57 protein-coding genes (1 of these 57 running past the window's edge) are annotated in these 56180 nt (G+C 60.5%); 24 read left to right on the top strand and 33 right to left on the bottom strand.

Translation table 11 applies throughout. From position 1 onward, the window contains the following. The first annotated feature begins 207 nt into the window (after positions 1-207). The 9 genes from QMX88_RS14370 (at position 208) to QMX88_RS14410 (ending at position 5899) form a co-directional block, all read left to right on the top strand. Positions 208-447 (top strand): hypothetical protein, encoded by a 240-nt coding sequence (locus QMX88_RS14370; protein WP_336620228.1) that lies wholly within the window; start codon positions 208-210, stop codon positions 445-447. 351 nt (positions 448-798) lie between these two features. Continuing rightward, on the top strand, positions 799-1998 hold the full coding sequence (locus QMX88_RS14375) for a tyrosine-type recombinase/integrase (protein WP_282370363.1): 1200 nt from the start codon (positions 799-801) through the stop codon (positions 1996-1998). Positions 1999-2089: 91 nt separating this feature from the next. After that, entirely contained in the window at positions 2090-2290 is a 201-nt protein-coding gene (locus QMX88_RS14380) for a hypothetical protein (protein ID WP_044322227.1), read from the top strand. Further along, complete coding sequence (locus QMX88_RS14385; RefSeq protein WP_282370366.1) at positions 2290-2685, top strand: HNH endonuclease; 396 nt, start codon at positions 2290-2292, stop codon at positions 2683-2685. The genes QMX88_RS14380 and QMX88_RS14385 overlap by 1 nt, the downstream gene beginning before the upstream one ends. A gap of 81 nt (positions 2686-2766) precedes the next feature. Then, a complete protein-coding gene (locus QMX88_RS14390) occupies positions 2767-3003 on the top strand; it encodes a helix-turn-helix domain-containing protein (protein ID WP_282370368.1) in 237 nt (78 codons plus the stop codon). Positions 3004-3143: 140 nt separating this feature from the next. Further along, on the top strand, positions 3144-4385 hold the full coding sequence (locus QMX88_RS14395) for a phage major capsid protein (protein ID WP_282370370.1): 1242 nt from the start codon (positions 3144-3146) through the stop codon (positions 4383-4385). 52 nt (positions 4386-4437) lie between these two features. After that, the gene (locus QMX88_RS14400) at positions 4438-4650 is read left to right on the top strand and encodes a hypothetical protein (protein ID WP_282370372.1); all 213 of its coding nucleotides are present in this window, start codon (positions 4438-4440) and stop codon (positions 4648-4650) included. A gap of 305 nt (positions 4651-4955) precedes the next feature. Continuing rightward, positions 4956-5306: a hypothetical protein gene (locus QMX88_RS14405; protein ID WP_282370374.1), complete on the top strand. Its 351-nt coding sequence runs from the start codon at positions 4956-4958 to the stop codon at positions 5304-5306. A 2-nt stretch (positions 5307-5308) separates the two neighbouring features. After that, on the top strand, positions 5309-5899 hold the full coding sequence (locus QMX88_RS14410; protein WP_282370484.1) for a tail assembly protein: 591 nt from the start codon (positions 5309-5311) through the stop codon (positions 5897-5899). Positions 5900-6028: 129 nt separating this feature from the next. Here the strand turns inward: QMX88_RS14410 and QMX88_RS14415 are convergent, their stop codons facing one another. Next, complete coding sequence (locus QMX88_RS14415) at positions 6029-8314, bottom strand: AAA family ATPase (protein ID WP_282370376.1); 2286 nt, start codon at positions 8312-8314, stop codon at positions 6029-6031. Positions 8315-8863: 549 nt separating this feature from the next. Next, positions 8864-9607 (bottom strand): SDR family oxidoreductase, encoded by a 744-nt coding sequence (locus tag QMX88_RS14420; protein ID WP_282370378.1) that lies wholly within the window; start codon positions 9605-9607, stop codon positions 8864-8866. 136 nt (positions 9608-9743) lie between these two features. On the opposite strand from QMX88_RS14420, the gene QMX88_RS14425 reads away from it, so the two are divergent. The 4 genes from QMX88_RS14425 to QMX88_RS14440 all read left to right on the top strand — a co-directional run bounded on the left by QMX88_RS14425 (position 9744) and on the right by QMX88_RS14440 (position 13287). After that, a complete protein-coding gene (locus QMX88_RS14425) occupies positions 9744-10631 on the top strand; it encodes a LysR family transcriptional regulator (RefSeq protein ID WP_282370381.1) in 888 nt (295 codons plus the stop codon). A gap of 143 nt (positions 10632-10774) precedes the next feature. Then, entirely contained in the window at positions 10775-11398 is a 624-nt protein-coding gene (locus QMX88_RS14430; protein WP_282370383.1) for a DedA family protein, read from the top strand. A gap of 58 nt (positions 11399-11456) precedes the next feature. Then, the gene (locus QMX88_RS14435; RefSeq protein WP_442969457.1) at positions 11457-12251 is read left to right on the top strand and encodes a transporter substrate-binding domain-containing protein; all 795 of its coding nucleotides are present in this window, start codon (positions 11457-11459) and stop codon (positions 12249-12251) included. 49 nt (positions 12252-12300) lie between these two features. After that, complete coding sequence (locus tag QMX88_RS14440; RefSeq protein ID WP_282370387.1) at positions 12301-13287, top strand: ATPase; 987 nt, start codon at positions 12301-12303, stop codon at positions 13285-13287. A gap of 79 nt (positions 13288-13366) precedes the next feature. On the opposite strand, the gene cyoE is transcribed toward QMX88_RS14440, so the two are convergent. The 7 genes from cyoE to hmpA all read right to left on the bottom strand — a co-directional run bounded on the left by cyoE (position 13367) and on the right by hmpA (position 20704). After that, positions 13367-14257, bottom strand: a complete 891-nt coding sequence (gene cyoE / locus QMX88_RS14445) for a heme o synthase (RefSeq protein ID WP_074886382.1) — start codon at positions 14255-14257, stop codon at positions 13367-13369. Between the two features lie 10 nt (positions 14258-14267). Beyond that, positions 14268-14615 carry a cytochrome o ubiquinol oxidase subunit IV gene (gene cyoD, locus QMX88_RS14450; RefSeq protein ID WP_192170724.1) on the bottom strand — a complete coding sequence of 116 codons (348 nt, stop codon included), beginning with the start codon at positions 14613-14615 and terminating at the stop codon, positions 14268-14270. Then, entirely contained in the window at positions 14616-15248 is a 633-nt protein-coding gene (locus QMX88_RS14455; RefSeq protein ID WP_074886388.1) for a cytochrome o ubiquinol oxidase subunit III, read from the bottom strand. A 3-nt stretch (positions 15249-15251) separates the two neighbouring features. Continuing rightward, positions 15252-17270 carry a cytochrome o ubiquinol oxidase subunit I gene (cyoB, locus tag QMX88_RS14460; protein WP_282370390.1) on the bottom strand — a complete coding sequence of 673 codons (2019 nt, stop codon included), beginning with the start codon at positions 17268-17270 and terminating at the stop codon, positions 15252-15254. A 3-nt stretch (positions 17271-17273) separates the two neighbouring features. Next, positions 17274-18209, bottom strand: a complete 936-nt coding sequence (cyoA, locus tag QMX88_RS14465; protein ID WP_192170722.1) for a ubiquinol oxidase subunit II — start codon at positions 18207-18209, stop codon at positions 17274-17276. 469 nt (positions 18210-18678) lie between these two features. Beyond that, a complete protein-coding gene (locus tag QMX88_RS14470) occupies positions 18679-19188 on the bottom strand; it encodes a disulfide bond formation protein B (RefSeq protein WP_282370392.1) in 510 nt (169 codons plus the stop codon). 334 nt (positions 19189-19522) lie between these two features. Continuing rightward, complete coding sequence (hmpA, locus tag QMX88_RS14475; protein WP_282370395.1) at positions 19523-20704, bottom strand: NO-inducible flavohemoprotein; 1182 nt, start codon at positions 20702-20704, stop codon at positions 19523-19525. Between the two features lie 288 nt (positions 20705-20992). Here hmpA and QMX88_RS14480 point away from each other — a divergent pair, with 288 nt between their 5' ends. The 4 genes from QMX88_RS14480 to QMX88_RS14495 are packed head-to-tail and all read left to right on the top strand — an operon-like array spanning position 20993 to position 23732. Further along, positions 20993-21889, top strand: coding sequence for a chemotaxis protein CheV (locus QMX88_RS14480; RefSeq protein ID WP_192170719.1), 897 nt, complete (start codon positions 20993-20995; stop codon positions 21887-21889). 41 nt (positions 21890-21930) lie between these two features. After that, positions 21931-22392 (top strand): GNAT family N-acetyltransferase, encoded by a 462-nt coding sequence (locus tag QMX88_RS14485; RefSeq protein WP_282370399.1) that lies wholly within the window; start codon positions 21931-21933, stop codon positions 22390-22392. 49 nt (positions 22393-22441) lie between these two features. Beyond that, entirely contained in the window at positions 22442-22768 is a 327-nt protein-coding gene (locus QMX88_RS14490; RefSeq protein ID WP_282370404.1) for a hypothetical protein, read from the top strand. A gap of 1 nt (position 22769) precedes the next feature. Continuing rightward, on the top strand, positions 22770-23732 hold the full coding sequence (locus QMX88_RS14495) for a GlxA family transcriptional regulator (RefSeq protein ID WP_282370406.1): 963 nt from the start codon (positions 22770-22772) through the stop codon (positions 23730-23732). A 52-nt stretch (positions 23733-23784) separates the two neighbouring features. Here QMX88_RS14495 and QMX88_RS14500 read toward each other — a convergent pair whose 3' ends face one another. The 7 genes from QMX88_RS14500 to QMX88_RS14530 all read right to left on the bottom strand — a co-directional run bounded on the left by QMX88_RS14500 (position 23785) and on the right by QMX88_RS14530 (position 30695). Further along, the gene (locus QMX88_RS14500; RefSeq protein ID WP_282370408.1) at positions 23785-24027 is read right to left on the bottom strand and encodes a hypothetical protein; all 243 of its coding nucleotides are present in this window, start codon (positions 24025-24027) and stop codon (positions 23785-23787) included. 110 nt (positions 24028-24137) lie between these two features. Next, positions 24138-25130: a fimbrial protein gene (locus tag QMX88_RS14505; protein ID WP_282370410.1), complete on the bottom strand. Its 993-nt coding sequence runs from the start codon at positions 25128-25130 to the stop codon at positions 24138-24140. 1 nt (position 25131) lies between these two features. Then, complete coding sequence (locus tag QMX88_RS14510; protein WP_282370412.1) at positions 25132-25920, bottom strand: fimbrial biogenesis chaperone; 789 nt, start codon at positions 25918-25920, stop codon at positions 25132-25134. After that, positions 25917-28337, bottom strand: coding sequence for a fimbria/pilus outer membrane usher protein (locus tag QMX88_RS14515; RefSeq protein WP_282370414.1), 2421 nt, complete (start codon positions 28335-28337; stop codon positions 25917-25919). Before QMX88_RS14515 ends, QMX88_RS14510 begins: the two co-directional genes overlap by 4 nt. Positions 28338-28622: 285 nt before the next feature. Next, entirely contained in the window at positions 28623-29366 is a 744-nt protein-coding gene (locus tag QMX88_RS14520) for a fimbrial biogenesis chaperone (protein ID WP_282370416.1), read from the bottom strand. 73 nt (positions 29367-29439) lie between these two features. Beyond that, positions 29440-30024, bottom strand: coding sequence for a fimbrial protein (locus QMX88_RS14525; protein ID WP_282370418.1), 585 nt, complete (start codon positions 30022-30024; stop codon positions 29440-29442). A gap of 341 nt (positions 30025-30365) precedes the next feature. After that, positions 30366-30695 (bottom strand): hypothetical protein, encoded by a 330-nt coding sequence (locus QMX88_RS14530; RefSeq protein WP_282370420.1) that lies wholly within the window; start codon positions 30693-30695, stop codon positions 30366-30368. A 296-nt stretch (positions 30696-30991) separates the two neighbouring features. Here QMX88_RS14530 and QMX88_RS14535 point away from each other — a divergent pair, with 296 nt between their 5' ends. Genes QMX88_RS14535 through QMX88_RS14550 form a run of 4 tightly spaced genes read left to right on the top strand, consistent with a single transcriptional unit; the run spans position 30992 to position 37372 of the window. Further along, complete coding sequence (locus tag QMX88_RS14535; RefSeq protein WP_282370422.1) at positions 30992-32152, top strand: efflux RND transporter periplasmic adaptor subunit; 1161 nt, start codon at positions 30992-30994, stop codon at positions 32150-32152. Beyond that, positions 32149-35316, top strand: coding sequence for a multidrug efflux RND transporter permease subunit (locus QMX88_RS14540; protein ID WP_282370424.1), 3168 nt, complete (start codon positions 32149-32151; stop codon positions 35314-35316). The genes QMX88_RS14535 and QMX88_RS14540 overlap by 4 nt, the downstream gene beginning before the upstream one ends. Before the next feature lie 24 nt (positions 35317-35340). Further along, positions 35341-36018 carry a heavy metal response regulator transcription factor gene (locus tag QMX88_RS14545; RefSeq protein ID WP_282370426.1) on the top strand — a complete coding sequence of 226 codons (678 nt, stop codon included), beginning with the start codon at positions 35341-35343 and terminating at the stop codon, positions 36016-36018. Then, entirely contained in the window at positions 36008-37372 is a 1365-nt protein-coding gene (locus QMX88_RS14550) for a heavy metal sensor histidine kinase (RefSeq protein WP_282370427.1), read from the top strand. Before QMX88_RS14545 ends, QMX88_RS14550 begins: the two co-directional genes overlap by 11 nt. A gap of 207 nt (positions 37373-37579) precedes the next feature. Here QMX88_RS14550 and QMX88_RS14555 read toward each other — a convergent pair whose 3' ends face one another. The 3 genes from QMX88_RS14555 to QMX88_RS14565 form a co-directional block, all read right to left on the bottom strand. Then, positions 37580-37753: a hypothetical protein gene (locus QMX88_RS14555; RefSeq protein WP_282370428.1), complete on the bottom strand. Its 174-nt coding sequence runs from the start codon at positions 37751-37753 to the stop codon at positions 37580-37582. Positions 37754-37764: 11 nt separating this feature from the next. Beyond that, positions 37765-38190 (bottom strand): hypothetical protein, encoded by a 426-nt coding sequence (locus QMX88_RS14560; RefSeq protein ID WP_282370430.1) that lies wholly within the window; start codon positions 38188-38190, stop codon positions 37765-37767. Positions 38191-38444: 254 nt separating this feature from the next. After that, entirely contained in the window at positions 38445-38786 is a 342-nt protein-coding gene (locus QMX88_RS14565; RefSeq protein ID WP_074886446.1) for a zinc ribbon domain-containing protein YjdM, read from the bottom strand. A gap of 153 nt (positions 38787-38939) precedes the next feature. Between QMX88_RS14565 and QMX88_RS14570 the strand changes: the two genes are divergently transcribed. Next, positions 38940-39362: a DUF1810 domain-containing protein gene (locus QMX88_RS14570; protein WP_282370434.1), complete on the top strand. Its 423-nt coding sequence runs from the start codon at positions 38940-38942 to the stop codon at positions 39360-39362. A 25-nt stretch (positions 39363-39387) separates the two neighbouring features. On the opposite strand, the gene QMX88_RS14575 is transcribed toward QMX88_RS14570, so the two are convergent. The 5 genes from QMX88_RS14575 to pmbA all read right to left on the bottom strand — a co-directional run bounded on the left by QMX88_RS14575 (position 39388) and on the right by pmbA (position 43336). Next, positions 39388-40275: a ZIP family metal transporter gene (locus tag QMX88_RS14575; RefSeq protein ID WP_282370436.1), complete on the bottom strand. Its 888-nt coding sequence runs from the start codon at positions 40273-40275 to the stop codon at positions 39388-39390. A gap of 29 nt (positions 40276-40304) precedes the next feature. Further along, positions 40305-40916: a superoxide dismutase gene (locus tag QMX88_RS14580; RefSeq protein ID WP_282370439.1), complete on the bottom strand. Its 612-nt coding sequence runs from the start codon at positions 40914-40916 to the stop codon at positions 40305-40307. A gap of 1 nt (position 40917) precedes the next feature. After that, positions 40918-41379, bottom strand: a complete 462-nt coding sequence (locus tag QMX88_RS14585) for a hypothetical protein (protein WP_133776242.1) — start codon at positions 41377-41379, stop codon at positions 40918-40920. A gap of 11 nt (positions 41380-41390) precedes the next feature. Then, positions 41391-41822: a FagA protein gene (locus tag QMX88_RS14590; RefSeq protein ID WP_244655824.1), complete on the bottom strand. Its 432-nt coding sequence runs from the start codon at positions 41820-41822 to the stop codon at positions 41391-41393. Between the two features lie 167 nt (positions 41823-41989). Then, complete coding sequence (gene pmbA / locus QMX88_RS14595) at positions 41990-43336, bottom strand: metalloprotease PmbA (RefSeq protein WP_282370444.1); 1347 nt, start codon at positions 43334-43336, stop codon at positions 41990-41992. A 93-nt stretch (positions 43337-43429) separates the two neighbouring features. On the opposite strand from pmbA, the gene yjgA reads away from it, so the two are divergent. Then, positions 43430-43951 (top strand): ribosome biogenesis factor YjgA, encoded by a 522-nt coding sequence (gene yjgA / locus QMX88_RS14600; protein WP_065990105.1) that lies wholly within the window; start codon positions 43430-43432, stop codon positions 43949-43951. Between the two features lie 48 nt (positions 43952-43999). Here yjgA and tldD read toward each other — a convergent pair whose 3' ends face one another. From tldD to mreB, 9 genes are all read right to left on the bottom strand, one after another. Further along, a complete protein-coding gene (gene tldD / locus QMX88_RS14605; protein WP_237251253.1) occupies positions 44000-45442 on the bottom strand; it encodes a metalloprotease TldD in 1443 nt (480 codons plus the stop codon). A 2-nt stretch (positions 45443-45444) separates the two neighbouring features. Continuing rightward, positions 45445-46296, bottom strand: coding sequence for a carbon-nitrogen hydrolase family protein (locus QMX88_RS14610; protein ID WP_282370454.1), 852 nt, complete (start codon positions 46294-46296; stop codon positions 45445-45447). Positions 46297-46463: 167 nt separating this feature from the next. Beyond that, on the bottom strand, positions 46464-50279 hold the full coding sequence (locus tag QMX88_RS14615; protein ID WP_282370456.1) for a YhdP family protein: 3816 nt from the start codon (positions 50277-50279) through the stop codon (positions 46464-46466). A gap of 190 nt (positions 50280-50469) precedes the next feature. Then, positions 50470-51927 carry a ribonuclease G gene (gene rng, locus QMX88_RS14620; protein ID WP_037012596.1) on the bottom strand — a complete coding sequence of 486 codons (1458 nt, stop codon included), beginning with the start codon at positions 51925-51927 and terminating at the stop codon, positions 50470-50472. Continuing rightward, complete coding sequence (locus QMX88_RS14625) at positions 51924-52535, bottom strand: Maf family protein (protein ID WP_282370459.1); 612 nt, start codon at positions 52533-52535, stop codon at positions 51924-51926. Before QMX88_RS14625 ends, rng begins: the two co-directional genes overlap by 4 nt. 250 nt (positions 52536-52785) lie before the next feature. Further along, on the bottom strand, positions 52786-53277 hold the full coding sequence (gene mreD / locus QMX88_RS14630) for a rod shape-determining protein MreD (RefSeq protein ID WP_065990112.1): 492 nt from the start codon (positions 53275-53277) through the stop codon (positions 52786-52788). Then, positions 53277-54419 carry a rod shape-determining protein MreC gene (gene mreC, locus QMX88_RS14635; protein WP_442969458.1) on the bottom strand — a complete coding sequence of 381 codons (1143 nt, stop codon included), beginning with the start codon at positions 54417-54419 and terminating at the stop codon, positions 53277-53279. Before mreC ends, mreD begins: the two co-directional genes overlap by 1 nt. 80 nt (positions 54420-54499) lie before the next feature. Then, positions 54500-54637 carry a hypothetical protein gene (locus QMX88_RS14640; RefSeq protein WP_192170698.1) on the bottom strand — a complete coding sequence of 46 codons (138 nt, stop codon included), beginning with the start codon at positions 54635-54637 and terminating at the stop codon, positions 54500-54502. Positions 54638-54653: 16 nt separating this feature from the next. Further along, positions 54654-55691: a rod shape-determining protein MreB gene (gene mreB, locus QMX88_RS14645; protein ID WP_020292894.1), complete on the bottom strand. Its 1038-nt coding sequence runs from the start codon at positions 55689-55691 to the stop codon at positions 54654-54656. A gap of 207 nt (positions 55692-55898) precedes the next feature. Between mreB and gatC the strand changes: the two genes are divergently transcribed. Next, positions 55899-56180 carry the 5' portion of an Asp-tRNA(Asn)/Glu-tRNA(Gln) amidotransferase subunit GatC gene (gatC, locus tag QMX88_RS14650; RefSeq protein WP_122534975.1) on the top strand. Its footprint extends 6 nt past the window's final position, so the window shows 282 of its 288 coding nt (coding positions 1-282); the start codon lies at positions 55899-55901; its stop codon lies off the right edge, out of view.

The raw sequence follows: 56180 nt of genomic DNA on the forward strand, positions 1-56180 counted from the left end.
CCCACAGTCGGCCCCACCATTAGACATGGGCACGACTGCACAAAAAGGGCACGACTGGGAAGAAAAAGGGCACGACTGGAACAAATTGCTCACCTCCCCACTGCCCGACGGAACGTGCTTGCCGACGCTCGATGACGACGGGGTGGACGTGTGATGGCCGCCCTCGACTTCCTCACGGATCGGGGTATCACGGCACGCCGGAACGGGATGCGTGTACGCATCGGCCCTCGCGACCGTATCACCGATGAAATCACCCGCTACGTGCGCCGACATCGCCTGACGCTACTGGCCGAGCTCACCGCTGGCGATGGTCTGGAGCGTCGCGCGGGCTGGACAGTGCTGGTCCCTGGTTACCTCCCTTTCACGATGATTTCCGAGCCGGTCACGCGAGAAGAAGCGTTGGCCAATGTTCGGGGCCGGTGGCCGGATGCCGAACTGGGCAAGTAACGCAGCCACCGTTACCTAACCGTTAGCGGTGTCACCGGATTCGGGATCCGGCCACCACTGGTGGTCGAAGGCGCCTTTAACGTTAACAACCCGTTAGAGCAGCGTGATCCACCGTTGGTGTAGGACCCGATACATCCAAGTTTGGATACATCCCCCACTGGGGGCTGCACAGGAGCTGACCCCAAAGCCGGGGCCAGTGAGTGCGCTCAGTTTTGAGCGCATCCCTTCCACTACTGGCTGAGGTTGACCGATGGGCGATGCGTCCAGTTTTGGACGCATCAGACTTCCCCAGATCTGGGGTCAATGGGATGTGAGCAAGTTTGCGCGCATCTCGACATAAGGACCGGGCAAATGACCACGCTACACCTGAACATCACAGACGCCGAGATCCGCAAGCAGGCGACGGGCACCGTGCGCCAGTTGCGCGACCCGCGCTTTCCGGAGCTGCGCTTTCGCTACTCCACCACCAATCGCACAAAAGGCGCCTGGCACGTCGTGGTGCGCGGAAAGTGGGGAAAAGCCGGTGATTACCCCGGCATCAACGCCAAGCTGATGCAGTCCACGCTTCCGGCCATCCTCGCTCGACGCGCCGTCAATCCGGACGCCGTGTCCACCACCAGCAGTTGGCGCACGGTGGGCGACGTACTGACCTGGTACACCGAGCGCATGAAGCGCGATCGGGCGTTGTCGGCCAAGCGCAAAGCGGGTGCGGAATCTGCGCTGCGCTGTCACCTGGTGCCTCGGCTGCAAGAGGTCGAGCTGTCCACGTTCAACGGCCCGACTCTGGATCGCCTGCTGATGTGGCCGATGCAGGAGCGATACAAGGCCTCGTTCGTGCGCCTGGTCTATGGCGTGCTGGCCGTGGCATTCAGCCAGGCGTTGCGCCTGAAGATGCTGCCGGTCAACCCGATGGCCACGCTCAAGTTCACCGACTTCATTGCGACCCGCATCCGACCCAAGCCAGCGCGAGTGCGTGGCGACGATCTGCCCGCGCTCATGGTTCAACTGGCAGAGAAGTATGAGCTCGCGCCCACTGCATCGATGCTGGCCCTGATGATGCTGTGTCACGGCACGCGACTGGGCGAAACGCGGCTGGCGCGCTGGAAGAACATCAACCTCACCACCGGGCTGTGGTTCATCCCTGAAGAAGACACCAAGACCAAAGCCGAGCACACGTTGCCCCTGACTGCCCAAGCCTGCGCGTTGCTCAAGCGCTACCGCGATCAGCAGCACGCCAATGGCTACACCGGCCCTCATGTGTTTCCCGGTCGTCCTGGCGCCCCGGTGAGTGCCAGCAAGGCCAGCACGTTGTTCGCAGAGTTGGCCAAGGGTGAGTGGTCGAGTCACGACCTGCGCAAGGTGGCTCGCACCGGCTGGGCCGATCTGGGCGTCGACTACATGGTGGGCGAGATGCTGCTCAACCACGCTATGAAAGACCTGGACGCCACCTACATCCACACCACCGCCGAGGGCATGAAGCGCAAGGCGCTGGAGACGTGGCATGACCACCTCGACAGCCAGGGCTTCCGAGAGCTTCACAGTGGGACATAGCCGGGACCACTTGCATTGCTAAACGGCTGCACGCCACGAAAGACAAGGGCCTCAGGCAGAAGACCAATCCATCCCAAGGGAGTACGTAGAAGTGAAGAGCAGGACAGATTACAGCCGCCCAGCCCGCCAACCATTCCCCGTCACGCTGGCCGAGATGATCGCTCGCAAAGCCTCGGTCATGGCGCAGCGGCTTGAAGACCAGGCCATCACCCAGATGGTCCGCGACGCGCAACGTGCGCTTGATCGCGGTACCGATGTTGAACAGATCGCCCGTGAGATGGAGTTGAAGTAATGCCACAGAGACCGCAGAAGCCCTGCAACGCCCAGGGCTGCAACACCTTGACCCGCAATCCTCGGTACTGCGACGAGCACGCGCATTTGCGCACAGGCTGGAGCCGTCGCGGGCCGAGCGCCGGCAACACCACCGAGCGGGGCTACGGTCATGCCTGGCGAGTGAAGCGCGATCGTGTGCTCAAACGTGACCACTACCTTTGCAGAATCTGCGCACACGACGGACGCGTTACGGAGGCCTGCGAGGTCGATCACATCGCGAACAAGGCATCGGGCGGCAGTGATGCGGACGAGAACCTGCAATCGCTGTGTGAGGCGTGCCACAAGGCCAAGACCGCGACCGAAAGCCGCGCCGGCCGGGGGCAGCCCCAAAGTTTGGGGCCTTTGGCTAAGTGACCGTCCGCTCAGTCATTTTTTTACACCCGCGAAATTAAAAGTTCAGACCGAGCTGCGACCCAGCAGCTCAGGAGCCATCGCATGACAAGTAGTGTTGAGGAAGAGATAGCGGCGCGCTTGGCCGCAGCGGGTGTAACGCCCCTGATCGGAGGCCTGGTGCCGGAACCGGCCGCGGCTGAACTGTTGGGGTACGCCCCCAGCTACCTGCGCCGACTCGCGGCAGACGGGCAGGCCCCGATCCCTTTCATTCGCCGCGGCAACCGTAGGTTCTACAAAGTCGCCGACATCGTGCGCTTCGCGACCAATACCGCCGCATAACGTCGGACTTCGCCGAAGACTGGGGCTTGTGTGCGCGCATAAGGTAGTCGGCATGAACTCACGCCGTGCGCTGGGGGATTGCCCACCGCCTCACGCCTCGCGCTGGGGCGGCTCCCATAACACCTCAATGGGATTACCCCATGACTACCCCTCATAACCAACGCTGGCAAAAGCTGAAAGCAGCTCTCGCCGCGCACCAAAATTCGGCTGGCGGAAATGAACATCTCGCCACCATCACTCAAGAGATGAGCGAAATGGATCAAGACCTCGGCCATGCCTTCACCGCGTTGAAAGCGCACAAGGAAACCATCGAGAACCAAGGCGAAAAGCAGATTGAGCTGCAGGCCCGCCTGCTGGAGCTAGAGCAACGCGCAGTCGCCGGCGGCTTCAATAAAACCCAAAGCAGCAGCGAGCCGGACACCAATGTCGTCAGCGCCGCGGTGATCGATGCCGATGGTATCTCGGTGATTCGAGCGGGCCAAAAATCCACCGGCAAAATGCGCGTTGGAACAGGCCTGCGCGCAGCGGTGACCAACCCCAACAAAGGCACCGCCGGATCAACCAGTTACCCGACCGCGCCGGTACGCGCCCCGGGCATCCAAGGGATTCCGCAACCGCGCCTGAGCCTGCTGGACGTTCTCCCGATCGTCCCGGTTGAAGGCTCGACCTATGAGTATGTCCGGCTCGACGGCTACCTGAGTGGCGCCGCTTACCAGGTCAAGGAAGGCGACGAGAAGGCCGAGGGCCAACTCCCCACCAAAATGGACCGTGCCGAGATTGCCACGATTGCGACCTGGATTCCGGCCAGCCTCCAGGTGCTGAACGACAACACCCAGCTCCAGGATCAGATCGGCCTACTCATGAGCGTGGGTGTCCGTCAGAAGCTCGAGGCGGAACTGCTGATCGGTAATGGTGGCCCAGGCGAGATCCTCGGCTTCATTGCCCAGGCGCCCGCCGCCGGCATCACCACTGGCAAGCCTGTTGATCGCATCGGCCTGGCGCTCACCGATCTGAAAGCAGCCGGGTGGAATCCTAACGTGATCGTGATGAACCCCCGCGACTGGTTCGCCATCGAGAGCGAGCGCGCCAATGACGGTGACGGCCAGTACGTGATCGGCACCCCGCGCGATCCTGCGCCGCCTAGCCTGTGGGGCACGCCCGTGGTTGTCACGATGGGGATGCCGGAGCTCGGTGCGCTGATCCTCGACACGAGCACCACTGCGCTGCTCGACCGGCAAGAGGTGACGGTGGAAGCCAGCCGAATGGACGGTGATAACTTCCGACGCAACCTGGTCACGATCCTCGCCGAGCTTCGCGCCGGCCTCGCCGTGTACGCCCCATCCTCGATGCGCCTGGTGTCCCTGACCCAAACCGCCCCTTAACCACTGGCTGGATCGGGTCGATGCGTCGGCCCGGTCCGCGAGGACTGCACACATGAGCTTCACCAAACCCGAAACGTTACCGAAACCCATTCAGCAAGCGCTGAACCAGATTGCGCACAGCCGGGCCCTGCTCTATCAGGCCGCCTGCCGCGACCAGATCCGCAAGGAGATCGACAACCTGCTGGCGAGTGGCATGAGCCACAAGGCCGCGATCGAGGCGCTGCGGGCCAGCCCTCCGACTCTGGACCCCGACTACTCGGCCTGATGGCTGACCACAACGCCGATTCCGTGCAAAACCCACGATTTCGGCGTCGAATGAGAGAATTTCTCATTCGCGGGTGGGGCGGGTCGAAACTTTGGGGCCTTTGGCCTCGGACACCGCCCCCGACCGCACGCAGAGATTTTTTCCCCTCTCACACTTTTTTGTTAAAGCCGAGTTAACAAATTTCGCCACTGGCGTCAGTGCGAAATGCCCGGATTTGCGGGGAATAAGGAGTTTTGTTGTTAACGCGGGAGTGTTAACAATTTCACTTTTTGTTAACTCGGATGTTAAGCCGGCGAGGCTCAAAGATGACCCATCACCAACGATTCAGCGAGGCCTGCAAGGTGACTGATTTCGAGCCTCATCCTCAAACGGTCGGCGGCTATAAGGTCTGGGGCGTAAGCGACATTGTGAAAGGCGGGCGCGTGCAATTCGACGGCCCGTACTTCACTGAGGCTGAGGCCACCATCGCCGCAGAACTGTGGCGCGTGACGTCAGATCGTCGCTGCGCCCGAGCTGAGGCATCGATTCACTGCGCAGCCTGGAACCCCAATCCAGTTCGCGAGATAGCCATTCGAAAAAATGCCGTAGCCGCACGCATGATCCTTGCCGAGCTGATCGGCGCCGACATCCCAAAACCACACCCACTGAGCTCATGACTATGGCCGCCACAGCAGCGCATTTCACGCCCAAGACCCGCATCTACTTGTCCGGATCGCTGGCGCGCAAGTTTTTCCGCTACAAGGACTACCAGCTCGACAGCGGTTGCGCGAATGAGGGGTTACAGGCGCTGAAAAACACGGTCGACGGCTTCGCTGCAGAAGTAGCCAGGCTGGCCCGGCTGGGGATGCGATTCGCCGTTTTCCGAAACCGGAAGAATATCGTCGAGGATGGCTTCGATCTGGGCGGTTCTCGGGAAATTCGTATTGTCCCGGTCATCGCAGGCGCAAAACGTGCCGGAGTGCTTCAGACCGTGCTCGGCATTGTGCTGATCGTCGTAGGTGCCTATGCCAGAAGCCCCAACCTGATTGCGGCAGGCGTTGCGATGACCGCCGGCGGCGTTATCCAGATGCTGAGCCCACAGGCGTCAGGCCTGCGGCAGAGCGGTTCCCCGGATAACTTGCCAAGCTACGCGTTCGGTAGCGCGAAGAACACCACGGCCAGCGGCAACCCCGTCCCGATCTGCATAGGTTATCGACGTTGGGGAGGTGCGATAATCTCTGCCTCTATCTATGCAGAGGACAGGTTATAGATGATATTCCTGCTGAGGAGCTGACTACGTTCGGATGGGTGATCGTCTGTAATCCGCATTGCCCAAACAAGGACAAAGCAGAGGAATATCCCCTGCTTTTATCTACTACACCTCCCCTTCCACAGAGGACTAAGCGGCGCCTCGATATACTAACGTGAGAGCTCTTTGCCCAAAGGAAATCAGCTCCGACGTCACTACCGGTATTGTTTCGCACAGTCCGGGGTTAGTGTCGTGGTGAAATTGTCCAGAATAGCTATTTATTTCTTGAAGTTCCTCAAGCAAGCCGTGGGCAAAATATAGAGGATCGTTCGGCTGAGCAGCTGCAATGTGCCCAACTATCTGTCCAAACATCAAGTCCCTTGGTATAAGCCCCGGGAATCGCCTGTGAAGATACCCCTCTAGAAACGGTCTTATTGCCTGTGCAACGGTCCGATTATCATGGGAAATTCCAGCGCTAAGCTCCATGATCAATCGGTGATGCCTATAGAACGGCGATTCGCACTCTTTATCGGGGTCGAATTTTGCCAAGTCACTATAGCCATCGACAGAATGCTGTAGCTGTAAAATCTGCAGAGCAGGCGCACCCTTTGCTGTTAGCTTATCTCGCAGGTCTCGAATGAAGAATGGATCGTGAGCAAGAATCACAATCTGCTCGGCCTTACCACTTATCGTTTTTAGAACTCCAATAGTTTGGGCTTTGCGATTGGCATCCAAACTGCACATTGGATCATCTATGACGACCACCTTATCTTTCAGTTCAGTATCTGCTGCGACTGTAGCCACGAAAAAAGCAAACGCCAGTGTCCGCTTGTCCCCTTCGCTTAGTGCCGTGGAGAAGCGGGGTGTGCCGTCTAAAGTGATCGACATCCCTCTTAGCGACAGGCCGTATTCACTGCGGGCACCTCCCCTAAAGTTCGCGTCCATTTTTTCAATCGAGAAAGAAGCACCAAACTTAAGCAATATTGTATTAATTGACTTTTGAAAAGTCTTTAGAGTTTCGCTCATGTGAGTCACGAGGGCGGCCCTAGCAGTCTTTTTCAATGTCTCAGCGTCGACTGCCTTCTGCCTTGCGGCTGCAAGTGAGGTAATTAAGTCCGTGACTTCAGCTTTCCCGCGAGACACCGCCAACTCAAGATTGATAATGCTCTGATTCATCATGCCGATATTTTCAGATTGTAGGCTGGCTCTGTAATTCTCAATCGCTTTCCGAGCATCTCGAACTTGGGAGTTTGTATTTTGTATGTGCGACAGCACATTCTGCCACTGAGTTTTAGCGAAAAGTTTTTCTGCGTCGTCACCTATAGGTTCTAGGGGTTTATTCAGCTTCGTACCCACCAACGACAGCAGATAGGTCCTAAGCGTCGTAATATCCTCCTTTGCTTTGTTACGATCGAATGTAACCTGCGGTAACTCATGGTCAACCGACCATGCCACAAGAGCCGCATTAGATGTCGCCAAGGCTACATCTAATGTATCTATAACTGAATCTGAAGTCCTCGCAAGAACCCCTCTTTCAAGAACTGAAACCTTTGACTTTAGCTCTTCATATTTTTTATTGAAGTGAGTCCGATAGGCTTTAATCAGTGACACGCCGTCAGTGCTTTGGGAGCAGTAGGGACAAGTCGAACCATCATCGAATCGCAAGCCGTCACTTACCCATTTCTCTATATTATCGTATCCCGGCTTTTTGAAATGTTGACTTACAATCTGCTCTGCATTCTCCTCCACGTCTTTTAATGACGTGTTCAATATTGTGAAAAGCGAATCGATGTCAAACATAGGCTCGGTTATTTCTGCTGGAAGAGGCCGAGCCATCACCACCCCGATGTTCTGCGCTACCTGTATACGCTTTCGGAGATCGTTTACAAGCGGCTGCGTTTCTAGTTCCGCGGCTGGCTTAAGTCGAATGAATGCCGGCAGAAGCATGCCCTGATGGTAGCCAGCCAACTGGGCTGTAATTTGCGCGACTGCGGCATTGGCTGCTGATGCCGACTTCGTAGCCTGGTCTTCAGCAGCTTGCGCTTTGACTGCGGAAGCGCCGAGCGCAAACTGCAACAGGTTTTTTCGCTGACCAGGGGTGACTACCCCCCCAGAATGCACATTCTTCTCGATGAATTCAGCGTCGAAGACCAACAGTTCCGGACGCTGCTCTGACCAGGATCCGTCTTTGAACGTGACTTTATGCCCGCTTCCAAATGTCAAAGTGGCTGCGGGCGGGGTATTACGATCGACGGTCTTGCGTTCGGTGATTGTAGAAACATCACCTGTCGACACTGATCTCAAAACGCTCGCTAGAGTCGATTTGCCCCTTCCATTATCCGCGTAGATCAGCTGGATGCTGGATAATTTGAGCGCCTTGCCGTCGACATCGTGGAGTAGCCCTATTCCTTGGATTCGTTCAATTCTCTCGAGCACGATCTTGCGTCCTTTCAGCGGTGGTCCCGAACGGGAATTTGGCAGCGACTCAGCTAATTTTGACCGGGTCTGAGACTCGCCTTTTGTGTCTTATGGACCATAGCACGGTGCCACGTTTCTGCAGGAAAAGTGACGCATGCACCCAGCAATTGCTTACCAGTATTTGTGAGTAGATATTTGAGTAGATTCAAAGGCTTCCCGTATAAAACCCCGATATTTATGGGCGAATTCGACGCTGTCTTGTTCTCCCTCGGGGCACCAAACAGCAACACCTTCAAGTGGTTACGTGACTTGAAGCACAAAAAAACCGGCCAGATTTGAGCCGGTTTTTTTGTGGGCGGGATTTGGTGAGGGCCGAAAGTCACGGGCCAGTCAGCTATGCCGTTTACTCATCACTAACGCCGCAGAAAGCGGTATGCGTTCGCTGCAAATCTGATGGCGCTCAAACCGGCCCCTTCCCGGCTAAAGCCGGTCCTACTATGCGTACATTCAGTCGGACTGGCTTTAGCCGGGAATGCGCCGGGGGGGTCACGCCGCAATACCCCCCCCTCAAAAGTCCTGCGAAGTAGGCCGCAGCACGATCTCGTTAATATCCACATCACTCGGCTGTTCGATCGCGTAGGCAATGGCGCGGGCGACGGATTCGGCCGGGATCGCTTGTTTGTAGAACTCCTTGACCACATCCGCGCTCGGCTGATGGCCGCTGCCCAATTTCAACTCGGAATCCACGGCACCGGGCTCGACGGTGGTGGTGCGGATCTTGCCGCCGACCTCGTGGCGCAGGCCGTCGGAGATCGCGCGGACGGCGTATTTGGTGCCACTGTAGACGGAGCCGCCCGGGCTGAAGACTTTGATGCCGGCCACTGATGAGATGTTGATGAAGTGGCCGGAGCCCTGGGCTTCGAACTTCGGCAGTGCGGCGGCGATGCCGTAGAGGACGCCTTTGATGTTGATGTCGATCATGCGGTCCCATTCGTCGACGCGCAGTTCGGCGATCGGCGCGATGGCCATGAGGCCGGCGTTGTTGATCATGACGTCGATGCGGCCGAAGTCGCGAACAGCATTTTCGACGAGTGCCGACAGGTCGTCTCGGCGAGTGACGTCAACGGTGTAGGCCGATGCCTCGCCGCCGGTAGCCTTGATGTCGCGGACGATGACGTCCATACGCTCCTGACGGCGTGCGCCGAGGACGACCTTGGCGCCCAGTTTTGCCAGGTGCCGCGCGGTGGCTTCGCCGAGTCCGCTGCTGGCGCCAGTAATGACGACGACTTTGCCTTGGATGCCATTGCTCATTGCAGTTCTCCTGAAGCGTTGGGAAGTTGATGGGGCCAGTTTGCGATGGATATTCCTGTCAGAAAATGGAAGAGTTCGGTTTTCAGAATTCCACTTTTTGGAACACGAGCGCCCGCCCATGCTGAACCGAATGGAAATGCTGCGTATCTTTTTGGTGGCTGTGGACGCACCCACGTTTCGGGAAGCCGCGACTCGCCTCGGCACTTCGCCACAAAAGGTCACCCGCGCAATAAAGGAACTAGAGCGAACCTTCGCCGAGCCGTTGTTTCATCGCAGCACGCGACAGGCTCATGTCACGGCGTACGGTGCAGACGTGGCGCGACAGGCGCGTGAGACCCTCGACCAGTTCGATCGCCTGTTCGCGGCCCACACGAAAAATCCCGCGGCGGATGTGGTGGGCCGCGTAGGCATCACCGCGCCTCACTCGATCGGCAAGCTGTATCTGGCCGGTTTCCTCCAGCCATTGATGCAGCAACATCCCGGCCTGCGGATCGAGTTGAGCCTGGATGACCAACTTACCGATGCCGTCGGTTCGAGGATCGATATCGGCATTCGCATTGGCACGGTCCGGGACCGGCGCTACATCGCGCGAGTGGTGGCGCAAGTGCCGTTGAAGATCGTCGCGTCGCCGGACTTGATCGCGGCAGTGGGCATGCCATCCGCGCTGGAAGACCTTAAACAGCTGCCGCTGTCGACGCTGATTGATCGCAACAATGGACGACCCTGGCCGTGGTTTCTGTCCGGAGGCCAAAGCTACTCGCCACCCTCCCCCGCATTCAGTTGTGATGACCCGGAGACCGAACTGGAATTCGTACTGGCGGGCGTCACGTTTGCGCAGATGCCCCATTACCTGGCCGAGGCTTACCTGCGCAACGGGCGTCTGATCGAGGTGTTGCCGAATGCCGCGCCGCCGCCCATGGACCTTTCCGTGTACCGGACGCAGTCAGGGCCGGTGCCGAGCAGGGTACGTCTTGTCTACGATCACCTGATCCACTGCCTGAGCGATCTACAGACCTTCCCCTGACGGCATGGCGCAGGAAGATTCGACCTAAGGCGACCGAACCGATGACGACCGGCTTCGGTCGAACGCCGTGCGATGCGCCTCCGAGGCGCGCACGCTGCTGGGTCTTTAAGCAGCCACCCATTCACCGAAACCACCGGCCTTCCATGTTCGAACACATCGACTTCAACTATCTGCTTTCAAACTACGGGTACTGGGCCATCTTCATCGGCTGCCTGCTGGAAGGGGAGACCATCCTGATCCTCGGCGGGCTGGCGGCGCACCAGCACGTCCTGCAATGGCAGCAAGTGCTCATCTACGCCACGTTGGGCGGGATGCTCGGCGATCAGATTCTGTTCTGGACCGGGCGCTACTTCGGGCCACGCCTGCTGCCGCGCCTGCACCGCCAGCAAGCGACCATCGACCGCGTGTCCGACCTGATCAAGCGCTACCCCACGGCGTCCATTTTCTCGGTGCGTTTTCTCTACGGCATGCGCCTGATCGGGCCTCTGGTTATCGGCGCGAGTCGCTTGTCGCCCATTCGTTTTGCAATCATCAACCTGCTTGGCGCCGCAGTCTGGGCAAGTCTGTTTCTCGCGGCCGGCTACTGGGCGGGGGGCTTTCTTGAGACTATGTTCGGCAACTTGAAGCCTTATCGGCTGCCGATCTTCCTGGGCGTGGTCGTGGTGGGCGCGGCCGTCGCGCTGTATCGGCATCGTCGCGCAAAAACACGGCCTGCCAGGCAGGCGGCCAAGCGGGCAAAGGACGTCCCGCCCTCCTCTGCGGGATAACGCTTCCCATCTGCGCTGACCGCCTCTATAACGGCAGACAGGCATTTGAAGCAGAGGGATCGACTCGATGAACACACGCATCACCGCCGGTTTGCTGTTGAGCATGGTCAGCAGCATCCAGGCTCAGGCCGCTGAGGCGCCGTCCCATTTGGACACCGTCATGCAGAAGGGCCAACTGGCCGTTTGCACGACCGGCGATTACAAGCCGTACACATTTCTCAAGCCCGACGGCCAATACGAAGGCATCGACATCGAGCTGGCCCAGTCTCTGGCGCAGAGCCTGGGCGTGAAGATCGAGTGGGTCCCGACCACGTGGAAAACCCTGATGCCCGACTTCACGGCCGGCAAATGCGACATCGCCGTCGGTGGCATCTCGGTCACTCTGGAGCGGCAGAAGAAGGCGGCGTTCAGCAGCACGCTGGACATCGACGGCAAAGTGCCGTTGGTGCGCTGCGAAGACGAGTCGAAGTACCAGACCCTCGAGCAGATCAATCAGCCCGGCGTTCGATTGATCGAACCACAAGGCGGCACCAACGAAGCCTTCGCCCACGCTTATCTGCCAAATGCCAGCCTGGCCTTCCACGACAACAAAACCATTTTCCAACAGCTGCTCGACAAGCAAGCCGACGTGATGATCACCGACGCGTCCGAAGCGCTGTATCAGCAGAAACGCATGCCAGGCTTGTGCACGGTCAATCCGTCGCACTACATGCAGTACGGCGAAAAGGCCTATCTGCTGCCCCGGGATGACGTGGCCTGGAAGGCCTATGTCGATCAGTGGCTGCACCTCTCCAAAGCCACCGGGACTTACAAAAAAGTGGTCGGCGAATGGCTGGCGATGCCAACGGAATAACAGTGCGCAGCACATCCGGAAGACTTCGGCACAGGACCCCGCCGTATCCATGAAAACCAACAGAACCATTACCCGCGCGTTCTGCGTCGAGCTGCAGCAAGAGCTGTCCATCGTGGCGGCGCGACGCGAGTATTTTTCTCAAGAGCTACCCCGTGCGCGCTTCAGCTTTCTGTGTTCGTCCGAGTCGTGCCGCGCTCTGGGTGTCAAAATCACTGGGGTTCGCTATGACGTGAAGCCTCAGGAGCATCCGACCTTCGTCGCCGCGCACTACCGGGCCAACCCGAAATACGAACATCACGCCGATTGCGAATGGGTGGATGAATCCGTCGAAACGCCGGCTGGCCAGGAAGCCGAAACCGGGGCCGATAGCGAGCTGCGCAGGGTCAAGCGCAAGCTGGATGATTACATTGACGTCTTTGATCCCACCCCGAAGGAGCGCGCTAAGCCGGCATCGCCGACAGACAAGCCTGACGCCGAGCCGACCGATAAGCCCGAAGACGCCAGGCTCCCAGCTGACGCGTTGAAGGCCAAACAGGACAAGCAGAACCGAACCAGCGATCTGGAGCGGCTGGTCGACAGCTTCCGTCAGGCCCAGGCCTCGTTGACCAAGGAAGAACTCGCGCTGTTGACCCTTCGCGTTCCGGGTCAGGGCGAGGTGTCCTTGCGCGCCTATTTCCGCCATATCAAGTTTGCTCAGCTGAATGACGAGCGTCGGGTGCTGTATGGCGGCGGACTGGTCGAGCGCTACGGGATCGGCTTCAAATTCAAATTCTTCGATCGCCTGCAAGGCAAGCTGGTGACATTGTACGTATCCCCCGCGCAGATGCAGGCCTACCGCTCCAGCCGCTACCTCAGTGAGCTGCTGAGTCACGCCGATGAGGTGCGTTTCTTCACGGTCTTTGCCCTGGGCACACTGGTCGCCAGCCCTTCAGGGAAAAGCGTCAGCGTGCAGATCGAAGACTTGCGCCATCTGGCCGTTGTCCTCGGGCCGGCAAAGGATGCCGAAGAGGCCTCTGCCAAAGGGTCAACCCGCTAAGCCAAAAACTTTCTTCAGTTCGAAAAAAAACCCGGTTTCTCTCGCGAGCAACCGGGTTTTTTGCGTTTCATTCAGGCGACTAAGGCGCTGCGTATGTCACCAACAGCTCCTTAGTTACCTGAAAATCCAGCGACATCGCCACGCTCAAGGCTGTGATCGTGAAGATGGAGAACACGAACAGCTTACGTGCCCAAACAGTGTCGTCTTTGGCTTTGTAGCCGGTCCAGGCCATGTACAACCAGTACATGCCCATCGCCGCTGCAACGGCCAGATAATTGAGCCCGGCGTAACCGCCGAAGGTCAGCATCAAGGTCGCCAGCAGGAAAGCCAGGATGTAGATCAGGATGTGCCGCTTGGCGACCCGGATACCGCGCTTCACCGGCAGGACCGGAATCGAGGCAGCCCGATAGTCGTTGAAGCGGAAAATCGCGATGGCGTACGAGTGAGGCATCTGCCAAAGGCTGAACATCACCAGCAAGGTCAGCGCCGCGAGGTCAAAGGTGTTGCTGACCGCGACGTAACCAATGACCGGAGGCATCGCGCCCGACAGGCTGCCCACCAACGTGCCATGAACCGACCTGCGCTTCAGGTACAGGCTGTAAAAGCCGACGTAGATCACGAAGCCGATTACGGCGAACAGTGCCGCCAGTGCGTTGGCCTTGGTGTACAGCAGGCCGACGCCGACAACACCCAGCACGGTGGCATAGATCAGTGCCAGTTTCACTGACACCAATCCTTGCACCAGCACCCGATTCTTGGTGCGCTCCATCTTCACATCGATATCGCGATCGATGCAGTTGTTGAACACGCAGCCAGAAGCTACTACCAGTGAAGTCCCGATCACGGCTGCCAGGAACAAGCCGATATCGACATGCCCCTTGGAAGCCAGAAAAAAGCCACCTGCCACCGAAAGCACGTTACCGAAAATGATCCCCGGTTTGGTGATTTGGATAAAGTGCTTCAGTGACATCAGGTTTTCCTCACTTCGCCATCATGGCGGTGTGAATGCTGAACATGATCCAGGTGCTCAAACCAACCAGCAGCACGATCACAAGGCCAGCGAAGGCAAACGCGATGACGTTGTTGCGCTGTGCCGCCGAGCGGTCAAGGTGCAGGAAGTACACCAGGTGAACCAAAACCTGCACGACAGCGAAGATCAGAACGACCCACAGCGTGGCCACTTTCGAGATCGTCGGGAACATCACCAGACCGAAAGGAACCGCGGTCAGGATGATCGACAGTACGAAACCGACCATGTACGACTTGAAGCTGCCGTGGGCGGCAGGTTCATGGCTGGCGGCGTCATGGGAGTGATGTGAATTCGCCATTTAAATGGTCCCCATCAGATAGACAACGGTGAACACGCAGATCCAGACAACGTCCAGGAAGTGCCAGAACAGGCTGAGCATGCTCAGGCGAGTCTGGTTGGTCCCGGTCAGACCGTGCTTGGAGACCTGATACATCATGATCGCCATCCAGATCAGGCCGCTGGTCACGTGCAGACCGTGGGTGCCGACCAGCGTGAAGAACGCCGACAGGAAACCACTGCGGTTAGGGCCGTAACCTTCGGAGATCAGCAGGTGGAACTCGTTGATCTCCATGCCGATGAAGCCCAGGCCGAACAGGAAGGTCACGAACAACCAACCCAGAACGCCCGACTTGTTGCCCTTGTGCATCGCCAGCATGGCGAAGCCGTAGGTGATCGAGCTGAGCAACAGGCAGGCGGTTTCGCCGAGCACGTAAGGCAGTTCGAAGATGTCGTGGCCCGCAGGGCCACCCGCTACGTTGTTAACCAGTACCGCGTAAATGGCGAAGATCGACGCAAACAGAATGCAGTCGGTCATCAGGTAGATCCAGAAACCGTAGATCTTCATCTCGCCGGCGTCATGGTGACCATGGTCGTGCTCGTGGTCATGACCGTGGTCGTGACCCTTCGCACCATCAAATACTAAGTTCGACATTGTTTATGCCTGCTCCAGCTTGTTGACAGGAGTGTTTGTCTGACCATTGCGAACACGAGCCAGGATCGCGTGTTGCTCGCCTTCGATGCGTGCCACTTCGGATGCAGGAACCATGTAGCCCTGATCGTCACGTGCCGCGTGAATCACGAAGTAAACGATCGTGCCCACCAGGCTGACGCCCGCCAGCCAGAAGATGTGCCAGATCATCGCGAAACCGAAGACGGTCAGCAGGAGGCCCATCACCATGCCCGTTGCCGTGTTGTTCGGCATGTGGATGTCGGAGTACTTGGCCGGAACCTTGTAGGCCTCGCCATCACGCTTGGCGGCATACCACGGGTCGATCTCGTTGGCTTTCGGCATTTCCGCAAAGTTGTAGAAAGGCGGTGGCGACGAAGTGGACCATTCCAGGGTGTGGCCATTCCATGGGTCACCGGTCAGATCGCGGTTCTGCTCGCGGTCACGGATACTCACGAAGATCTGGATCAGCTGGCAGGCGATACCGACAGCGATCAGCAACGCACCGACGAACGCGACGTGCAGGTATGGCGTCCAGTCCGGGTTGTCAGTGGTGTTCAGACGACGGGTCATGCCCATGAAGCCCAGTGCGTAGAGCGGCATGAAGGCGACGTAGAAACCCGAGATCCAGAACCAGAACGCTGCCTTGCCCCACTTCTCGTTCAGCTTGAAGCCGAACGCTTTAGGGAACCAGAACGCGAAGCCGGCGATGTAACCGAACACAGCACCACCGATGATCACGTTATGGAAGTGCGCGATCACGAACAGGCTGTTGTGCAGAACGAAGTCGGCACCCGGGATAGCCAACAGTACGCCGGTCATACCACCGATGGAGAAGGTGACCATGAAGCCCAGGGTCCACAAGACTGGCGCGGTGAAGCGCAGACGTCCCTGGTAGATCGTGAACAGCCAGTTGAACAGCTTCACACCCGTCGGGATGGAAATCAGCATCGTCGCCAGACCGAAGAAGGCGTTGACGCTTGCACCCGAACCCATGGTAAAGAAGTGGTGCAGCCAGACCATGAAGCCCAGGATCGAGATCGCACCGGAGGCGTAGATCATCGAGTGGTGGCCGAACAGACGCTTGCCGGTGAACGTCGAGATGACTTCGGAGAAGACCCCGAACGCCGGCAGAATCAGGATGTAAACCTCGGGGTGACCCCACGCCCAGAACAGGTTCACGTACATCATCGGGTTACCACCCAACTCGTTCGTGAAGATGTGGAAGTCCAGGTAACGGTCGAGGGTCAGGAACGCCAGGGTACCGGTCAGGATCGGGAACGAAGCCACGATCAGGACGTTGGCCCAGGTGCAGGTCCAGGTGAAGATCGGCATGTCCATCAGTTTCATGCCAGGGGTACGCATCTTCAGCACGGTAACCAGGAAGTTGACCCCGGTTAACGTTGTCCCCAGTCCTGACAGCTGCAGTGCCCAGATGTAGTAATCCACACCCACGCCCGGGCTATAGCCCAGTTCCGACAGCGGTGGATAGGCCACCCAACCGGTACGTGCGAACTCGCCGACGCCCAGAGACACGTTGACCAGAATCACGCCGGAGATCAGCAGATAGAGGCTCAAGGAGTTCAGGAACGGGAAGGCAACGTCGCGAGCGCCAATCTGCAGAGGCACGACGATGTTCATCAGGCCGGTGAAGAACGGCATCGCCATGAAGATGATCATGATCACACCGTGAGCGGTGAAGATCTGGTCATAGTGCTCAGGCGGCAGGTAGCCGGGTGAGCCTTCAGTGGCCATGGCCAATTGCGAACGCATCAGTACGGCGTCGGCAAAGCCGCGCAGCAGCATGACCATTGCAATGATGATGTACATGACACCGATTTTCTTGTGGTCGACAGACGTCAGCCACTCGGTGTAGAGGTAAGTCCACTTCTTGAAGTACGTGATCAGACCCAGCAATGCCGCACCACCGATCGCGATCATGGCGACCGTGATCATGACTATCGGCTCGTGGAACGGAATCGCGTCCAGACTTAATTTACCAAACATCGTTTACTCCTCTGCCTGCGCAGCTGAATGCTTACCCATGTCCATCCCTTCCGTACCTGCTACTTCTTTCTTCTCATGGACAATCTTGCCCGGCTTCATACCTTCATACTTGTCGATGATGATCTGGAACAGGTTCGGAGTGACCGAGGAGTAGAGTTCAACGGGGTTACGTTCGCTAGGCTTGGCCAGCGCGGCGTATTCGGCCGTTGCCAGTGTTTTAGGTGAATTCTTGACGTCGGCAACCCAAGCGTCGAAATCAGCCTGTGAGGTGGCAGTCGCCTTGAATTTCATGCCGGTGAAACCTGCGCCGCTGTAGTTGGCGGAGATACCATCGAACTCGCCGTTTTCATTGGCGATCAGGTGCAGCTTGGTCTGCATGCCGGCCATCGCGTAGATCTGGCCGCCCAGTGCAGGGATGAAGAACGAGTTCATGACCGAATCGGAAGTGATGCGGAAATTGATCGGCGTGTTGGCCGGGAACACGATCTTGTTGACGGTGGCGATGCCCTGTTCCGGATAGATGAACAGCCATTTCCAGTCCAGTGCGACCACTTCAATGGTCAGCGGCTTGACGTCTGACTCGAGCGGACGGTAAGGGTCAAGCGCGTGGGTCGACTTGTAGGTCACATAGCCGAGCACGATGATGATGGCCAATGGAACCAGCCAGACCACCAGCTCAATCCGGGTCGAATGCGCCCAGTCAGGCGTGTACGTCGCGCTCTTGTTGGTAGCGCGATACTTCCAGGCGAAGATGATGGTCATGAAAATGACCGGCACCACCACCAGCAGCATCAGCAAGGTAGCAGTGATGATCAGGTCACGCTCTTGAACGCCCACATGGCCTTTGGGATCCAGCAGGGTGTAATCGCACCCGCTGAGCAGGAGCATGCTGAAAAGGGCCAAGAAGCCAAAAAACCTGGGGTACCTTTTTTTACTCATCTCACGACCTCTAAAAGCAGCTTTCGCATCGCAGTTGGGTTTCGACCGCCAACACTTCACCCTGCCAGGTGCTGGCAAATGCTTGGATTGAAAAGGGGCCTGTCAGGAAGCATGGGGCCTCACAACAAATCCGGGTTGAGCTTTGGTTTCTTATTCGAATGGTGGCACCCGCTAATGCGGACCCTATCCCTTGGCGCAGACATTCAGAACGTGACTCGGGAGGCCATTCGAACCGCGTCTACTAGAGCGAAAAGACGCTCCATAACCTCGATTTACACCGTCCCGCAAATGAGGGGGGGCGTGAATTGGGGGCGATTGTAGATACGTAAAGTTTTATTGACTATAAGTTTCTGCGCAACAGTTAATTTCACGTTCGGTAAAAATGCGGTGTTATGCCGCACCCTGAAACTGAGCAAAGCCCCGGTTCTGTTGAAGGATTTCCGGGGCTTTGTTACGCAACACTTTGTAATCAGCGTGCTTTCATCCGGTTACGAATAATTCCCGCCGGAACCAGCACAACAGTCAGTACAAACGCCACTAACGCCCATTGCGCCAAAGACAAACCGAGAACTGGCGGATATGGCGTCTCGCAGAAACCGCCTACCTGAAAGCCTAGCGGAAATAGAGACGCCAGGGGCAGACCGTCGACAATCGGCTGCAGCACATCGATGCCGCAGCTCTCGGTCGGGTGGGTCTGGATGTACACGTGACGCCCGGCGGTAACCAGCCCGCCCACGGCGCTCAACACCACCAGCGCTTCGCAGATGGTCAGGCTCAGACGGCCCGGCATTGCCGCGCCGATGAACGCGAACACCGCGATGAACAACAGCGCATACCGCTGCAGGATGCACAGCGGGCAAGGCGCTTCGCCCAGCACCACCTGCATGTACAAGGCGCCGCCGATCAGCGCCAGGCAAATGATGCCCAGCAACAACAGAAACTGCTTTTCACGCCGCAGGTACAACATCTCTTCAGTCATTCACATGCCCTTTGAATTGGAGTCATCCGGATCGACGGATGTGGAGCGTTGCGGCCCGGACGCCCCGCAAGGGCGGCGATTCTATCACCGTCACGACACCCCGTTCACGCAGTGCCATTCGCGACCGAACGTGGCCGCCTTCCGGTCCACCGCCGTAACCCGCGCAATGGTGAACACGGCTGCATTAGCCGAGCGTTAACATTCCAATTCAAACGCTAGTGTGAGCTCTCCTGTTTCCTGCCTATATATAGAGGAGTGCGGCTTTTTGTCGCAGCAATGGGTCGCAGCCGGGAATCCTTCTATATATGTAGGATGCGTCTAATTGTCGCAGCGATTATTCCAATGCTGACGCAGGACCGAAGAGTTCATACCGCGCCTGTGCATCGGGCACGCCGGCCGCTTTCAGTTGACGCTTGATCGCCGCCATGAAGCCTTTAGGCCCCAGGAAGTACGCATCGACGTCGCGATTCTCCGGCAGCCATTGCTCCAGGCGCGCCTGATCGAGCAGACCCGTCGCATGGGCCGCCGGGCTGACGCCGTCATCTTCGGCGTAGCAATAGAAACGTTTGAGCTGAGGATGCTTGCTCGCCAGGCTTTCGATCCAGTCGCGAAACGCATGGACCGAGCCGTTGCGCGCGCAGTGGATGAAGTAAATCGGCCGCTGAGTCGGCAACGCCGCCTCCAGCATGGTCAGGGTTGGCGTGATGCCGACGCCACCGCTGATGAGCACCAGCGGTTTGTCGCTGTCGGTCAGGGTGAATTCTCCGGAGGGCGGGTACAGATTGATGCTGTCGCCGACCTGCAGCTGATCATGCAGATAATTGGAGGCGACTCCATCAGGCTCGCGTTTCACGCTGATGCGGTACTGATTGTTCCCGGCCAGGGCCGATAACGAGTAATTGCGGCGGATCTCTTCGCCGTTCACGTGCAGTTGCATGCCGATGTACTGGCCGGCGGTGAATTGCAGGATCGGCTGGTCATCTGCCGGCGCAAAGTGGAACGAGGTGATTTCCGCGCTCTCCGGCGTTTTGGCGACCACTTTGAATTCACGCTCACCACGCCAGCCGCCTGCTGCCTGGGCTTTCTCGTCGTAGATGGCTTTTTCCGCGCCGATCAAAATGTCGGCCAGTTGCAAGTAGGCGTTGCCCCACGCAGTGATGACCTCATCAGTGGCGACTTCCTTCCCCAACACTTCGCGAATCGACTCAAGCAGGCAATCGCCAACGAGCGGGTAGTGCTCGGGAAGGATCTGCAGCGCCACGTGTTTGTTGATGATCTTGGCGACCAGATCGCCCAGTTGATCAAGCTGATCGATGTGGCGGGCGTACATCAACACCCCGTTCGCCAGGGCGCGAGGCTGTTCACCACTGGCCTGATGCGCCTTGTTGAACAGTGGACGCACTTGCGGGTATCGATCGAGGAGCATTTGGTAGAAATGGGTAATCAGCGCCTCTCCGCCGCTTTCCAGCAGTGGCACTGTTGACTTGACGATGGCACGATCCGATGCGGACAACATAAGTAACTCCCGAGAGCTGATGAGTAAGCGTTACCTCGGTTGTTCAGGAATCGTGCCAGCGACCCCAAAGCCTGAAATCAAGGGCCTGGCCAACGCACAGTCAATATGACCTCGTCGAATCGCGGGTCAAAATGACCTGACTACGGTCAAATTGACTGCAATGCTGGCAGGCCCGCCGGCCGGGTAAAATCGAAAGGGCTAAAGCCTGACTTCATCAGGTCGATAAACCGTCATCGAAAGCTGTTGGCCGAACCCACGCGGCCAGGCAACGCATCACAGAAGGTTTATATGTCCAAGAACGTCCGCGCAGATTCACTCTCGCTTCTGCTGTTCACGTTACGCAGCGGAAAGCTGATGGCGATCAACCTGCTCAAGGTCAGTGAAATCATCCCCTGCCCTCCCCTTACGCGTTTGCCGGAATCCCACCCACACGTTAAAGGGGTCGCGACCTTGCGTGGCAACCCGCTGTCGGTGATTGACCTGAGTCGTGCCATTGGCGAGCGCCCGTTGGTGGACCCCGATGGCGGCTGCCTGATTGTCACCGATGTCAGCCGGTCGAAGCAGGGGCTGCACGTGCAGGCCGTCAGCAAGATCGTTCATTGCCTCACCACCGACATTCGTCCGCCGCCCTTTGGCTCCGGCAACAAGTCGTTCATCACCGGCGTGACGCAGGTGGACGGGACGCTGGTTCAGGTGCTGGACATCGAGAAGGTCATTCACGGCATCGCGCCCGCACGGATCGTCGCCGAACGCGCCGAGCTCAGCGCCGATGACGCCAAAGTGCTGGCGAAGGCGCGCATCCTGGTGGTCGATGACAGTCAGGTGGCGCTGCAACAATCGGTGATTACCCTGCGCAATCTGGGCATCGAATGCCACACCGCCCGCAGTGCGCGGGAAGCCATTGATCAGTTACTCGATTTGCAAGGCACCGCACAGCAGATCAACGTGGTGGTGTCCGACATCGAGATGTCGGAGATGGACGGCTACGCGCTCACCCGCACGCTTCGGGAGACGCCGGACTTTCAGGAACTATACGTGCTGCTGCACACTTCGCTGGACAGCGCGATGAATGCCGAAAAAGCCGATGCTGCCGGCGCCAACGCTGTTCTGACCAAGTTCTCCTCGCCCGAGCTGACACGATGCTTGATCGAAGCCGCCCGCACGGTCGAAGCTCAGGGAATCTGAGACCGGCCGCAGGCGATGCCTCCACCGCGCATTACTGGTTGATGCGCCGCGACCTCGGCCCGGCACTCCATGATCCGGGCTGGCCCGCCGCCGTGCGTCAGGTTGAATTCAACGGGCAGAACGCCCCGGCCGTTCACCAGTTGCTGGTGCTGGGTCGCGAGCACGGCGGCGGTCGTGTTGCAGACTATGCCACTTGGCTCGATGCCTTCGAGACTGATCCCGAGTTTGATCCGGCGCTGTGTTTCGTTCTTGAGGACGCTGAAGGTGTGGTGGCCGTTGCGCAATGCTGGACCAGCGCGTTCATCCGCAATCTGGTGGTCAACCCCCGCGCGCACCGTCAAGGGCTGGGTCTCGCGCTGCTCAATCAGGTGTTCAAAGCTTTCCGCCAGCGCGGTGAAGGTCATGTAGACCTCAAGGTGATGGAAAGCAATCTGGCCGCACGCCGGCTGTATGAGCGCGCCGGTATGCAATATATTCAGCGCCACGAACTCGACCCGCGCTGAATCTGCGCCGAGGCTCGTTCACCCGCTCACGCCATGGAGATGCGTACCTGTGAAGATGCACACCGCGCTGTTGCTCGTTCTCACCGCCGCCGCTGCCGGCCAGACCAATGCCTCCAGCCCGGACGCCTGGACCGCCTTCAACAAAACCCTGGTCGACAGTTGTGTCAGCGCCAGTTCCCTGAAAAACGCCAAGCCGGCCGGCGCCGATGCGGCCTTCGATGACAGCGTCGGCTTCAACGCACTGTTGATCAAAGGTCAGTACAAACAGGCGTTCATGAAGAACAAGACCGGCACCGAGCTGTGCCTCTACGACCGCAAGAACAAGAAAGCGCTGATTACCGAGTGGGATAACGTCACCACGCTGCCTAAGAAGTAGGATGAAGCGCGTCGCGATTGTGCTGTTTCCCAACGTGCAGGCCCTGGACGTGGCCGGCCCGCTCGACGTCTTCGCCGAAGCCAACCGTTTCCTGTCCGACGGTGATGGCTACGAGATCATCACCCTCGGCGCGGCGCCCTACCCGATCATTGCGTCCAACGGCATGCCACTGGGTGCGCAGTATTCCCTGGCGGACGCGCCGAAGCAGTTCGACGTCCTTCTGATTCCCGGCGGTCCGTCATTGCCAGACGGCGCGGAAATGCCCGCCATCACCCACTGGCTGCTGGAAGCCGTGCCCCAGGCGCAACGCTACGGCTCGATCTGCACCGGCGCATTCATCCTCGGCCACGCCGGTTTGCTGGATGGCAAGCAGGCCGCTACCCATTGGAGCCACGCTGAGCAACTCGCCGATCAGTTCCCCCACGCGAGGGTCGAGCCCGATCGCATCTATGTTCGCGACGGTGCGCTGATGACATCAGCCGGGGTCACGGCGGGCATCGACATGGCGCTGGCATTGGTGGCGGAGGACCACGGCCCGGCGATATCCCTGGCGGTGGCCAAACGTCTGCTGGTGGTGGCCCAGCGTCAGGGCGGGCAGTCGCAATTCAGCCCGTACCTCACGGCGTCGGCAGATGACGACTCGCCCGTGGCCAAGGTACAGCGCTATGTGATGGAGCACATCGGCGAGCCCTTTTCAGTGGAGCGACTGGCCGACGTGGTGGCGATGAGTCCCCGCACGTTCGCCCGGGTATTTGCCCGCGACGCCAAGGTCACACCGGCGGAGTTCGTGCAGCGTGCGCGCATTGACGCAGCTCGCCATTTGCTGGAAGGCAGCGAAATGGCGATCAAGGGGGTGGCGTATCACTGCGGATTTGGCAGCGCTGCGCGCATGCGGCTGATCTTCAGTCAGCGTCTGGGGGTGACGCCGACTCAGTATCGGGACAGCTTTCGCAAAGAAGTGTGAGCATGGCGGGCGGGTGATTCCCCCGGCAGCGTACTCGCCTGCGACGGTGTAATCAGCGCTTGCCCATCGACCGACGGGTGCCTGATGGCGCAACGCCCGGACGCTTGTCGTGGTTCGATTTACCCGAGCCTTTGTAGTGCTGCTGATCCTTCTTCGCCTGCAACAGCTCGCCCGGCTTGAACGGGAAGCTGAACGCCGGAATCGCAGGTTTTGTATCCGCCGGGGCAGCGTCGGCGTCGACCGAAGCGTGCGATTCACGAGCATCAGGAGCGGGCGTGTGTTCGGGGGTGGTCATGAAAGCTCCGGAATGGCAGACAGTCGAGGAATACGGGCGGCGCCCGAGGGCCGCGCAGCATACCTGAATCGCCGCCGGATCGCTGCTGCGAACAGACCGACTGCGCGCGCCTATTTGTAGAACAGATCCACCATGACTTCCGCTGAAAACGGGCCCGCAGTCGGCGTACTGGTTTGCCACAGCAACTGGGCGTTGAAGTCAGCCGTCTCGGAGTAATCACCCTCCAGCAGATCGGTCAGGTGAAAGGGCTCGTGGAACGGCACGGTCGAGTCATCGCGGGCACGGGTAATCCGAATGCCGATGCTGTCATTGTCGACCGGCACCAGTACATCACCCTTGAGTATCCCGGACACCGGTGTGATGCGCGCATTGAGGCTGAACGGCGATTCGCAGGTGCGGCTGGTGGCAAGAGCGAAGCGCTGAAAAGTGGCCGGCTCCCCTACTCGCACGTTGCGGATGGCCACGTCACCGAAATCCACGGTCTCGGGCATGACCCGCAATTCAGCGTCACAGGCGACGAACCGCAGGCCCTCAAGGTTATTGATGACGTAGCTGAGCGTGGCGTCAGGCCCGGGATTTTGCCCGCTGCCGCCATCGAGCTGGAACATGCGATAGTCGTGCAAACCACTCGCGACGCCAGAAGGCGGGGTCGGGCCGTATTTCTGGATGAACACCGAAAACGGCAGGTTGAACGTGACGCTCGGACAGGCCGAACCTGCCTCCGTGCAGGCCGGCGCTTGCTGTTGCGTGGGAACCCGCCCGCTGGTCTGCACGAAATCAATGCCACTCAACGTGAGTCCGGCGCGAATCCCCTGTCCGATCTGCAGGTTGTCCGGGTTCAGATACAAGAACACTTCTTCAGGGCCACCCGGTTCGTCCCTGGCGCACTCGACCGCAAGGTTCAGCCGCTCCGAGCGCCAGACCGCGCTGCCATCAGGCAGGTTCGCAGGAATGGCGACGGTGCTGCTCAGGTCCGCACGAACCACCGACTCGCCTGCGCCCTGGGTCTTGCAGGTCAGCGCCATGGCGAGACCGGGCATCAATAGCGTCATCAGCAACGTGATCGGCAGCGTCAGCCACCCTCGGATGATGGATCTTTTCATGTCAGCATTTCCCTATGAGTGAGTGTGAATCCGACGTACGCAGCGGCACTGCGAAGGGCTGCCCACCCTGAAACGGCGCGCAGTAATCGCGCTGTCCGCCGTAATCGGTCATGGCCTTGAAGCTCAGGGTTTCAGCCACTGAGCCCTTCACACCGAGGACGGGCAGCGTCAGTGAGGCGTCCGAAAAAGGTGGCAGCAACCGGTGGTCTGCGACCTCGATGCCATTGATGCGCAGGTCCCGCAGCGAAACGTGATACGGCGTCGGGTTGCGCACGGAAAGCGTGGCATCGGTTGATGGAGCGCGTTGCCAGATCAGCGTTTGCGCCGCATCGGCCGGGTCGCCGGCCAGCGCTGCTGGCCGATAGAAGACGTTGATGCGTTGGCGGATGGCAATGCTCAACTGCTGAACCGCCGGGCTGCGCCGAGGAATTTCCAGCACGTACAGGTGCAGCATCGACTCCCGGTCCTGGGGCAGGCCGATGCCTTCATAGAGCAGGCGCAAGGTCTGCTTGCCCTTGGCTGGCAGGCGCGCCAGAGGCGGGGTCAACGCAAACGGCAGATCGGCTGCGCGCGCATTGCCGGGTTGATCACGGCCCGGTGGATCATCTGCGCGCGGTGCATCGAGCCAGGCTTGAATCAGGGCCTCGGAATCACCGCGGTTGCTGACCTCGATCGTCGCCTCGTTGTAACGGCCGTCGAAGATCAACCGGGTGCCTGACAGTGAGACGGCGCCTTGGGCCATGCCGCTGATGACGGCCAGAAAAAGCCCTGACAGACAGGCGCGCTTCATTGGCACTGCACCTTCAGGCGATCGTAGCTGCGATGGGCTTCTTTCGGCGGCAGCGCGAAGGATGCACGGCATTGTTGATCGGTCCATTTGACGATGAGCTCGCCGCTGTCCCGCTCGCTCAGCACCAGCGCTCGCCCGCTGGGGTCAACAGTCGCCAGCGGCTTGCCCTGCTCGTCTTCCACCGCTGCGCCCATGGGCAAGCGGCTGCCATCGGCTCGCACCAGTTCGAATTGCACACGCCGACCGATTGCCGTACGAAAGCTGACCAAGGGCGCCGCGCCGCGTCGGGGCACGACTTGATCCACGGCATTCTCCAGCTCGACATCGGCGCCCAACTGGCGGGTGTCGAGGTTGACCCAGTTGGTTCGATAAGGCTGGGCGTAAGGCAGGATGGCGTAACCGTTATCGGCCGTTTCGACGTTGCTGAAATTGTTCAGCCGCGCGCCGCTGACCCCTTTTACCTGCACCAGCGCGAAGGTCTCGCCCAGGGGCTGACCGAAATTCACCCCGCCCGCGTGGGCGACCACCGAACCCGACGCGCCCATGCTCAGCGCCTGATAATCCCTACCCTGCCCGTAGCCCGCATCGAAACGCCCGTAGGCCGTGGTGGTGCTGAGTTTGCCGAAGCCCGATGAGCCCGACGCACTGTCGTGGCCGGCCTGCAGCGAGTAGAAGCTGTTGCGGTCGTCGAACAGTTGACCGTTCAAGCCGGACTGCAGGCTGGACGCGCCGGAGCTGTCACGCACGGCATTGGCAAACAGCCGCGACGAGCCGGAATCGCTTCCCAGCGGCAGGCTCAATGTCAGCGCAATGCGGTTGTCAAACTGGCTTTCTCCGCTGCGCGCGAAGGTCTGGTTACGCTCGACCGACACGTTGTAGCTAAGGCTGCGCCACGCCGAGTTCCACGACAGATACAGCTGGCGGGTCTTACTGCCACGGTCCCAGTAGCGCTGCTCCGACCCGGTAAAGCTCAGCGACGCAGACTGCTCCGGCAGCGCCTGAGTCAGGCTGATTTCGATGCGATCTTTGGCGCGCCCGCTGGCTGATCCATCACGTTCTTGCAACGCATCCACGTGATCGTCGAACGTCAGGTATTGATCCGTTGAATAGCGATAACCAGCCACGGCGAGGGTGGTGTTGGTCAGGTCCAGCGTATTGGCGTAGCGCAGGCGCAGGCTTTGCCCACTGTAGCGTTGCTCGCGCTGGCGGCTGAGGGACTGGGTCAGGTCCAGCGACACCGCGCCGAGCCCGGTGTTGACCCCCGCGCCGATGTTCCCGGCCTGGTAATCCTCGGCGATTTGCACGCCGCCCGCTGCCGTCAACCGTTCGGTCAGGCCATACACCAGTGTGCCGCTGGCGAACGAGGGTGAAAAAGCGTCTTCCGTGTTGCTGTCGTATTGGCCGGCGGCGAGGCTGTAGCGCAACGCGCCTTTCGGCACCATGATCGGCAGTGACGCGTAGGCCTGGACGAAGACGCGCTTGCTGCCATCGGCTTCGACCACCGTCACTTCCAGGTCGCCGTTCGACCCGCTGGGGTAGATGTCGGTGATTTCGAACGGGCCCGGCGAGACGTTGCCGCTGTACAGCATGAAACCGTTCTGGCGCACTTCCACCAATGCGTTGGTGTCGGCAATACCACGAATGACCGGCGCGAAAATCCGCTCGCTGTCAGGCAGCATGCCCTCATCGGATATCACCATCGCGCCGAGGAACCGAACGCTGTCGAACACCTGCGAATCGGTAAAAGTCTCGCCCAGGGTGAGCTGGCTTTTCAGCGAGGTGATGTCACGCTGGATGAACGTCCGGTTGCTGCGAAAGCGGTAGGGCTGGTCATTGCCGTAGGTCAGCGAAGACTCGTTGCGCAGTCGCCAGGCACCGAGGTTCACGCCGTTGCGAACACTCAGGTAATACTGATCCTGATCCTGATCCTGGCCGCTGCGGGAGCGACGCGCGCCGCTGAAGTTGTAATTCACGAAACCGACCGTCTCGCCCTCGTCCCATAACTCCGGCGGCACGTAACCGCGAGCGCTGCGCGACATCATCGCCTGAGGGATGCTGATGTTCAGGCGCAGGCTCGCCGGCTGATAATCGACGCGGGCAAATTCGACCCGCGCCGGGAGATCGAAACAGGCTGTTGGCGAAGCCTCACCGGCCTGCACGGCGTCGGTGTTCATGCCGAATTGGCGGAGCATGTCCAGGGTGAGACAAGCTTCAACGGTGCCTTTCGCGGCATTGGAGACGAAGTTGATGTCACGCCGCCCGCTCAGCACACGGTTGACGTAGATATCCACCCGATAGCTTCCGGGGACCACGCTGTTGCCTTGCAAAAACGTCGCGAGATCGGCGGGCTGATCGGTGCCCTGAATGAACGAGGTATTGAATTTCACATGGGTCGCGGCGCTGTTTTGATCAGTCATTGCAGTCGCAGGCGAGGCCAGTGCCAGCCCTGCCGATGCAAGGATAATCCTCGCCACCGGGCTGATCCGAAACGGCTCATGCGCCGGATGCCTGCGGTCGAGGTGTGAAGAGCATGCTGCCATCCGTGCATATCCCTTTTGGTGATCTCGGGGTTCCATTGGCGGGTTTCACTCGTGTTCTCGATTCCGAGGGCGCTGGCAAACCACGTTTGGCAGGCGGAAGACGCTGGAGCCGCATGACGGCGACCGAAGAAAACCTGGGCGAAGGCCTTCCCGACGGAGTGGCTACTCGGCCCGGGTGATGACGTTGGCGACCTTGATGGCTTGAGTCGTCTGGCCACCGGAGACCTTCGCGCTGTACGGCTCCTGCGCGCCGAAATCGTTGATGCTGATGAACCGCAGCTCCACTGCGTGACCGCTGGCCAGTTTGGTGAGCGGCAATTGGACGGTCTGCTTTGGCGCCAGCATCCTGCTGTCCGCCTTGAACAGCGTCTTGCCCTGCTGCCGGGCGTCGACCTGGATCATCGACACGTGATAGGGCGTCGGATTACTGACTTCCAGCTGGCCGTCATGTACGCGCCACTCCAGGCTTTTTGCCGCATCGAGGGGATCGCCATTCAGCCCGGCGGGCCGGTAGAAGAGCTTGATGCGCTGGCGAATCGCGATCTGCAGCTGGTTGTCCTTCGCCGATTGCGGGATCTCCTGGACGTTGAGCCAGAACACCGACTCGCGGTCGTTGGGCAAACCTTCGCCGGCGTAGATCACCCGAATCATTTGTCGGGCGCTGCCTGCCATTCGCGAAAGCGGCGGGGTGACGACGAAGGGCAGATTTTCGGTGTCGCTCTGCGCTTCAAGCCATGACTGGGCGAGGATGTCAGCCGTGCCGCTGTTGTTCACAACGAAACTGACCTCCTTGTCCGTGGCCTGGTAGATGACACGCGTGGTGTTGAGCACGATGCCCGCCTGCGCCGGGGCAGCCAGAAGCAAACCCAGCCAGAGGGCGGAGCCGCGAAGGAATTCAGGAAACATGGTGAGACCGTCTTGGGCTGTGAGGTGGATAAGCCAGGAAGGCGAGCGAGCCATTGCCCGCTCGCCTGCTACATCACTCGTAATCCATCACGAACGGCAGGAAGCCGTCGGCATTACCCGGGTTGGTTGTCGCGCCGTTGAGGACATAAACGGCGCCGAAGTTAATCTCGGCGGTCGCGCCATCGGCGCCGTCCTTGACCAGCGGCGTGTCGATGGTTTCGTTGCCGCTCAGGTCCATCAACTGGTTGGACGCATTGAGCAGGCCGATGCCCACGCCGTCCGCCGCGCCGGTAGCCCGCAGCAGTTTCTGGTCGAGGTTATCCAGACCGCTGCCCTGACGGGCGACGAAGCGCATGTTCACGGTGTTGTATTGAGCGGCGCCGCCTGTGCAATTGACCAGCAGCTGGATGGGCGATGCAGTTTCAAGTTTGTTGTCGGCGAAGAGACCGATGTCGGAAAACGATACGTTGCCCAGGTCGACATTGATCTCGCCGGGGTTGTTGCCAGGGGTGGCGCCAGTCCCGGCGCCGATGTCACACGTGATGTTGGTCAGGGTGCCGGTGAAAACAAGTTTGCCGTTGTTCGCAGCATTCGCGGTCCCGGAAATGCCAAGCCCCATTGCGGCCACGATAGCCAGGGTAAGAGAAAGCTTTTTCATATAACGACGTTCCTTGTGTCGATTCGTGTGTGCCCAAAAGGACGAGAGGAACTATAAGCAGCGCTTCCAGGATCGGCTGTCAGGCGTTCTACATCCTGTGGATTGAAAGGACAGTGGCGCGCGTCGGAACTTTCGGTAGGAGATGACGCTATTGTTTCAGAGCCCTCGCCGACCGGGGGTTTGCGGAGTAACCCTCGCGAAGAACCTTCACCAACCTTCGCACCTGGCACCTAAACGCCGACCTGAAAAACGCGCCCATGTAAAAGTCTCGCCCACGAAAAACCCCGGCTCAATGGAACCGGGGTCGTCAGCGGGGATCGGGAATCGAGGGGGAGCAGTGCCTACTGGTAGGTCAGCGTGACAATTCCCGCGCGGGGGCTCTGCGGGTCGGAAACCAGTTCGGTGTAACGTGCCTGAACGGGCACAACGCCTTTGCCGCAGGCGTCGTTGTGGCGACTCAGGCCCACGGTGACGTCAGGGTCGGCCTGCAAGGTTGTCGGAAGCAATGCCGCCGACGGAGCGCTCAAGACCTGGGCGTCGCACGCGGCATTCACCACGCTGCCATGAAACATCAGGCCACCTTGGGCGGCCCACGCGGTGGACCCCGTTATGGCGTCAGCGCCGAGAACTGCGACCGAGAACAACAACGAAACAGCCATGAGGCTTTTCATGACACACACTCCGGAGTAGAGCCGCTTACCGACGTAAGTCAGAGCCCTGTGAACAAGCATTCAGAACTCACGAAGTTTATGTAAGAATTTTCCCCGTCACAGTAGAACTCGTTCATCGAAACTCGTGGCTTCTATTTGGGTATCGCCCTGCGGCCTTGTTTCTTTACCCACGTTCATCGTCTGCCCTTATTCACCTGACAATATTGACAGGCAGCAGTCATTTTGCTGACCGGGTCAAAGGGTTATAAAGGACGCTCTCGGTTACGCCCCTCATTCACTGGTTGGCCTGTCCCTGTATGCAGAAGAAGAACAAAATCGTGATGCTCGCGACCCTGTTGGTCGTGCTCGTAGTGACAGGCGTCTGGGCATTGACTCGCCCCGCAGCGAAAAAAGTCAGCGCCCCCGTTGCCGTACCGGTGCGCGTGATCAACGTGACTCAGGAAGACGTGCCGCGTTATGTCACCGGGATCGGCTCGGTGCTGTCGCTGCAAAGCGTGGTGATTCGCCCTCAGGTGGACGGCATTCTGACCAAAGTGCTGGTAAAGGAAGGGCAGCTGGTGAAGGCGGGTGATCTGCTGGCAACCATCGATGATCGTTCGATCCGCGCTGCCCTCGATCAGGCCAAAGCGCTGTTGACCCAGAGCCAGGCGCAGCTGAACGTGGCCAATGTCGACCTCAAGCGCTACAAGCTGCTGACCGTCGACAACAGCATCTCGAAACAGCAGTACGATCAGCAGCAAGCGCTGGTCGATCAACTCAAGGCCACGGCGCTGGGCAATCAGGCGTCGATCAATGCCTCGCAGGTGCAGCTTTCCTACACGCAAATACGTTCGCCTGTGACAGGCCGGGTCGGCATCCGCAACGTTGACGAAGGCAACTTCCTGCGCGTCAGCGATGCGACCGGGCTCTTCTCGGTGACGCAGATCGACCCGGTGGCGGTCGAGTTTTCCCTGCCGCAGCAGATGCTGCCAACGCTGCATGATCTGATCGCCTCCAGCACGCCCGCGCCGGTCAACGCTTACCTCGGCGAAGGCGCAACCGGCACGCTCCTGGGTCAGGGCAAGTTGCTGCTGATCGACAATCAGGTGGCGGCCAGCACGGGCACCATTCGCGCCAAAGCGATATTCGACAACGCCACAGAGAAGCTGTGGCCCGGGCAACTGGTGACCGTTCGCATTCAGACCGCCATCGACCGCGGTGCCCTGAAGGTCTCGCCGCAAGTGGTGCAGCGCGGCATCGACCAGCATTACGTGTATCGGATCAAAGGCGACACGGCTGAAGTGGTGCCGGTCAACGTGCTGTATCAGGACAGCGACCTGATGCTCATCAGCGGGGTGGAGGCCAATGACGTGCTGGTCAGCGATGGTCAGTCACGTTTGAAAAACGGCGCGCGGATCGAGGTGGTCAAGGGTGATCCTGTAGACACCCTGGCCGACTCCACCGGGGCGGCAAAATGAACAGCCGCGGTTCTATCTCCGCCTGGTGCGTCAACCACCCGATCGCCACCGTTTTGCTGACCTTCGCGCTGGTGCTGCTGGGCTGCATCGCCTTCCCTCGCCTGCCGGTGGCGCCGCTGCCGGAAGCTGAATTTCCGACGATTCAGGTTGCTGCCCAGTTGCCCGGCGCCAGCCCGGAAACCATGGCGTCGTCAGTGGCGACGCCCCTTGAAGTGCAGTTCAGCGCCATTCCCGGCATGACCCAGATGACGTCGAGCAGCGCGCTGGGCTCCACCAACCTGACGCTGCAGTTCACCCTCAACAAAAGCATCGACACCGCCGCGCAGGAAGTGCAGGCAGCCATCAACACGGCAGCCGGGCGCTTGCCCGCGGATTTGCCAACGCTGCCGACCTGGCGCAAGGTCAACCCGGCGGACAGCCCGGTGCTGATCCTCAGCGTCAGCTCGAACCTGATGCCCGGCACCGAGCTCAGCGACGTCACCGAATCCCTGCTGGCGCGTCAGTTGAGCCAGATCGACGGCGTCGGACAGGTCAACATCACCGGTCAGCAACGTCCGGCGATTCGTGTCCAGGCGGCGCCCGAAAAACTCGCGTCGATCGGGCTGACCCTCGCCGATCTGCGGGAATCCCTGCAGCAGACCAGCCTAAACCTGGCCAAGGGCGCGCTGTACGGCAAAGACAGCATTTCCACCCTCGCCTCTAACGATCAGCTGTTTCAGGCGAAGGACTACGAGCAACTGATCGTTTCCTACAAAGACGGCGCGCCGGTTCATTTGCGCGACGTGGCGCGGGTCGTCAACGGCTCGGAAAACGCCTACGTGCGCGCCTGGTCCGGGGATCAGCAGGGTGTGAACATTGTGGTGTTCCGCCAGCCCGGCGCGAACATCGTCGAGACGGTCGATCGCGTGCTAGGCCAGTTGCCCAAGTTGCAGGAAATGCTCCCGGCGTCGGTGGACGTCTCGGTCCTCAGCGACCGCACCAAAACCATCCGTGCGTCGCTGCATGAAGTGGAAATGACGCTGCTGATCGCCATCGCCCTGGTCATCGCGGTCATGGCGCTGTTCCTGCGCCAGCTCTCGGCGACGCTGATCGTGACCGCCGTGCTCGGCGTGTCCCTCGTCGCCAGTTTCGCGCTGATGTACGTGCTCGGCTTCAGCCTGAACAACCTGACATTGGTGGCGATCGTGGTGGCCGTTGGGTTTGTCGTCGACGATGCGATTGTCGTGGTCGAAAACATCCATCGGCACCTGGAAGCCGGCGACAGCATGCGCGATGCGGCAATCAAGGGTTCCAGTGAAATCGGCTTCACCGTGGTGTCGATCAGCTTCTCGCTGATTGCCGCGTTCATTCCGCTGCTGTTCATGGGCGGCGTGGTCGGCAGGCTTTTCAAGGAGTTCGCGCTGACCGCGACGTCGACCATTCTGATTTCGGTGGTGGTGTCGCTGACCCTGGCGCCGACCCTGGCGGCGCTGTTCATGCGCGCACCGAAACACGATCCCCACGCCAAGCCCGGCTTCGGTGAGCGACTGCTCGCGCGGTATGCCCGCGGCGTGCGCTTCGCCCTCGCCCACCAGCGAATGATGATGGGGATTTTTGGCCTGACCCTGGTGCTGGCGGTGGCCGGCTATGTGCTGATCCCCAAGGGGTTCTTCCCGGTGCAGGACACCGGCATGGTGCTGGGCACGAGCGAAGCGGCGGCGGATATTTCATTCCCGGACATGATCGAGAAACACAAACAGCTGGCGAAAATCATCGCCGCCGATCCGGCGGTTAAGGCGTTTTCCCATTCGGTGGGCGTCAGCGGCAGTAACCAGACGATTGCCAACGGCCGGGTGTGGATTGCTCTCAAAGACCGCGAAGACCGCGATGTGACAGCCAGCCAGTTCATTGACCGGATCCGGCCGAAACTGGCGCAGATCCCCGGCATCGTCCTGTACCTGCGGGCCGGGCAGGACATCAACCTGAGTTCAGGGCCGAGCCGCGCGCAGTATCAGTACGTGCTCAAGAGTAACGACGGCGCGCTGCTGAATGTCTGGACGCAGAAGCTGACCGATAAGCTGAAAACCCTGCCGGCTTTCCGTGACCTCTCCAACGACTTGCAACTGGGCGGCAGCGTCACCCATCTGGACATCGACCGCAGCGCCGCCGCGCGCTTCGGCCTAACCACGGCGGACGTCGATCAGGCGCTGTACGACGCCTTTGGTCAGCGGCAAATCAACGAATACCAGACCGACATCAACCAGTACAAAGTCATTCTGGAGCTGGAGCCGCAACAGCGCGGCAAGGCCGAAAGCCTGAACTACTTCTACCTGCGTTCGCCGCTGACCAATGAAATGGTGCCGCTGTCGGCACTGGCCAAGGTCGGTGCGCCGAAGATGGGCCCGTTGTCGATCAGCCATGACGGCATGTTCCCGGCCGCCAACCTGTCGTTCAACCTGTCGGCGGGCGTGGCGCTGGGGGATGCCGTGGTGCTGCTCGATCAGGCGAAGAACGAGATCGGCATGCCGGCCTCGATCATCGGCAACTTCCAGGGCGCGGCCCAGGCGTTCCAGAGTTCGCTGGCCAACCAGCCCTGGCTGATCCTCGCCGCGCTGGTGGCGGTGTACATCATCCTTGGCGTGCTTTATGAAAGCTTCGTCCATCCGCTGACTATCATTTCCACCCTGCCCTCCGCCGGTATCGGTGCGCTGTTGCTGCTGTGGCTGATGGGTCAGGACTTTTCGATCATGGGCCTGATCGGGATCGTGCTGCTGATCGGCATCGTCAAGAAGAACGGCATCCTGCTGGTGGACTTCGCGCTGGACGCTCAACGCAATCGCGGAATGTCCCCGCGTGACGCCATTTATGAAGCGTGTCTGACGCGCTTCCGGCCCATCATCATGACCACGCTGGCCGCATTGCTCGGCGCGCTGCCCTTGATGCTCGGTTATGGTGTCGGCGCTGAACTGCGTCAGCCGTTGGGCATTGCCGTTGTCGGGGGATTGCTGGTGAGCCAGGCGCTGACGCTGTTCACCACGCCGGTGATCTACCTGCAGCTTGAGCGACTTTTCCATCGCCAGCGTCCGACGCCGGACCCGACAGCGCCAGGCTCGACAGCGTCCAGGCCAGCCGCAGTTCAATTGGGTGCGGAAAAGCAAGCCGTTGAAACAAGCACCTATAAGTAAGCATCAACAAGTGAGCGTGGACCGATGCGTGTCCTGATTATCGAAGACGAAGAGAAAACCGCCGATTACCTGCACCGGGGCCTGACCGAGCAGGGTTACACCACCGACGTCGCGCGCGAAGGCATCGAAGGCCTGCACATGGCGCTGGAAAGCGACTACGCGGTGATCATTCTCGACGTCATGCTGCCGGGTCTGGACGGTTATGGCGTGCTGCGTGCCCTGCGCGCGCGCAAACAGACGCCGGTGATCATGCTCACAGCCCGCGAGAACGTCGACGATCGCATACGCGGCCTGCGCGAAGGCGCTGACGATTACCTCGGCAAGCCCTTTTCGTTTCTGGAGCTGGTCGCGCGTTTGCAAGCCCTGACCCGGCGCAGCGGCGGTCACGAGCCGGTGCAGATCAGCGTCGCCGATTTGTGGATCGACCTGATCAGCCGCAAGGCCACGCGGGCCGGCGTGCGTCTGGACCTCACTGCCAAGGAGTTTTCGCTGCTCAGCGTACTGGCGCGGCGTCAGGGGGAAATCCTGTCGAAGACATCGATTGCCGAGATGGTCTGGGACGTGAATTTCGACAGCGATGCCAACGTCGTCGAAGTCGCGATCAAGCGTCTGCGCGCCAAGCTCGACGGGCCGTTCGAGCAAAAACTGCTGCACACCATTCGCGGCATGGGTTACGTGCTGGAGAGCCGTCTTGTCGACTAACTCCATCGCCCTGCGCCTGAGCGGCATGTTCGCCCTCGTGGCGCTGATGGTGTTTCTGTTGATCGGCTGGGCGCTTTACCTGCAAGTGGACAAGGGCTTGGGTCTGCTGCCGGAAGCCGAAGTCGATGCCCGTTACAGCGTGCTCGAATCAGCGGTCCAGCGTTACGGAACGCCTGAACACTGGGCGAAGATCAACGCCAAGCTCAGGCTGCTCAGTGAGGAAGACAAACGCCTGCGCTTCTGGGTGGTCAGCGACAACCCGACCTATGAATTCGGTAACCCCAACGCCGAGATCCGCGCTTTCGCCAAGGGCCCGCTGGGCATGCGCGATCTGAACCTGAGCGGGCATGATTACCCGTTCAAAGTGCTGGTCAGTCAGTTCCCGGCGAAAGATCAACGCCCGCCGCTGCGTTTTCTGACAGCGGTCGACACCGAAACCTTCTGGCAGACCCAACACTCCCTGCTCATCGCGCTGATCAGTCTGGCGGCCGTCGGCATTCTCCTCGCCTCAGCACTGGGTTACTGGGTGGCGCGCATTGGCCTGAAACCACTGACGGAACTGTCGCTGGAGGCGCGCAAACTGACGCCGCCTCGATTGAGCGGGCGCCTGAAGTTGTCGCATCTGCCGCCGGAGCTGGATCAGTTCGTGACCTCGTTTAACTCCACGCTGGACCGGGTTGAGCAGGCCTACTCGCGGCTGGAGTCGTTCAACGCCGACGTCGCCCATGAACTGCGCTCGCCGCTGACCAATCTCATCGGCCAGACCCAGGTGGCGCTGACCCGAGGGCGATCGGCCGAGCATTACTTCGAGGTGCTGCAATCCAATCTTGAAGAGCTCGAACGGCTGCGCTCGATCATCAATGACATGCTGTTTCTGGCCAGCGCCGATCAGGGCAGCAAGGCCACGCAACTGACCCAGGCCTCACTCGCTCAGGAAGTGGCGAAGACCCTGGATTACCTGGATTTCATTCTGGAAGACGCCCAGGTGCAGGTTGAGGTGCGAGGCGATGCTAACGCGCCCATCGAAACCGCGCACTTGCGCCGGGCGCTGATCAACCTGCTGCACAATGCGGTGCAGCACACCTCGCCAGGGCAGTTGATTCATGTGGATATCCGCGATGAGGGCGATCACGTCAGCATCGGCGTGACCAACCCCGGCGCGCCGATCGCCGGGGAGCATCTGCCGAAACTGTTCGAGCGCTTCTACCGCGTCGATGCCTCGCGCAGCAACAGCGGCGCCAACCACGGGCTTGGTCTGGCGATCGTCAAAGCCATCGCCCTGATGCACGGCGGCACCGTGTTCGTGCGCAGCGAGCATGGGGTGAATACGTTCGGGATCAATTTGCCGAGTTGAGCTTGTCGTCTGGATTGCCCCGCTGAAACGCACTGGTTGCTCATGATCGTTGCTCATGATGCTGATGGTTCCCACGCTCCGCGTGGTAGCCCGCCCAGGACGCTCCGCGTCCCCATCCGCGTTTCGATGACGCGGAGCGTCATGAGCGGCATTCCCACGCGGAGCGTGAGGAACGATCACAAGCGCGCGGCGGCGAAGGCGCTTGGATTACTCATCTACCAACTCAGCCCTGCGTTTATTCAACTCTCGCCTCAAACGCATGTTCTCCACCGCAAGCGCCACAATCATCAGCGTGCCCAGCAGTTCAAAACCATGCAAACCAACAAAGTGCCAAAACACCCACGCGGCGATGGCGACAATCACAGCAACCGCCAGCAGCAAGACTGAGTCCCTCACACTACCCGCCCCAAGAATCGATAAATGGCTTTGCCCGGTGTGGCGGCTTGGTATATGCCTGGATACATGTGCAGGCAATGGACCAGCCAGTCAGTCCTAAGGTTATGCATTTGGGCGGTGAGAAGCACATCCGACAAAGTCGCACCGTTACCCAGCACCCTTCCAGTAGCGACAGCAATGCTGCCAATCACCGCCCCCAGATAGAACGCCGCCGAGCATGCTCCGACGATTGCCAGTTGCTCTAATTTGGTACCCGCTCGCATAAGCTCACTGATTGTCACCTTCTTACCGAATTTCTCGATTTGGCTCAGAAGCGTCGTCGCTGTCGCCACCGCGCTCGTCACAGAGCCGAAGAGCGATTGGGGCGCAGGCAGTCCCATGCTTTCCATGTTTTCTTTGAAGTATTGGTAGAAATCTGACACCGAAGCAATCCCTGTATTAGCCAATCCAAGGTGGCAAAGGCTATGGGACTTACAGCGGGTTTGATGGGCAGCAATGCCACTCTGGCGGTAGGAAGCGTCCGAGATGGCAGGAGGATCAGGCCTACATATGATGGTTCCCACGCTCAGCGTGGTAACCCGTTTTGGATGCTCCGCGTCCCCGTTCGTGCTGCGGAGTCGCGGAGCGTCATCAGCGGCATTCCCACGCGGAGCGTGAGGAACGATCCTCGTGGCGATCAACCCTTCTTCACAAACTCCGACTTCAGCTTCATCGCGCCGATGCCGTCGATTTTGCAGTCGATGTCGTGATCGCCGTCCACCAGACGAATGTTTTTGACCTTGGTGCCGACCTTGACCACCAGCGACGAGCCTTTGACCTTCAGGTCCTTGATGACCGTGACGGTGTCGCCGTCCTGCAGGGTGTTGCCCACGGCGTCCTTGATGACTTTGGTGTCGTCGCCCGCCTCGGCGCTGGCGCCGTCAGCCGACCATTCGTGGGCGCATTCCGGGCACACGAACTGGCTGCCATCTTCGTAGGTGTACTCGGAACTGCATTTTGGGCACGGCGGTAAGCTCACGGCGGATCTCGCATCAGAAGGAATAGGCGCAGGATTATAAGGGTTTTTATCCACCTGAGGAGCGGGCGCCTGAAAACGCCGGAAACATCGCCCGCTGCGGTAGTCTGAATCCCAAGCACGGCGAGAGGCCGTGGTCAGGCCGAGGCGTCAGCCATGAACGATCCATTTGACCTGCAGCGATTTGTCGAGGCGCAAGCGTCGACCCACGAACGCGCAGTGGCGGAGCTTAAATCCGGGCGTAAACAGTCGCACTGGATGTGGTTCGTCTTCCCGCAACTGGCGGGTCTGGGCCACAGCGACATGGCCCGGCGGTACGGCATCAGTGGGCGTGAGGAGGCGATTGCCTACTTGCAGCATCCGGTATTGGGCGAACGGTTGGCACGCTGTTGCGAGGCGTTGCTTGAGTGGAAAGCTCGCAGCGCCACGCAAATCATGGGCTCGCCGGACGACATGAAGTTGCGATCAAGCATGACCCTGTTTGCAGCGGTCGCGCCTGAAACGCGGGTTTTTCAGGAAGTGCTTGAGGCGTTTTTCGACGGCAAGCCGGATGCCGTGACGCTGTCGAAGCTGGGCTGAGGCAGGCTTTCACCTGCACTCACCCTCAGGCCAGCGCCGTGTCCATCACCATCATCAGGCAGAACCCGACCAGCAATCCGAAGCTGGCAATTTTGTCGTGACCGTTGCGGCGGGATTCGGGGATGATTTCGTGGGTCACCACCAGCAGCATCGCCCCGGCTGCCAGCGCCAGGCCCACCGGCAACAGCAACGCGGCCACTTCCACCAGCCAGGCGCAGAGCACGGCGAACACCGGCTCGACCAACCCGGACGCCGCGCCGATCAGAAACGCCTTGAGCCGCGACATGCCGGCAGACGCCAGCACCAGCGCAATGACCAGCCCTTCCGGCACATCCTGAATGGCGATACCCATCGCCAGGCTGTCGGCGTGGGCCAGACCACCACCCGCCGACACGCCCACCGCCATGCCTTCGGGAATGTTGTGGGCAATGATGGCAATCACAAACAGCCAGATGTTCGAGGGAATCGCCGGTTTCCCGGTCACCTCCGACAACTGCGGCCCTCTGGAGACCAGCGTGTCGACCAGAAACAGGCCCGCCGCGCCGAGCAATATCCCGAAGCTGATCAACGCACCGGCGCCCCACGGGGTAAAGCCCAAATCGTGGGCCGCGCCAAGGCCCGGCACGATCAATGAAAACGCCGTCGCCGCCAGCATGATGCCGGCGCCGAATCCCAGCAGGCCGTCGGACACCGCCACCGGCATGCCGCGGATCACCAGCACCGGCACGGCACCCAGCGCGGTGCCCAATGCGCAGATGGCGCCACCTTCCAGCGCTCGCAACATTCTGGGCTCAAGTGCAACCCATGAAAGTCCCTGGGCCACCAGCAGGCCGGTGCCAACGAGGACCAGAATCGAGCCCAATGCCAGCCGCAATAACCGCACGCTGCCGAGAGCCAGTATGTCCGAACGCATAAATCGCCTTATCCGAGGTCTGGGAAATTTCAGCCGAGCGCCGCTGCGTAGCGCTTGGCAACCTCATCCCAGTTGACGACGTTGTAGAACGCGGCGATGTATTCCGGACGACGGTTCTGGTAGCGCAGGTAATAGGCATGCTCCCAGACGTCCAGCCCGAGGATCGGCGTGTTGCCATTCATGAGCGGGCTGTCCTGATTGCCACTGCTTTCCACCACGAGTTTTTTGTCCGGGGTAACGCTCAGCCAGGCCCAGCCGCTGCCGAAGCGGGTCAGCGCTGCCTTGGTGAAGGCGTCCTTGAACGCGTCGAATCCGCCTACTTGCTCGTCGATCGCCGTCGCCAGCGCACCGCTTGGCAGGCCGCCCCCCTGGGGGCTCATCACTTCCCAAAACAGCGAATGGTTGGCATGACCGCCGCCTTGATTGATCACCGCCGGGCGCAGTTTTTCCGGAAGCTCGGCGACGCTGGCGACCAGCTTCTCGATCGGCCACTCCGCGTATTCAGTGCCGTCGACCGCCGCGTTGAGGTTGTTGATGTAGGTCTGGTGATGCTTGCTGTAGTGGATTTCCATGGTTTGCGCGTCGATGTGCGGCTCGAGCGCATCGTAGGCGTAGGGCAAGGCAGGCAAGGTAAACGGCATGTCAGTGGACTCCAAACGAGAGGGTGCCGGCGCGGGCAACGTGGTGCTGAAGCGCCGAGCGGGAATGTTCGCCGTTGCTGTTGAGCAGGCGACGGGTGCGTGGGTACTCGCCGTATTGGCCGACGAAACCCAAGAGTTCGCTGTAGGTTTTATTGCTGTGCCGCAGCGCCGCCTGTCGCAGAGCAGGCGTCATTTGCGGGTCCTGAATCACATTCAACAGGCGCTGATGGACGGCGCAGAGGTATTCGGCGCTCTCCTCCGGCTGACCCAGGCTCAGGTGCAGATCCGCCAGGTTGTGGTGCGAAATCACGAACGCCGCCACGGCCTCATCGGCGACGCTCCAACGGTCGAACAGCACTTGCGCCAGCGCGAGGGCTTGCAGGTACAGCTCGCGCGCATCGATCAGGTCGCCTCGGTTGAAGCAACTGTTACCGCTCAGGATGGTACGTTTCCATTGCTCCATGGCGCAGGTCCTCACGAGTGGCGCCGGCGATCAGAAGCCGTCGGCAGGGCGTTTTGCGGATTCGATGGCGCGGGTTCCGTCAGCGGAATCGACGGCAGCAGTGCGCAGGTCGCCAGGCGCTGGGCGAAGGCCTGAACGCGTTCCAACTGAGCAGCGGAGAAAGCAAGCGCCTGCATGTCTCGCAGCGGACGCCATGCCTGGTCCAGGCACAGACAACGCCAATGCCAGGGCAGCGCGGTATCGCTGGCGGTGTCGATCAGCAGGCGAAAGGTGCTTTCACAAATGAGGGATTTGGGCGTGGCGGTAAAGCGCGCCAGGTAGCGGCCTTCCGCAAGGTAGTGTTCGATGAGCCGCGGCTCGTCCGGATCCAGCGCGCAGCGAATCCGCAGACTCAACGCGCGCCAGTTTTCCAGGTACGGCGACTCGTGCAGAACAGTGCCCATGACCGAGGCCCACTTAACGAATGAGATTCATTATTAAATGAGTTTAAGAATCAAAACAACCCCGCCGATGGATTGAGTTCAAGCACGGAGCTTGAAATTGCCCATGAAAAAGGCCCGCACCGAAATCGGGGCAGGCCTTTTGGGTGAAGCGGCCGAACAGGACGAACTCAGCTGCCCGCGACCATCATTTTCTCGATCAGCACAGAGCCGGTGCGGATGTTGCTGCGCAACTCCAGATCACTGCCCACGGCGACGATCTGCTTGAACATGTCGCGCATGTTGCCGGCGATGGTTACTTCCTGAACCGGGAACTGGATCTCGCCGTTCTCGACCCAAAAACCTGCCGCGCCGCGAGAATAATCGCCGGTGACCATGTTCAGGCCGCTGCCCATTAGCTCGGTGACCAACAGCCCGCGTCCCATTCGGCGGATCAGCGCCGCCTGGTCCTCAGTGCTGTGGCTGACGAACAGGTTATGCACGCCACCTGCGTTCGCGGTGCTCGGCAGGCCGAGTTTGCGGCCCGAATAGGTGCTGAGAATGTAGGAGACCAGATCACCGTTTTCGACGAACGGCTTGGCGTAAGTCGCCAGGCCATCGCCGTCGAACGCGGAGCTGCCCATGGCGCCGACCAGATGCGGACGCTCGTCGATGGTCATCCACTCGGGGAACAGACGTTGACCGATCGCGCCTTCAAGGAAGGACGACTTGCGGTACAGGTTGCCGCCGGAAATCGCGCCCATAAAACTGCCGAACAAACCGCCCGCCAATTCTGCCGAGAACAGCACCGGCACTTCACAAGTCGGCACCGGCCGTGCGCCCAGTCGGCTCGCGGCGCGCTCGGCGGCTTTCTGGCCGATGAGTCTGGCGTCCATCAACAGCTCGCCACGGCGATTCACGTCATACCAGTAGTCGCGCTGCATCTGCCCTTCGCCTTCGGCGATCATCACGCAGCTCAGGCTGTGGCGGGTCGACGCGTAGCCGCCGATGAAACCGTGACTGTTGCCGTAGACGCGGCAGCCCTGATGCACGTTCAGCGTGGTGCCGTCGGCGTTCTTGATCCGGCTGTCGGCGTCGAAGGCCGCGGCTTCACAGATCAGCGCACGTTCGATGGCCTGTTCGGGGGTAATGTCCCACGGGTGATAGAGGTCGAAATCCGGCTGGTCTTTCGCCATCAGCGCAGCGTCGGCGAGACCCGAGGCTTCGTCTTCCGACGTGTGTTTGGCGATGGCCAGCGCGGCGGCAACGGTTTCACGAATGGCGTCGGGGCCGCTCGCGGAGGTGCTGGCCGAACCCTTGCGGTGGCCCACGTACAAGGTGATGCCGAAACCCTGATCGCGGTTGAATTCGACTGTCTCGACTTCGCGCTGGCGAACCGTAGTGGACAGGCCCTGCTCCAGCGACACGGCGACTTCACACGCAGTCGCGCCCTGACGCTTGGCTTCAGCGACGATCTGCTCGACCTGCTGCTGCAATGCCGGCAAAGCCTGCGGGCCGACGCTTTCTGATGCACTCATGACGTTCTCCATCAAATTCTGATTTCAGCAGCCGGGCCGGACAACCGGGCCCTGACTGGTTATCATGGCGGCGTTTATTTGCGGACGGCCCCCATGGTTGATTCTTACGACGACTCCTTCGACGGAGAGAAAAGCAAAACCCAGGTCAAACGAGAGCTTCACGCTCTGGTGGAGCTGGGCGAACGCTTGACGACATTCAAGCCCGATGTGCTGGCCAAGCTGCCTCTGACCGACCCTCTGCGTCGGGCATTGGCCGATGCTCCCAAGCACACCGCGCACATTGCGCGCAAACGCCACATTCAATTCATCGGCAAGCTGATGCGCGATCAGGATCTGGATGAAATCCTGGTGCTGCTCGATCAGCTCGACGCTTCTACGCGCCAGTACAACGAGCGCTTCCACAATCTGGAACGCTGGCGTGATCGCCTGGTGACCGGTACCGACGACGTGCTTGAGCAGTTCGTCAGTGAATACCCGGACGCCGACCGTCAGCAACTGCGCTCGCTGATCCGTCAGGCTCAGCATGAAGCCGCGCAGAACAAGGCCCCTACCGCGACCCGCAAAATCTTCAAATACATCCGCGAGCTAGACGAAAGCAAACGCGGACTGCGCTAGAACTGCTGCGCCGTTTGAATCACTCAACCGGCGCAAGCCCCTCGATTATCAAGCCCCGCCTGTGCCGCCAACGGTGATCGCATCGATCTTCAGCGTGGGCTGACCGACGCCGACTGGAACCGATTGACCGTCCTTGCCGCAGGTGCCCACGCCACTGTCCAGGGACAGATCGTTGCCGACCATCGACACGCGGCTCATGCATTCCGGGCCGTTGCCAATCAGCGTCGCGCCTTTGACCGGTGCGGTGATTTTGCCGTCTTCGATTAGATAGGCCTCGCTGGTGGAGAACACGAACTTGCCGCTGGTGATATCGACCTGCCCGCCACCGAGGTTGGCACAGTAGATCCCGCGCTTGACCGAGGCGATGATTTCCGCCGGATCGCTCTGGCCGCCGAGCATGTAGGTGTTGGTCATGCGTGGCATCGGCAGGTGCGCGTAGGACTCGCGACGACCATTGCCCGTGCGCGCGACGCCCATCAGCCGTGCGTTGAGCTTGTCTTGCATGTAGCCCTTGAGCACGCCGTTTTCGATCAGCGTGGTGCACTCGGTCGGGGTGCCTTCGTCATCGACGGTGAGAGAACCGCGGCGATCGGCCAACGTGCCATCATCGACGATGGTGCAGAGCTTGGACGCGACCATCTCGCCCATGCGACCGCTGTAGGCCGAGCTGCCCTTGCGGTTGAAGTCGCCCTCAAGGCCGTGGCCGACCGCTTCGTGCAGCAACACGCCGGACCAGCCGGAACCCAACACCACCGGCAAGGTGCCCGCCGGCGCCGGAATGGCTTCGAGATTGACCAGCGCCTGACGCAGCGCTTCACGGGCATAGCCCATGGCGCGGTCGTCGCTGAGGAAATAACGGTAATCGGTGCGACCGCCGCCGCCATGGCCGCCGCGCTCACGCCGGCCGTTCTGCTCGACGATCACACTGACGTTGAAACGCACCAGCGGACGGACGTCGGCGGCAAGACCGCCGTCAGTGGAGGCGACAAGAATGCGTTCCCAGACACCGGCCATGCTCACGGTGACTTGCTGAATGCGCGGGTCAAGCGCACGGGTAGCGGCGTCGACACGCTTAAGCAATTCGACCTTCTCGGCGCGGGTCATGACTTCCAGCGGGTTGTCAGGCGCATAAAGCTGGGCGACGTCCTGGGTGGTAAACGCCTGGACCCGGCCGTTCTGGCCAGCACGGGAAATCGAGCGTGCGGCGCGGGCCGCCTGGGTAAGGGCTTCAGGGGTGATGGCGTTGCTGTAGGCGAAGCCGGTTTTCTCCCCGGATTGCGCGCGTACGCCGACGCCCTGGTCCAGGTTGAAACTGCCTTCCTTGACGATGCCGTCTTCCAGCGCCCAGGACTCGGAAATCTGCCCCTGAAAATACAGGTCGGCCGCGTCAATGCCGGGGCCGGCCAGCTCGCCGAGCACCGATTGCAGGCTGTCGATGCTCAGGCCGCCTGGTGCCAGAAGGTGTTCGCTGACAGAGGACAAGTGGCTCATATTCACTCCGGGGTATTGGCAGGTCGCACGGCGGCCTGCGAAAAAAATCGCCGGTGATTCGATACCGGCATGCGCGCCCGTATGGACGCTTGTTCTACGCTGTCTCGTTCGGCCAGCAGCACGGCTTCACCCTGTGCCTGCTCGGCCAGCACGCGGCCCCATGGATCTATGATCGCCGCGTGCCCAAATGTTTCTCTCGGACCCGGATGAATGCCGCCTTGCGCGGCCGCCAGTACATAGCACTGGGTTTCGATGGCCCGGGCGCGCAGCAGAATCTCCCAGTGCGCCGCGCCGGTCACGGCGGTAAAGGCCGACGGCGCGGTGATCAATTCAGCTCCCGCCTCCCGCAGCGCGGTGTACAGCTCCGGGAAACGCAGGTCGTAACACACCGAAAGCCCCAGCCTGCCGACCGGCGTGTCAGCCACTACGACATTGTTGCCGTGGGCGTAATCGTCGGATTCCCGGTACCGCCCTCGGGCATCGGCAACATCGACGTCGAACAGGTGCAGCTTGTCGTAACGCGCGACTTGCTGGCCCTGATCGTCAATCAGCAGCGAGCATGCGGTGACTTTGCCATCAGGCTGACCTTCAGGGGGCAGCGGCAATGTCCCGGCCACTATCCATAAGGTGAGGTCGCGAGCGGCAAGTTTCAACCATGGCAGGATCGGTCCTTCGCCAAGGGCCTCGGCGCGGCCGATGGCAGCCACATCACGACGGCCCATCGCGGCGAAGTTTTCCGGGAGCACAGCCAGTTTCGCACCTGACGCAGCGGCCTGTTCCAGCAATCGGCGCGCCTGGGCCAGATTGCCGAGCACGCCGCTCTGGCTGACCATCTGAATGACTGCGAAGGACATACGCGCTCCCTGATCGATAGAACTGCACTCTACTCCAAGCGCTGAGGATTGGGCTTGTTCGACACGCTGATTTCAGCCTACTGGGACCGCATTTATCCCGTAGGACTGGCTTTAGCCGGGAAGGCGTCAGGTGTCACACCACAGATTCATTTTCCGGGCGTTATACCTCACTGCGGTTTCTCGAACGGCTTGTCGAAGGTGATCTTCGGTTCTTTCCATGGCCCTTCGACCTTGTACTGGACGCTGGCGAATCGGGACACGCGGTCGCCCAGCAGCTTGTCGACCAGAAACAACGCGCCGCCAATCGCCGGTGCGCCGACGATCAATGCGGCGATCGGCAGGTTGTTGGTCACCGGCAGGGTCACCAGCAGCTTGGCGTCGACGCGGTCGCGGACCATGTCCAGCGTGCCGTCGAGCTCAAGGTTGGTCGACGGCCCGGTCATGGTGATTGGATCGCGGGTGACGTACACCCCATCGCTCGCCACCAGCAACCCTTTGACCTTGTCGTAGCTCAGCCCCTTGCCCAGCAGGTCGGAGAAGTCCAGGCGCAGACGCCGGCCAATCGAATTGAAGTTGAGCAAACCGAACACACGCAACGCCTGCGCGCCACCCTCGACCTCAACGAACTGGCCGTTCTTCAGCGTCGCATCCAGGCTGCCGGAATAACGCTTCAACCCCACCCACGCAGGCGAACCCGGCCAGCGTCCGTCAGCGTTCAGCTCGAACTCCTGACTGGTGACGGTGGGCGCGAAGCCCCAGGCCTTGAGCACATCCGCGAGATTCTTGCCGCTCACCTGGCCCTTGAACCAACTGCTGGTCGTCCCCGGCGTGCCTTCCCAGCCGCCATTGCCCAGCAGCGCAATACCTTTGAGGCCCAAATTCAGGTCAGACATCTGGAGGCCGTTCGGCGTCGGACGGACCTTGAGCGACCACGCGCCCATCAACTGATCGCCCTGAAACAGCTGGGTGATCTTGATGTTCAGTGCGGGGATCTTGCGCGGGTCGACGTCCGCCAGCGGGTCCGGCGCGTTTTCTACAACTGCCGCATTCGGGTCCGGCGCGGGCAAGCGCACGTAGAGCAGGCTGATGTCGATCGGCGCGGTTTTGCTGTCCGGCAACGTGGCAGTGCCTTTCACCTTCGAGCTGTCCAGCGATAGCGCCCATGCAGTATCACTGCGCTTGAGCTGAACGCCGGCCTGCTCCAGGGTCGTGCCCATCGCGGTCAACTTGCCGATCTGCAAGTCGACGCTATTGAGCAACTGCTTGGCGCTGCCGCCCGGGTCGGTGCCAGCGTAACGCTCAGCCATGGCTTGCCAGGGCGCGATGTCCAGCTCCGACAACGAGCCGCGAACACGCAGCCCCTTGCTGTCCGGCACGATCGCACCGCCTTCACCGAGGAACAGCTCGCCACGTCCGTCGCCGAATTTACCCGGTGGCGACGCGAACGCCAGATTGGCGATATTGCCGTAGCCGACGTCGATACGCCGCTCCGGGCCTTGCAGGTTCATGCGGAAATCGGTGTCGCGCGTCTCATCAACGGTTTTGCCGAAAGGAGCCGGCAGATCCACCGCCAGCCCTTTCAGGTCCGAGTTGATCTGCAGCTGGCTGGCGTTGCCGCTCAACGTCAGCTGCAGCTGATAGGGCAGATCCCCCGAAATCGGCAGCGGCTGCGTCACGCCCAGCCAGTCGGTCAGGCGCTTGCTGGCGATCTGGCTGCTGGCGGTGATGCGCGTCACCGGCGCCCCCGGTTTGCCTTCGGCGAAAATCTCGGCGTTCACCAGCTTGTCGAACGCAACGGCCTTGATGTTCTTGCCGCTCAGGCCTTTGGTGTAATCGAAGCGGAAGTCACCGCGCAGTTGCGTCAGCTCCAGCACCGGATCGGCGAGCTTGAGCCGCGCGCTGTCGGTACTGAAATCCATCACGACCTTGGGGTCCTGTCCCTTGACCAGCGGAATATCCAGATTGAGGTGCCCCTGCAACGGCCCTTCCGCCTGCCAGCCGGCGAAGGTCTGGGCGGTGCCGATCGGCGCTTCCTGGAGAATCTTCATGCCGTCCTGAAGGCTGCCTTTCAGGTCACTGTCCACCAACAGATGGCTGGACTGCCCTGCCGGGACATGGGGAATGTCCACAGCGACATTGCTGACCTGAGTGTTCAGCAGCTGACCCTTGTTGGCCCGAATGCGCACGCCGCTGTTCTCGACGAACACATCGCCGTCGACATTGTTCAGCTGCGGCCAGCCCGGTTGAAAGGCCAGGCTCGCGTTGCGCACCTTGAAGAACAGGCTGATGACCCGCGCCACGTCAGGCGCGTCCTTGTTGATCGAGCCCTGATACTGGAAGAAACCCTGATCGACTTTGCCGCCCAGAATCGCAGTGCGCAGCCATTGATCGAGGGCCGGGCTGAGCACGGCGGGCAGGTACTTGGAGGTGTAGCGACCGTCGCCGTCGACCAGCCCGACGCGCAGGTCCATGTAGTCCTCCTGGCTGTGATCGAAGTGCAGGCGAATGAGGAAATCGCTGGCGATGTTGCCCTCCTCCCCCGCGACCTTGATGTACGGCGCAATCAGCGTGAAGCCCTGATCGTCCAGCGACCAGGTCAGCTTTGCATTGGCGTGACGGTACTTCCATTCGTTACGGAAGATCGGGTCCAGGTGCAGCATGAAATCGTCAGTGTCCAGGCGCAGTTCTCCCTGGCCCAGATCTCCGCTGATGGCACCGCTGACGTTCCCCGCTGCCGGCGCGCCGTGGTAGGCGTCGAAACCGACCTTGTGCAGATTGGCGGCGAAGCTCAGCCGCTTGGGCGCTTCGGCTTGCGGCCGATAATCGAGCAGCACGTTGCGCAGCCCGCCGGTGACTTTCAGCCGGTCCACCGCCACCATGACCTGGTCGGGCAACGGCGCCAGTGAGTCGAGCAACGGCGTAATGGGCGTCAGATCAAGCCGGTCAGCCTGGACGTGCCACAGTTCTTCGGCGTCAGCCGTGGCGGCGGTCTGTTGCAAGTGAATGCGGCTTTCCCAACGCTTACTGTTCAGGTCCATCGCCAGCGAGTCGAGGGTGGCGCTGAAGCCTTTTTCGTCGCGCTGAAACCAGGCGTTGAGGGCAAGGTTGTCGATGCTCGCGGATTTGCGGTCAGCGTAGGCGCCTTTGAACTGCGGCGCATTCAGCCGCACCGCGGCACTTTGCAGATTGCCCCTGCCCCAGTTCAGCCACACCTCACCGCCGGCCTTGAGATTCTGGATCTTCCAGTCGCGGGTGAGGCTCTTCGGCAGCCACTTCGACCAGTCGCTTTGCGGGAGGCTCAAGTACGCTTCGGCCGCACCGTCGCGCCACTCATGGGCGCGCACGGTAGAACGAACGTTCAGCGACAGCGGCTGGCCGTCAGGCAGGTTCAAGCGGGCGTCGAGGCGCTGGTGCACGCTGCCGGTCTTCAGCGTCAGGCTTACATAGGTCAGCGTCAGGGGCGACTGGTTATAGGGCTGCAAAGTGATCTGGCTGTCGAACAACGACAGGTGCGAGACCATCTGCATCTGAGTGAGGATTTTCTCGGGATCGGTGACCTGATCAGGCTGTACGGGCAGGCCTTGCAGTGCCCAGTGGCCGTTCTGGTCTTCTTTCAGGCCGAACTGCAGCCCATCCAGCTCAAGCCGTTCGAGGCGCACTTCACGGGTCCGCAGGCTGGCGAGCAGGTCAGGCATGGCCAGCACGTGATCCAGCCGAACGGCGTTGCCGCCCTCGCCGATCATTACGTCACGGGCGACGAAGATGGGGGCGAAGCCGCTCCAGCTGCCTTCCAGCCGACCGATGCTCACCGGCATGCCCAGCGCGGTCTGCGCTTTGGCTTCCACGTCGGCGCGGTATTCGGCCACCATCGGCACCAATTGACGCCCGACGCTCACGTACAGCGCGACCAGCACCACGAAAAGGGCGCACAGACTCAGGCCCCAACGGGTTAGCACAGCCAGAAACCCGGTCAGACGCTCCATGTCGCTGCGCCTCCGCAAAAACGGCCTGCATATGGCATCCGGCCCAATCGTGCAGGTGCGGGTACGTCCAGGTTGTGCTCAATCGCCACGCGTTGTTCTCTTTGGACGGCATCCGTTCCGTCTGCCTCAAGGGCACTGTTTTCTGTCTTCAACTGCACCGCCAATCGGCAGCACGGCGCATCACGCACTCTCAGAGCAGCACGACGTCATATTGTTCCTGGGAGTACATGGTCTCGACCTGAAAACGAATGGTTCTGCCGATGAACACTTCCAGTTCGGCCACGTTGCCGGATTCTTCGTCAAGCAGCCGGTCGACCACTTTCTGATTGGCCAGCACGCGATAACCCACCGCCTGATAAGCGCGGGCTTCACGCAGGATCTCGCGGAATATCTCGTAGCAGATGGTTTCCGGGGTCTTCAGCTTGCCACGACCCTGGCAACTGCTGCACGGCTCGCACAGCACTTGCTCCAGACTTTCCCGGGTGCGCTTGCGCGTCATCTGCACCAGACCCAGTTCGGTGATGCCGATGATGTTGGTTTTGGCGTGATCGCGCTCGAGTTGTTTTTCGAGGGTCCGCAGCACCTGGCGCTGGTGCTCGGCGTCTTCCATGTCGATGAAATCGATGATGATGATGCCGCCGATGTTGCGCAGCCGCAGCTGTCGGGCAATGGCCGTCGCCGCTTCCAGATTGGTCTTGAAGATGGTCTCTTCGAGATTGCGATGGCCGACGAACGCACCGGTGTTGACGTCGATGGTAGTCATGGCTTCGGCAGGGTCGATGACCAGATAACCGCCGGACTTGAGCGGCACCTTGCGGTCCAGCGCTCGCTGAATTTCGTCTTCGACGCCATACAGGTCAAAAATCGGCCGCTCGCCAGGGTAATGCTCAAGGCGGTCGGCGATTTCCGGCATCAGCTCGGCGACGAACTGGGTGGTCTTCTGAAACGTCTCGCGGGAATCAATGCGGATCTTCTCGGTGCGCGGGCTGACCAGATCGCGCAAGGTGCGCAGCGCCAAGCCCAAGTCTTCGTAGATCACGCTGGCCGGGCTGATGGTTTTGATCTGCTCGCCAATCTGGTCCCAGAGCCTGCGCAGGTAGCGGATGTCCATCATGATCTCGTCGGCGCCCGCACCTTCGGCCGCCGTGCGCAGGATGAAACCGCCCTTCTCCTTGATCCCTTCCTTGGCGACGCAATCGCTGACCACTTGTTTCAGGCGTTCGCGCTCGGCTTCGTCTTCGATTTTCAGGGAAATGCCGACATGGGCCGTGCGTGGCATGTACACGAGGTAGCGCGACGGAATCGACAGTTGAGTCGTCAGCCGTGCGCCTTTGCTGCCGATCGGGTCTTTGGTGACCTGCACCACCAGACTCTGGCCGTCGTGGACCAGCGAGCTGATGGTCTCCACGGCCGGCCCTTCGCGCATGGAGATTTCCGAGGCGTGAATGAACGCCGCGCGGTCCAGACCGATGTCGATGAACGCCGCCTGCATGCCAGGCAGCACGCGCACGACCTTGCCCTTGTAGATATTGCCCACGATCCCGCGACGCTGGGTGCGTTCGACGTGCACCTCTTGCAACACCCCGTTCTCAACGACCGCCACGCGCGATTCCATCGGCGTGATGTTGATCAGAATCTCTTCACTCATGACTTGTCACCTTCCGGGCGTTGCCAACAGGGTATGCCGAAACGCTGGAGGATTTCTGCGGTTTCGCACAAGGGCAAACCGACCACGGCGGAATAACTGCCACTGAGGTTTTCCACGAACACCGCGCCCAGGCCTTGAATGCCGTAGCCGCCGGCCTTGTCGCAGGGCTCGCCGCTGGCCCAGTAACGGCGGGCCTCGTCCTCCGGGATCGCCCGGAAACGGACACGGCTGGTGACGGTTCGGGTTTCGCAGCGCTCTTCATGGACCACGGCGATGGCGGTCAGGACTTCGTGTTCTCGGTTCGAGAGTGCGGCAAGCATCGCCAGCGCCTCGGCTTCGTCCGCCGGTTTGCCGAGGATGCGGCCGTCGAGGACCACGGCGGTGTCGGCGCCGAGGACGCAGGCGGTCGGGTAGGCAGGATCGTTGGCGAGCTGCAGCAGGCCGGCGTCCGCCTTGCCACGGGCCAGCCGCAGGACGTACGCAGCGGGGGTTTCGTTGGCCAGAGGGGTTTCGTCGATGTCGGCGCTGAGGGTCATAAACGGCACGCCGATCTGGGTCAGCAGCTCACGACGGCGCGGGGAGCCGGAGGCTAGAAGAAGTTGGGGCATGGGACGTCTCCGTGTCGTTGATCACAAGCGTAGCCTTGGTGCAGACCGCTGACGTGATGGTGGTCACACCGGCCTCTTCCCGGCTGAAGCCGGTCCCACTAAAGCATCGCATTCATCCTGTGGGACCGGCTTTAGCCGGGAACGCGCCGGGTGTCACACCGCAGAACTGATGGCGCCCATACCGGCCTCCTCCCGGCTGAAGCCGGTCCTACTGAAACAGACCGCAGCCGGTCCCACTGAATGGTATTGCTCAGTTGATCTTCAACCGCAAACGCAATCCGCGCAGGCCGTAGCTGACCCATGGCCAGAGCAATGCGCTGACCAACGCCGGGAGCACAAGCGCCAAGGTCGGCTGACGGTTGCCGGTCAGGGCGCTGAGCCACAACTGCACCAGCTGGGCGAGGCCGAAAATCACCAGAATTACCAGGCACTGCTGCCACATCGGGAACATGCGCAGGCGCTGCTGCAACGACAGCACCAGAAAGGTAATCAGCGTGAGGATCAATGCGTTCTGCCCCAGCAACGTGCCGTACAGCACATCCTCGGCCAGCCCCAGCATCCACGCCGTGACCATGCCGATCTTGTGCGGCAACGCCAATGCCCAGAAGGCCAGCAGCAGCGCCAGCCACAAAGGGCGAAATATTTCCATGAACTGCGGCAGCGGCGAAACGCTGAGCAGCAGGCCGATGGCGAAGGTCAGCCAGACCACCCAGCCGTTTCGTGCGGGAGCATGACGCGCCATTATTCTTCCCTCTCGCGTGGAGCGGCCGGGGTCGCAGCAGGTGTCGCCGGTCGGGTAGCGGCAGGCTTTGCCGCAGGTTTAGCGGCCGGCTTGCTGGTCGCGGGCTTGGCAGGCGTGGTCGCCGCCGGTGCGGTGGTTGCCGGAGCAGGCGAGCTGTTGGCGTTGGCAGGCGTCGACGAAGAACTGTGCCCGGCCGGTTTCGGCACGGTGGCCGGAACCACCGCTTTGTTCGGCGTGGCGGCAGGCGCGGCACCCGGCACAGTAGCCGATGGCACTGCCGACGGATCAGCCGCCTGACGATCAAGGGATTCCTGCTGCTGGGCGGCGTCGGCAGCGCGCTCTTCAGGGGAACGGCCGTCGGAGAACACCAGCAACAGATAACGGCTGCGGTTCAGCGCGGCCGTCGGCACCGCCCGCACGATGGCAAAGGGCTGGCCGGAGTCGTGAATCACTTCCTTGACCGTCGCCACAGGGTAACCCGCCGGGAAACGCTGACCCAGGCCGGAACTCACCAGCAGGTCGCCTTCCTTGATGTCAGCGGTGTCGGCCACATGGCGCAGCTCAAGGCGTTCCGGATTGCCGGTGCCACTGGCAATCGCGCGCAGGCCATTGCGGTTCACCTGCACCGGAATGCTGTGGGTGGTGTCGGTCAGCAGCAGCACGCGGGACGTGTACGGCATCAACTCGACCACTTGACCCATCAGGCCGCGCGCATCGAGCACTGGCTGACCGAGCACCACACCGTCGCGCTCACCCTTGTTGATGATGATCCGATGGGTGAACGGGTTGGGGTCCATGCCGATCAGCTCGGCGACTTCGACTTTCTCGTTGACCAGCGCCGACGAATTCAACAACTCGCGCAAGCGCACGTTCTGCTCGGTCAGGGCCGCCAGCTTTTGCAGGCGGCCTTGCAGCAGCAGGTTCTCGGTCTTGAGTTTTTCGTTTTCGGCGGCGAGCTCGGTGCGGCTGCCAAACTGGCTGGCGACGCCCTGATACAGGCGCTCGGGCAGATCGGCAATCCAGTAAGACTGCATCAGCACCAGCGACATCTGACTGCGGACAGGCTTGAGCAGGGTGAAACGCGCGTCCACGACCATGATGGCCACAGACAGTACGACCAGCACCAGTAGACGGACGCCCAGGGACGGGCCCTTGGAGAAAAGCGGTTTAATGGGCCGCTCCTTCCAGAGATGCGTGCAGAGGTGCTTGAGTGTGGCTGTGCTTATTCATGCGACATGAAACCGGCCTGATGCGGGTTGATGGAAATGCAGGGCGTCAGACTTGCAACATCGCTGCGCGACGTCAACAGGTCGGACACGAACAGGCAGCACGGTGAGGTGCTGCCCGTTAAGCGCAACATGCTGCGTTCCGGCGACTTATTCGCTGGAGAGCAGGTCCATGGTGTGCTTGTCCATCATTTCCAGCGCACGACCACCGCCACGCGCGACGCAGGTCAGCGGGTCTTCGGCAACGATTACCGGCAGACCGGTTTCCTGGGCCAGCAGCTTGTCGAGGTCACGCAGCAACGCGCCACCACCGGTCAGCACCAGACCGCGCTCGGCGATGTCCGAAGCCAGCTCTGGCGGAGATTGCTCCAGCGCGCTTTTCACGGCCTGAACGATGGTTGCGAGGGATTCCTGCAACGCCTCCAGCACTTCGTTGGAGTTCAGGGTGAAGGCACGTGGGACGCCTTCGGCCAGGTTGCGGCCGCGTACGTCGACTTCACGCACTTCGCCGCCCGGGTAGGCCGTGCCAATTTCCTGCTTGATGCGCTCGGCAGTGGATTCGCCGATCAGGCTGCCGTAGTTGCGACGCACGTAAGTGATGATCGCTTCGTCGAAACGGTCGCCACCGACACGGACGGATTCGGCATACACGACGCCGTTCAGGGAGATCAGCGCGATCTCAGTGGTACCGCCACCGATGTCGACGACCATCGAACCGCGTGCTTCTTCGACCGGCAGGCCGGCACCGATGGCCGCAGCCATCGGCTCTTCGATCAGGAATACTTCACGTGCACCGGCGCCCAGCGCGGATTCACGGATCGCACGACGCTCGACCTGGGTCGATTTGCACGGAACGCAGATCAGTACGCGAGGGCTTGGCTGCAGGAAGCTGTTCTCGTGAACCTTGTTGATGAAGTACTGAAGCATTTTTTCGCAGACGCTGAAGTCGGCGATGACGCCGTCTTTCATCGGGCGAATGGCGGCGATGTTGCCCGGGGTACGGCCCAGCATCCGCTTGGCTTCCATCCCGACAGCAACAACGCTCTTCTGATTTCCGTGGGTCCGAATGGCCACAACTGATGGCTCATTCAGCACAATGCCGCGCTCACGCACGTAAATAAGGGTGTTGGCAGTGCCCAGGTCGATGGAAAGATCGCTGGAAAACATGCCACGCAGTTTCTTGAACATGGGGAAAGGACCCTAGGCAACGCGTGGGTAAAAAAGTGCGGCAAACTCTAACAACGACAGGGATTTTGGGCAAGGAGCCAATATGTTAAATTGGCGGTTTTTCCGAGCACTACCCTGGTAGATCGCGGCCTTATGACCGTTTAAAGGGCGTAGTGTTCCGCAATCTGACGTACGGCCTGGCCCGTACGCATTCCACTGGAGAACCCCATGGCGCTTGATCGCTCCGACGTGGAAAAAATCGCTCATCTGGCCCGACTGGGCCTCAATGACGCCGATATCCCGCGTACTACTGAAGCACTGAACAGCATTCTCGGGCTGATTGACCAGATGCAGGCGGTCGATACCACCGGCATCGAGCCCCTGGCGCATCCCCTTGAAGCCTCGCAACGCCTGCGTGTAGACGCCGTGACCGAGGTCAATCATCGCGACGCCTATCAAGCCATCGCACCAGCGGTCCAAGACGGCCTTTATCTGGTTCCGAAAGTCCTC

Source organism: Pseudomonas sp. PS02290 (assembly GCF_029960075.1).
Classification (GTDB): Bacteria; Pseudomonadota; Gammaproteobacteria; order Pseudomonadales; family Pseudomonadaceae; genus Aquipseudomonas.

Bases quoted from the DNA above. Each gene is read 5' to 3' on its own strand.
- cyoE (WP_074886382.1), bottom strand. From the start codon at position 14,257: ATGTCACTGAAGCACTTTATCCAAATCACCAAACCGGGGATCATTTTC.
- QMX88_RS14400 (WP_282370372.1), top strand. From the start codon at position 4,438: ATGAGCTTCACCAAACCCGAAACGTTACCGAAACCCATTCAGCAAGCG.
- QMX88_RS14535 (WP_282370422.1), top strand. From the start codon at position 30,992: ATGCAGAAGAAGAACAAAATCGTGATGCTCGCGACCCTGTTGGTCGTG.
- cyoB (WP_282370390.1), bottom strand. From the start codon at position 17,270: ATGTTTGGTAAATTAAGTCTGGACGCGATTCCGTTCCACGAGCCGATA.
- QMX88_RS14495 (WP_282370406.1), top strand. From the start codon at position 22,770: ATGAAGCGCGTCGCGATTGTGCTGTTTCCCAACGTGCAGGCCCTGGAC.
- QMX88_RS14575 (WP_282370436.1), bottom strand. From the start codon at position 40,275: ATGCGTTCGGACATACTGGCTCTCGGCAGCGTGCGGTTATTGCGGCTG.
- pmbA (WP_282370444.1), bottom strand. From the start codon at position 43,336: ATGAGTGCATCAGAAAGCGTCGGCCCGCAGGCTTTGCCGGCATTGCAG.
- QMX88_RS14480 (WP_192170719.1), top strand. From the start codon at position 20,993: ATGTCCAAGAACGTCCGCGCAGATTCACTCTCGCTTCTGCTGTTCACG.
- QMX88_RS14440 (WP_282370387.1), top strand. From the start codon at position 12,301: ATGAAAACCAACAGAACCATTACCCGCGCGTTCTGCGTCGAGCTGCAG.
- QMX88_RS14585 (WP_133776242.1), bottom strand. From the start codon at position 41,379: ATGGAGCAATGGAAACGTACCATCCTGAGCGGTAACAGTTGCTTCAAC.
- QMX88_RS14420 (WP_282370378.1), bottom strand. From the start codon at position 9,607: ATGAGCAATGGCATCCAAGGCAAAGTCGTCGTCATTACTGGCGCCAGC.
- QMX88_RS14455 (WP_074886388.1), bottom strand. From the start codon at position 15,248: ATGTCGAACTTAGTATTTGATGGTGCGAAGGGTCACGACCACGGTCAT.
- tldD (WP_237251253.1), bottom strand. From the start codon at position 45,442: ATGAGCCACTTGTCCTCTGTCAGCGAACACCTTCTGGCACCAGGCGGC.
- QMX88_RS14580 (WP_282370439.1), bottom strand. From the start codon at position 40,916: ATGCCGTTTACCTTGCCTGCCTTGCCCTACGCCTACGATGCGCTCGAG.
- QMX88_RS14615 (WP_282370456.1), bottom strand. From the start codon at position 50,279: ATGGAGCGTCTGACCGGGTTTCTGGCTGTGCTAACCCGTTGGGGCCTG.
- QMX88_RS14425 (WP_282370381.1), top strand. From the start codon at position 9,744: ATGCTGCGTATCTTTTTGGTGGCTGTGGACGCACCCACGTTTCGGGAA.
- QMX88_RS14570 (WP_282370434.1), top strand. From the start codon at position 38,940: ATGAACGATCCATTTGACCTGCAGCGATTTGTCGAGGCGCAAGCGTCG.
- QMX88_RS14500 (WP_282370408.1), bottom strand. From the start codon at position 24,027: ATGACCACCCCCGAACACACGCCCGCTCCTGATGCTCGTGAATCGCAC.
- QMX88_RS14485 (WP_282370399.1), top strand. From the start codon at position 21,931: ATGCGCCGCGACCTCGGCCCGGCACTCCATGATCCGGGCTGGCCCGCC.
- QMX88_RS14505 (WP_282370410.1), bottom strand. From the start codon at position 25,130: ATGAAAAGATCCATCATCCGAGGGTGGCTGACGCTGCCGATCACGTTG.
- QMX88_RS14590 (WP_244655824.1), bottom strand. From the start codon at position 41,822: ATGGGCACTGTTCTGCACGAGTCGCCGTACCTGGAAAACTGGCGCGCG.
- QMX88_RS14640 (WP_192170698.1), bottom strand. From the start codon at position 54,637: ATGTTGCGCTTAACGGGCAGCACCTCACCGTGCTGCCTGTTCGTGTCC.
- QMX88_RS14525 (WP_282370418.1), bottom strand. From the start codon at position 30,024: ATGAAAAAGCTTTCTCTTACCCTGGCTATCGTGGCCGCAATGGGGCTT.
- QMX88_RS14390 (WP_282370368.1), top strand. From the start codon at position 2,767: ATGACAAGTAGTGTTGAGGAAGAGATAGCGGCGCGCTTGGCCGCAGCG.
- QMX88_RS14430 (WP_282370383.1), top strand. From the start codon at position 10,775: ATGTTCGAACACATCGACTTCAACTATCTGCTTTCAAACTACGGGTAC.
- cyoD (WP_192170724.1), bottom strand. From the start codon at position 14,615: ATGGCGAATTCACATCACTCCCATGACGCCGCCAGCCATGAACCTGCC.
- QMX88_RS14510 (WP_282370412.1), bottom strand. From the start codon at position 25,920: ATGAAGCGCGCCTGTCTGTCAGGGCTTTTTCTGGCCGTCATCAGCGGC.
- QMX88_RS14385 (WP_282370366.1), top strand. From the start codon at position 2,290: ATGCCACAGAGACCGCAGAAGCCCTGCAACGCCCAGGGCTGCAACACC.
- QMX88_RS14520 (WP_282370416.1), bottom strand. From the start codon at position 29,366: ATGTTTCCTGAATTCCTTCGCGGCTCCGCCCTCTGGCTGGGTTTGCTT.
- cyoA (WP_192170722.1), bottom strand. From the start codon at position 18,209: ATGAGTAAAAAAAGGTACCCCAGGTTTTTTGGCTTCTTGGCCCTTTTC.
- QMX88_RS14410 (WP_282370484.1), top strand. From the start codon at position 5,309: ATGGCCGCCACAGCAGCGCATTTCACGCCCAAGACCCGCATCTACTTG.
- mreB (WP_020292894.1), bottom strand. From the start codon at position 55,691: ATGTTCAAGAAACTGCGTGGCATGTTTTCCAGCGATCTTTCCATCGAC.
- QMX88_RS14625 (WP_282370459.1), bottom strand. From the start codon at position 52,535: ATGCCCCAACTTCTTCTAGCCTCCGGCTCCCCGCGCCGTCGTGAGCTG.
- QMX88_RS14540 (WP_282370424.1), top strand. From the start codon at position 32,149: ATGAACAGCCGCGGTTCTATCTCCGCCTGGTGCGTCAACCACCCGATC.
- QMX88_RS14405 (WP_282370374.1), top strand. From the start codon at position 4,956: ATGACCCATCACCAACGATTCAGCGAGGCCTGCAAGGTGACTGATTTC.
- QMX88_RS14375 (WP_282370363.1), top strand. From the start codon at position 799: ATGACCACGCTACACCTGAACATCACAGACGCCGAGATCCGCAAGCAG.
- rng (WP_037012596.1), bottom strand. From the start codon at position 51,927: ATGAGTGAAGAGATTCTGATCAACATCACGCCGATGGAATCGCGCGTG.
- hmpA (WP_282370395.1), bottom strand. From the start codon at position 20,704: ATGTTGTCCGCATCGGATCGTGCCATCGTCAAGTCAACAGTGCCACTG.
- QMX88_RS14610 (WP_282370454.1), bottom strand. From the start codon at position 46,296: ATGTCCTTCGCAGTCATTCAGATGGTCAGCCAGAGCGGCGTGCTCGGC.
- QMX88_RS14515 (WP_282370414.1), bottom strand. From the start codon at position 28,337: ATGACTGATCAAAACAGCGCCGCGACCCATGTGAAATTCAATACCTCG.
- QMX88_RS14395 (WP_282370370.1), top strand. From the start codon at position 3,144: ATGACTACCCCTCATAACCAACGCTGGCAAAAGCTGAAAGCAGCTCTC.
- yjgA (WP_065990105.1), top strand. From the start codon at position 43,430: ATGGTTGATTCTTACGACGACTCCTTCGACGGAGAGAAAAGCAAAACC.
- QMX88_RS14530 (WP_282370420.1), bottom strand. From the start codon at position 30,695: ATGAAAAGCCTCATGGCTGTTTCGTTGTTGTTCTCGGTCGCAGTTCTC.
- QMX88_RS14545 (WP_282370426.1), top strand. From the start codon at position 35,341: ATGCGTGTCCTGATTATCGAAGACGAAGAGAAAACCGCCGATTACCTG.
- QMX88_RS14470 (WP_282370392.1), bottom strand. From the start codon at position 19,188: ATGACTGAAGAGATGTTGTACCTGCGGCGTGAAAAGCAGTTTCTGTTG.
- mreD (WP_065990112.1), bottom strand. From the start codon at position 53,277: ATGGCGCGTCATGCTCCCGCACGAAACGGCTGGGTGGTCTGGCTGACC.
- QMX88_RS14370 (WP_336620228.1), top strand. From the start codon at position 208: ATGCGTGTACGCATCGGCCCTCGCGACCGTATCACCGATGAAATCACC.